At 37.0% G+C, this 56,825-nt stretch carries 69 protein-coding genes and 1 tRNA gene (2 of these 70 cut by a window edge); 31 read left to right on the top strand and 39 right to left on the bottom strand.

Annotated features, from left to right (window positions below):
- Positions 1-700: the 5' portion of a sulfotransferase domain-containing protein gene (locus BM179_RS11740; protein WP_092016980.1), read on the bottom strand. Its footprint begins 278 nt before the window's first position; the window shows 700 of its 978 coding nt (coding positions 1-700); it begins with the start codon at positions 698-700; the stop codon falls past the left edge of the window.
- A gap of 3 nt (positions 701-703) precedes the next feature.
- The gene (locus BM179_RS11735; protein WP_092016977.1) at positions 704-1,405 is read right to left on the bottom strand and encodes an aspartyl/asparaginyl beta-hydroxylase domain-containing protein; all 702 of its coding nucleotides are present in this window, start codon (positions 1,403-1,405) and stop codon (positions 704-706) included.
- Between the two features lie 145 nt (positions 1,406-1,550).
- Here BM179_RS11735 and BM179_RS11730 point away from each other — a divergent pair, with 145 nt between their 5' ends.
- The 6 genes from BM179_RS11730 to BM179_RS11705 all read left to right on the top strand — a co-directional run bounded on the left by BM179_RS11730 (position 1,551) and on the right by BM179_RS11705 (position 6,329).
- A complete protein-coding gene (locus BM179_RS11730) occupies positions 1,551-2,423 on the top strand; it encodes a hypothetical protein (protein ID WP_092016975.1) in 873 nt (290 codons plus the stop codon).
- On the top strand, positions 2,416-3,339 hold the full coding sequence (gene miaA / locus BM179_RS11725; RefSeq protein ID WP_092016973.1) for a tRNA (adenosine(37)-N6)-dimethylallyltransferase MiaA: 924 nt from the start codon (positions 2,416-2,418) through the stop codon (positions 3,337-3,339). Before BM179_RS11730 ends, miaA begins: the two co-directional genes overlap by 8 nt.
- A 232-nt stretch (positions 3,340-3,571) precedes the next feature.
- Positions 3,572-3,656 (top strand) — tRNA-Ser (locus BM179_RS11720).
- Between the two features lie 244 nt (positions 3,657-3,900).
- Positions 3,901-5,091 carry a site-specific integrase gene (locus BM179_RS11715; RefSeq protein ID WP_092016971.1) on the top strand — a complete coding sequence of 397 codons (1,191 nt, stop codon included), beginning with the start codon at positions 3,901-3,903 and terminating at the stop codon, positions 5,089-5,091.
- 63 nt (positions 5,092-5,154) lie between these two features.
- Entirely contained in the window at positions 5,155-5,556 is a 402-nt protein-coding gene (locus tag BM179_RS11710) for a hypothetical protein (protein WP_143095213.1), read from the top strand.
- Positions 5,557-5,756: 200 nt separating this feature from the next.
- On the top strand, positions 5,757-6,329 hold the full coding sequence (locus BM179_RS11705) for a hypothetical protein (RefSeq protein ID WP_092016967.1): 573 nt from the start codon (positions 5,757-5,759) through the stop codon (positions 6,327-6,329).
- A gap of 50 nt (positions 6,330-6,379) precedes the next feature.
- Here the strand turns inward: BM179_RS11705 and BM179_RS11700 are convergent, their stop codons facing one another.
- The 7 genes from BM179_RS11700 to BM179_RS25055 all read right to left on the bottom strand — a co-directional run bounded on the left by BM179_RS11700 (position 6,380) and on the right by BM179_RS25055 (position 10,434).
- Positions 6,380-6,634, bottom strand: a complete 255-nt coding sequence (locus tag BM179_RS11700) for a hypothetical protein (protein ID WP_092016965.1) — start codon at positions 6,632-6,634, stop codon at positions 6,380-6,382.
- An 18-nt stretch (positions 6,635-6,652) separates the two neighbouring features.
- Positions 6,653-6,871 carry a helix-turn-helix domain-containing protein gene (locus BM179_RS11695; protein ID WP_092016963.1) on the bottom strand — a complete coding sequence of 73 codons (219 nt, stop codon included), beginning with the start codon at positions 6,869-6,871 and terminating at the stop codon, positions 6,653-6,655.
- 10 nt (positions 6,872-6,881) lie between these two features.
- A complete protein-coding gene (locus BM179_RS11690) occupies positions 6,882-9,209 on the bottom strand; it encodes a hypothetical protein (RefSeq protein ID WP_092016961.1) in 2,328 nt (775 codons plus the stop codon).
- 86 nt (positions 9,210-9,295) lie between these two features.
- A complete protein-coding gene (locus tag BM179_RS25060; RefSeq protein WP_143095212.1) occupies positions 9,296-9,487 on the bottom strand; it encodes a hypothetical protein in 192 nt (63 codons plus the stop codon).
- Positions 9,488-9,593: 106 nt separating this feature from the next.
- On the bottom strand, positions 9,594-9,818 hold the full coding sequence (locus BM179_RS11685) for a hypothetical protein (RefSeq protein ID WP_092016959.1): 225 nt from the start codon (positions 9,816-9,818) through the stop codon (positions 9,594-9,596).
- 135 nt (positions 9,819-9,953) lie between these two features.
- A complete protein-coding gene (locus tag BM179_RS11680; RefSeq protein ID WP_092016957.1) occupies positions 9,954-10,157 on the bottom strand; it encodes a hypothetical protein in 204 nt (67 codons plus the stop codon).
- A gap of 64 nt (positions 10,158-10,221) precedes the next feature.
- A complete protein-coding gene (locus BM179_RS25055) occupies positions 10,222-10,434 on the bottom strand; it encodes a hypothetical protein (protein WP_143095211.1) in 213 nt (70 codons plus the stop codon).
- A 265-nt stretch (positions 10,435-10,699) separates the two neighbouring features.
- Here BM179_RS25055 and BM179_RS11675 point away from each other — a divergent pair, with 265 nt between their 5' ends.
- The 21 genes from BM179_RS11675 (at position 10,700) to BM179_RS11570 (ending at position 38,869) form a co-directional block, all read left to right on the top strand.
- Entirely contained in the window at positions 10,700-11,209 is a 510-nt protein-coding gene (locus tag BM179_RS11675) for a DNA-packaging protein (RefSeq protein ID WP_092016955.1), read from the top strand.
- 2 nt (positions 11,210-11,211) lie between these two features.
- On the top strand, positions 11,212-12,585 hold the full coding sequence (locus BM179_RS11670; protein WP_092016953.1) for a PBSX family phage terminase large subunit: 1,374 nt from the start codon (positions 11,212-11,214) through the stop codon (positions 12,583-12,585).
- Positions 12,586-12,846: 261 nt separating this feature from the next.
- On the top strand, positions 12,847-13,857 hold the full coding sequence (locus BM179_RS11665; RefSeq protein ID WP_143095210.1) for a hypothetical protein: 1,011 nt from the start codon (positions 12,847-12,849) through the stop codon (positions 13,855-13,857).
- Positions 13,854-14,324, top strand: coding sequence for a hypothetical protein (locus BM179_RS11660; protein ID WP_092016949.1), 471 nt, complete (start codon positions 13,854-13,856; stop codon positions 14,322-14,324). Before BM179_RS11665 ends, BM179_RS11660 begins: the two co-directional genes overlap by 4 nt.
- Positions 14,321-14,812, top strand: a complete 492-nt coding sequence (locus BM179_RS11655) for a hypothetical protein (RefSeq protein WP_092016947.1) — start codon at positions 14,321-14,323, stop codon at positions 14,810-14,812. The genes BM179_RS11660 and BM179_RS11655 overlap by 4 nt, the downstream gene beginning before the upstream one ends.
- A gap of 1 nt (position 14,813) precedes the next feature.
- Positions 14,814-15,044 (top strand): DUF6965 family protein, encoded by a 231-nt coding sequence (locus BM179_RS11650; protein ID WP_092016945.1) that lies wholly within the window; start codon positions 14,814-14,816, stop codon positions 15,042-15,044.
- A gap of 55 nt (positions 15,045-15,099) precedes the next feature.
- Positions 15,100-15,906: a hypothetical protein gene (locus tag BM179_RS11645; RefSeq protein ID WP_092016943.1), complete on the top strand. Its 807-nt coding sequence runs from the start codon at positions 15,100-15,102 to the stop codon at positions 15,904-15,906.
- A gap of 58 nt (positions 15,907-15,964) precedes the next feature.
- Complete coding sequence (locus tag BM179_RS11640; RefSeq protein WP_092016941.1) at positions 15,965-21,433, top strand: tape measure protein; 5,469 nt, start codon at positions 15,965-15,967, stop codon at positions 21,431-21,433.
- 5 nt (positions 21,434-21,438) lie between these two features.
- On the top strand, positions 21,439-21,669 hold the full coding sequence (locus tag BM179_RS11635; protein ID WP_092016939.1) for a hypothetical protein: 231 nt from the start codon (positions 21,439-21,441) through the stop codon (positions 21,667-21,669).
- Entirely contained in the window at positions 21,666-23,573 is a 1,908-nt protein-coding gene (locus BM179_RS11630; RefSeq protein WP_092016937.1) for a hypothetical protein, read from the top strand. The genes BM179_RS11635 and BM179_RS11630 overlap by 4 nt, the downstream gene beginning before the upstream one ends.
- Positions 23,574-23,600: 27 nt before the next feature.
- Entirely contained in the window at positions 23,601-25,919 is a 2,319-nt protein-coding gene (locus tag BM179_RS11625) for a hypothetical protein (RefSeq protein ID WP_092016936.1), read from the top strand.
- Between the two features lie 3 nt (positions 25,920-25,922).
- Positions 25,923-29,972, top strand: a complete 4,050-nt coding sequence (locus BM179_RS11620; RefSeq protein WP_092016934.1) for a hypothetical protein — start codon at positions 25,923-25,925, stop codon at positions 29,970-29,972.
- Positions 29,972-30,907: a hypothetical protein gene (locus BM179_RS11615; RefSeq protein ID WP_092016932.1), complete on the top strand. Its 936-nt coding sequence runs from the start codon at positions 29,972-29,974 to the stop codon at positions 30,905-30,907. The genes BM179_RS11620 and BM179_RS11615 overlap by 1 nt, the downstream gene beginning before the upstream one ends.
- 69 nt (positions 30,908-30,976) lie before the next feature.
- Positions 30,977-31,276, top strand: a complete 300-nt coding sequence (locus tag BM179_RS11610) for a hypothetical protein (RefSeq protein ID WP_092016930.1) — start codon at positions 30,977-30,979, stop codon at positions 31,274-31,276.
- A 23-nt stretch (positions 31,277-31,299) separates the two neighbouring features.
- Positions 31,300-32,232 carry a hypothetical protein gene (locus tag BM179_RS11605; RefSeq protein ID WP_092016928.1) on the top strand — a complete coding sequence of 311 codons (933 nt, stop codon included), beginning with the start codon at positions 31,300-31,302 and terminating at the stop codon, positions 32,230-32,232.
- Positions 32,233-32,328: 96 nt separating this feature from the next.
- On the top strand, positions 32,329-34,266 hold the full coding sequence (locus BM179_RS11600; RefSeq protein ID WP_092016926.1) for a hypothetical protein: 1,938 nt from the start codon (positions 32,329-32,331) through the stop codon (positions 34,264-34,266).
- Between the two features lies 1 nt (position 34,267).
- On the top strand, positions 34,268-34,798 hold the full coding sequence (locus BM179_RS11595; RefSeq protein WP_092016925.1) for a hypothetical protein: 531 nt from the start codon (positions 34,268-34,270) through the stop codon (positions 34,796-34,798).
- A 64-nt stretch (positions 34,799-34,862) separates the two neighbouring features.
- Positions 34,863-35,702 (top strand): hypothetical protein, encoded by an 840-nt coding sequence (locus tag BM179_RS11590; protein WP_143095209.1) that lies wholly within the window; start codon positions 34,863-34,865, stop codon positions 35,700-35,702.
- Between the two features lie 94 nt (positions 35,703-35,796).
- Complete coding sequence (locus BM179_RS11585) at positions 35,797-36,972, top strand: hypothetical protein (protein WP_177219370.1); 1,176 nt, start codon at positions 35,797-35,799, stop codon at positions 36,970-36,972.
- 75 nt (positions 36,973-37,047) lie between these two features.
- Complete coding sequence (locus BM179_RS11580) at positions 37,048-38,040, top strand: glycosyl hydrolase 108 family protein (protein ID WP_092016919.1); 993 nt, start codon at positions 37,048-37,050, stop codon at positions 38,038-38,040.
- 385 nt (positions 38,041-38,425) lie between these two features.
- Positions 38,426-38,869 (top strand): hypothetical protein, encoded by a 444-nt coding sequence (locus BM179_RS11570; RefSeq protein ID WP_143095207.1) that lies wholly within the window; start codon positions 38,426-38,428, stop codon positions 38,867-38,869.
- Between the two features lie 63 nt (positions 38,870-38,932).
- Here BM179_RS11570 and BM179_RS11565 read toward each other — a convergent pair whose 3' ends face one another.
- The 23 genes from BM179_RS11565 to BM179_RS11455 form a co-directional block, all read right to left on the bottom strand.
- Positions 38,933-39,175, bottom strand: coding sequence for a hypothetical protein (locus BM179_RS11565; RefSeq protein ID WP_092016914.1), 243 nt, complete (start codon positions 39,173-39,175; stop codon positions 38,933-38,935).
- Positions 39,176-39,182: 7 nt separating this feature from the next.
- The gene (locus BM179_RS11560) at positions 39,183-39,374 is read right to left on the bottom strand and encodes a hypothetical protein (protein WP_092016912.1); all 192 of its coding nucleotides are present in this window, start codon (positions 39,372-39,374) and stop codon (positions 39,183-39,185) included.
- 40 nt (positions 39,375-39,414) lie between these two features.
- Entirely contained in the window at positions 39,415-39,684 is a 270-nt protein-coding gene (locus BM179_RS11555; protein ID WP_092016910.1) for a hypothetical protein, read from the bottom strand.
- A 10-nt stretch (positions 39,685-39,694) separates the two neighbouring features.
- Positions 39,695-39,997, bottom strand: a complete 303-nt coding sequence (locus BM179_RS11550; RefSeq protein ID WP_092016908.1) for a DUF3850 domain-containing protein — start codon at positions 39,995-39,997, stop codon at positions 39,695-39,697.
- A gap of 14 nt (positions 39,998-40,011) precedes the next feature.
- On the bottom strand, positions 40,012-40,722 hold the full coding sequence (locus tag BM179_RS11545) for a hypothetical protein (RefSeq protein WP_143095206.1): 711 nt from the start codon (positions 40,720-40,722) through the stop codon (positions 40,012-40,014).
- Positions 40,723-40,748: 26 nt separating this feature from the next.
- A complete protein-coding gene (locus tag BM179_RS11540) occupies positions 40,749-41,039 on the bottom strand; it encodes a hypothetical protein (RefSeq protein WP_092016904.1) in 291 nt (96 codons plus the stop codon).
- Between the two features lie 36 nt (positions 41,040-41,075).
- A complete protein-coding gene (locus BM179_RS11535) occupies positions 41,076-41,381 on the bottom strand; it encodes a hypothetical protein (RefSeq protein ID WP_092016902.1) in 306 nt (101 codons plus the stop codon).
- A gap of 15 nt (positions 41,382-41,396) precedes the next feature.
- A complete protein-coding gene (locus tag BM179_RS11530; RefSeq protein WP_092016900.1) occupies positions 41,397-41,663 on the bottom strand; it encodes a hypothetical protein in 267 nt (88 codons plus the stop codon).
- A gap of 194 nt (positions 41,664-41,857) precedes the next feature.
- The gene (locus BM179_RS11525; RefSeq protein ID WP_092016898.1) at positions 41,858-42,055 is read right to left on the bottom strand and encodes a hypothetical protein; all 198 of its coding nucleotides are present in this window, start codon (positions 42,053-42,055) and stop codon (positions 41,858-41,860) included.
- Positions 42,056-42,059: 4 nt separating this feature from the next.
- Entirely contained in the window at positions 42,060-42,281 is a 222-nt protein-coding gene (locus BM179_RS11520; protein ID WP_092016896.1) for a hypothetical protein, read from the bottom strand.
- Positions 42,282-42,300: 19 nt separating this feature from the next.
- On the bottom strand, positions 42,301-42,990 hold the full coding sequence (locus BM179_RS11515; protein ID WP_092016894.1) for a DNA adenine methylase: 690 nt from the start codon (positions 42,988-42,990) through the stop codon (positions 42,301-42,303).
- Complete coding sequence (locus BM179_RS25805) at positions 42,983-44,233, bottom strand: DNA cytosine methyltransferase (protein WP_218159205.1); 1,251 nt, start codon at positions 44,231-44,233, stop codon at positions 42,983-42,985. Before BM179_RS25805 ends, BM179_RS11515 begins: the two co-directional genes overlap by 8 nt.
- A gap of 1 nt (position 44,234) precedes the next feature.
- Positions 44,235-45,299, bottom strand: a complete 1,065-nt coding sequence (locus BM179_RS11505; RefSeq protein WP_092016892.1) for a DNA-methyltransferase — start codon at positions 45,297-45,299, stop codon at positions 44,235-44,237.
- Positions 45,300-45,693: 394 nt separating this feature from the next.
- Positions 45,694-46,197 (bottom strand): DUF4494 domain-containing protein, encoded by a 504-nt coding sequence (locus BM179_RS11495; RefSeq protein ID WP_092016888.1) that lies wholly within the window; start codon positions 46,195-46,197, stop codon positions 45,694-45,696.
- Between the two features lie 48 nt (positions 46,198-46,245).
- On the bottom strand, positions 46,246-46,830 hold the full coding sequence (locus BM179_RS11490) for a 3'-5' exonuclease (RefSeq protein WP_092016886.1): 585 nt from the start codon (positions 46,828-46,830) through the stop codon (positions 46,246-46,248).
- Positions 46,831-46,926: 96 nt separating this feature from the next.
- The gene (locus BM179_RS11485; protein ID WP_092016884.1) at positions 46,927-47,163 is read right to left on the bottom strand and encodes a hypothetical protein; all 237 of its coding nucleotides are present in this window, start codon (positions 47,161-47,163) and stop codon (positions 46,927-46,929) included.
- Positions 47,164-47,241: 78 nt separating this feature from the next.
- Complete coding sequence (locus tag BM179_RS11480) at positions 47,242-47,532, bottom strand: hypothetical protein (protein ID WP_092016882.1); 291 nt, start codon at positions 47,530-47,532, stop codon at positions 47,242-47,244.
- Between the two features lie 212 nt (positions 47,533-47,744).
- Positions 47,745-48,614: a PD-(D/E)XK nuclease-like domain-containing protein gene (locus BM179_RS11475; protein WP_092016880.1), complete on the bottom strand. Its 870-nt coding sequence runs from the start codon at positions 48,612-48,614 to the stop codon at positions 47,745-47,747.
- Positions 48,604-49,257: a hypothetical protein gene (locus BM179_RS11470; protein ID WP_092016878.1), complete on the bottom strand. Its 654-nt coding sequence runs from the start codon at positions 49,255-49,257 to the stop codon at positions 48,604-48,606. Before BM179_RS11470 ends, BM179_RS11475 begins: the two co-directional genes overlap by 11 nt.
- A gap of 50 nt (positions 49,258-49,307) precedes the next feature.
- Positions 49,308-50,576, bottom strand: coding sequence for a coiled-coil domain-containing protein (locus tag BM179_RS11465; RefSeq protein ID WP_092016876.1), 1,269 nt, complete (start codon positions 50,574-50,576; stop codon positions 49,308-49,310).
- A 30-nt stretch (positions 50,577-50,606) separates the two neighbouring features.
- Positions 50,607-50,753 (bottom strand): hypothetical protein, encoded by a 147-nt coding sequence (locus tag BM179_RS25285; protein ID WP_177219369.1) that lies wholly within the window; start codon positions 50,751-50,753, stop codon positions 50,607-50,609.
- Positions 50,753-51,136 carry an SH3 beta-barrel fold-containing protein gene (locus tag BM179_RS11460; protein WP_092016874.1) on the bottom strand — a complete coding sequence of 128 codons (384 nt, stop codon included), beginning with the start codon at positions 51,134-51,136 and terminating at the stop codon, positions 50,753-50,755. The genes BM179_RS25285 and BM179_RS11460 overlap by 1 nt, the downstream gene beginning before the upstream one ends.
- A gap of 91 nt (positions 51,137-51,227) precedes the next feature.
- Positions 51,228-51,416, bottom strand: coding sequence for a hypothetical protein (locus tag BM179_RS11455; RefSeq protein ID WP_092016872.1), 189 nt, complete (start codon positions 51,414-51,416; stop codon positions 51,228-51,230).
- A gap of 10 nt (positions 51,417-51,426) precedes the next feature.
- Here BM179_RS11455 and BM179_RS25800 point away from each other — a divergent pair, with 10 nt between their 5' ends.
- From BM179_RS25800 to BM179_RS25585, 4 genes are all read left to right on the top strand, one after another.
- Positions 51,427-51,570: a Rieske 2Fe-2S domain-containing protein gene (locus tag BM179_RS25800; RefSeq protein ID WP_374754579.1), complete on the top strand. Its 144-nt coding sequence runs from the start codon at positions 51,427-51,429 to the stop codon at positions 51,568-51,570.
- Between the two features lie 509 nt (positions 51,571-52,079).
- Complete coding sequence (locus tag BM179_RS11445) at positions 52,080-52,409, top strand: hypothetical protein (protein WP_092016868.1); 330 nt, start codon at positions 52,080-52,082, stop codon at positions 52,407-52,409.
- A gap of 60 nt (positions 52,410-52,469) precedes the next feature.
- The gene (locus BM179_RS11440) at positions 52,470-52,706 is read left to right on the top strand and encodes a hypothetical protein (protein ID WP_092016866.1); all 237 of its coding nucleotides are present in this window, start codon (positions 52,470-52,472) and stop codon (positions 52,704-52,706) included.
- Between the two features lie 105 nt (positions 52,707-52,811).
- Complete coding sequence (locus BM179_RS25585; RefSeq protein WP_092016864.1) at positions 52,812-53,003, top strand: hypothetical protein; 192 nt, start codon at positions 52,812-52,814, stop codon at positions 53,001-53,003.
- A 136-nt stretch (positions 53,004-53,139) separates the two neighbouring features.
- On the opposite strand, the gene BM179_RS11430 is transcribed toward BM179_RS25585, so the two are convergent.
- From BM179_RS11430 to BM179_RS11400, 7 genes are all read right to left on the bottom strand, one after another.
- On the bottom strand, positions 53,140-53,553 hold the full coding sequence (locus BM179_RS11430; protein ID WP_092016862.1) for a VRR-NUC domain-containing protein: 414 nt from the start codon (positions 53,551-53,553) through the stop codon (positions 53,140-53,142).
- A 29-nt stretch (positions 53,554-53,582) separates the two neighbouring features.
- Positions 53,583-53,906 carry a hypothetical protein gene (locus BM179_RS11425; RefSeq protein ID WP_092016860.1) on the bottom strand — a complete coding sequence of 108 codons (324 nt, stop codon included), beginning with the start codon at positions 53,904-53,906 and terminating at the stop codon, positions 53,583-53,585.
- 112 nt (positions 53,907-54,018) lie between these two features.
- A complete protein-coding gene (locus BM179_RS11420) occupies positions 54,019-54,675 on the bottom strand; it encodes a hypothetical protein (RefSeq protein ID WP_092016858.1) in 657 nt (218 codons plus the stop codon).
- On the bottom strand, positions 54,672-54,968 hold the full coding sequence (locus tag BM179_RS11415) for a DUF7352 domain-containing protein (RefSeq protein ID WP_092016856.1): 297 nt from the start codon (positions 54,966-54,968) through the stop codon (positions 54,672-54,674). The genes BM179_RS11420 and BM179_RS11415 overlap by 4 nt, the downstream gene beginning before the upstream one ends.
- A 14-nt stretch (positions 54,969-54,982) precedes the next feature.
- A complete protein-coding gene (locus BM179_RS11410; protein ID WP_092016854.1) occupies positions 54,983-55,702 on the bottom strand; it encodes a P-loop NTPase family protein in 720 nt (239 codons plus the stop codon).
- Positions 55,689-56,612 carry a helix-turn-helix domain-containing protein gene (locus BM179_RS11405; protein WP_092016851.1) on the bottom strand — a complete coding sequence of 308 codons (924 nt, stop codon included), beginning with the start codon at positions 56,610-56,612 and terminating at the stop codon, positions 55,689-55,691. The genes BM179_RS11410 and BM179_RS11405 overlap by 14 nt, the downstream gene beginning before the upstream one ends.
- On the bottom strand, positions 56,609-56,825 hold the 3' portion of the coding sequence (locus BM179_RS11400) for a hypothetical protein (protein ID WP_092016849.1). The gene runs 68 nt beyond the window's last position; 217 of the gene's 285 nt are visible here — the last part of the coding sequence; the start codon falls outside the window, past its right edge — the gene reads right to left on this strand; the stop codon is at positions 56,609-56,611. Before BM179_RS11400 ends, BM179_RS11405 begins: the two co-directional genes overlap by 4 nt.

The raw sequence follows: 56,825 nt of genomic DNA, 5'->3' as shown, positions 1-56,825 counted from the left end.
GGTAAACCTGAAAATACCGCTCTAAAACCAATCCTGTATATTGATCCATTGGCATGGCAGAGATATGTTCCGGCTCAAATCCGAACAATTCCGGCTCAATTACATGCTGCACAGCCTGCATTCCGGGTTGTTTGATATGCGATTGCAAAACCTCAAACGGAGATCTGAATAACAGAACAAAAGGCGTTTCAGGATAGAGTTTACGGAAAATCTCATAGAAAAAGATATGCCAGCTGTCGAGTTTGATAAACAGAGATTTCTCCTGACCATTTCTTTTCTGTCCCATTAATTTGATGGCAGCACTCAGCAATTCTTCTTTTTGTGGGGCTGAAAGCTGCTGATTTCTTAAGATATCATCGAAAAAAGGAACTTCTGCCAGTGAAATATGGGCTTCATTTAAACCTAAAAGCTGGGAAATGAGTGTTGAGCCACATCTTGATACGTGGAAAATAAAAACATCCGGTTCAAGGTGTTCTATTTCTTTAGCGGCTTCTGTCAGTAATGCTGCATTTGAAATTGTAGTATATATTCTGGAATTATTAGCAAGAGCGAGGCATTTTAAGGTCGTTTCATCAAAAAACGGATCTGTAAAGCTGATATTTTCGGTATAGAGCCACCTGATTGATAATTTTTCAGAGCTGTTATCAAACCGGTATGGAATCCAGTTGAGTAAAGGATGGGTATCGGGTTTGGAATACATTTTTCAGGAAGTTTGGGCTATTTCTTTCTTCAATTGAGCAATAAGGTTTCTGGCACCTTCGGTATCAATTCCGGATAATTCTTCAATCATTTGCAATTTGGTTTCTGCCGGAATTTCGTTCTTTTTCCTTTCTTCCTCAAAGTCATAACCAGCTTTCCCGAATAATTCATCTGACCACTCATTTCTTTTGCAATCCATGATAAGATGCACCCTGTTGGTTTTACTTCTGTTTTCAACACTGTGAGGCAGGTGAAAATCCGCATACCAGCACTCTCCGCTTTTCATAGGGAGTTCATACCCGCCGACTTTAAATGAAACATCTGGAACAGTCTGGATAGGAATATGGATTCTGAAAAAACCAAATTCATATCCTGCATGAGCATCCGTATGTTCCTTAATAACACTTCCCGCTGCCAGTGACAGCAGCCGTACCGCTTCTTTTTCACATTGAAAAGACTCAATAATCTCTCTGAAATAATGGCATTCCTGCAAGACAGGTGTGTTAATATAAGCTTGTTCTGTATAATGAGCACTGATGTCACTCTCTCTGCCGGAAGCAGACCGGAGTGAAATACTGGTCCAGCTGCCCTCAAAATCCTGCTGATTAAAATGTTCAGGCCACTGAATTTTCAGACATTTGCTTAAATCTTCAGCTAACTTTGTTTCATCAAAATGAAATGGAAATTTGAAAAAGATATTTTTCATTGAAAAATGTAAGATTTTGAAAGGTAAATGGTGCGTTTTCACAGAATAAACAGGTGTAATATTTGACCTAAGTTAATGAAAATTTGAAAAGAAATTCAAAACGTTTTTCAGAAAAGCCCGGAATCAAAAAGTTTATTTTAACAGCATGAGTGAATTTGAAAATGAAATAGTGAATTGGCTTAACGAAGATTTGCTCATTGAATCTGAGGAAAAAAGTAAACATTTTCCCGAAAACGATTTTTTAATATTGTTGTTTCCTGAAAAGCTGATAGCCTTACATCTGATTGATATCCAGAGGTTCGAAAATATTCAGCAAGATAACAAGCTCTCATTTCAGGAACTTTCTGCACATTATCAGGCACTTGGATATAAAATGATTCACCTTTGGGAGGATGTCTGGAAAAACCGGAAGGAATTGGTTAAATCCCGTCTGGAAGTAAGTTTCGGAAAGTTCAGAAAAATTAATGCCCGTCATTGTTATGTAAAACGGATTGATAAATTGCATTCTGAAATGTTTTTGCAGGAAAATCATTTGCAGGGAAGTGTTAAATCCAAGTTTAAATACGGCCTGTTTCTGAAAAAGCAGTATGTCGCCAAATATGTGCCGGAAGCCAGTGGAGAAGATGATTTGCTGGTTGCGGCTGCTACTTTCAGCAGCGGAAGAACCATGAAATGGGGAGAAAGAAAAGATACCCGCTCATATGAGCTGCTGCGTTTTGCCGGTTTGAAAGGCTTTGTAGTAATCGGAGGATTTGACAAACTGCTGAAGGCATTTGCAGAGGAACAAAAACCTGATGACGTTATGACGTATGCTGACCGGGATTGGTCGGATGGAAGGAGTTATGAAATGCTGGGCTTTGAAAAAACGGATATGTTGCCACCGCAATGTTATCTGCTTGATAAAAATACGTTTCAGAGAGTATCCTCAGCTGATAAAAAAGCAGAAAATGAACATAATTTATTGAAAGTATGGAATGCAGGGAGCATAAAGTACAGGAAGGTTTTTAGGCATGAATAAGAAATTAATTACCATACTCGGGCCGACAGCCAGCGGAAAAACGCATTTGGCAGTAAGGTTAGCTGAAAGACTGGGAGGGGAGATCATCAGTGCTGATTCCAGACAGGTTTATAAGGGCATGGATCTTGGCACCGGAAAAGACCTTGAAGAGTATGTTTTTGATGGTAAACAGATTCCTTATCACCTTATTGATATAGTTGAAGCAGGAGAGTCCTACCATATTTTCAGATTTCAGCAGGACTTTCAAGCGGCTTTTCAGGATATTATAGCAAGAAATAAGGTTCCTGTTTTATGCGGAGGTTCAGGAATGTACCTTGAAGCAGTGCTGAAAGGCTATGAATTTACTTCTGTTCCGGTTGATGAAAGTTTGCGGGAAGAATTGTCTTTAATGACAGAAACTCAGCTGACGGAACTGTTTCAGCATAAAAAATCGGATTATACGGATCTGGCAGATATTTCAACCAGAAAGCGTTTACAAAGAGCGGTGGAGATTGCGGTATTTTTGGAAAGAAATCCTGATTTTTCATTAAAAACACCTGAAACCCCGCAAAGCATTATTTTCGGACTCAATCCTGATGTTGAAATCCGGCGAGAAAGAATTACCCGGCGCTTGCATCAGCGTTTACAAAACGGAATGATAGAAGAAGTAGAAAAACTTCTGGATGCAGGTGTTACAGCAGAAAAACTGATATTCTATGGTCTGGAGTATAAATTCATTACACAGTATCTTCAGGGAGTACTTGATTATCCGACAATGGTTGAAAGGTTGAAGGTAGCGATTCATCAATTTGCCAAGCGGCAGATGACATATTTCAGGAAAATGGAAAAAGACGGACTAAAGATCCATTGGCTTTCTCATCAAAATCATGGAGATCTGATGCTTGAAGAAATTTCAGACCTTCTTGAGCGAAATTAAAAATGAGAATATTGGTTTTTAGCTTAAAAACCCTGTTTTTGAAGTGAATTAAGAGATTTCCGAAAATATTTTCATTTTTTTTCTCACTTTATTTCCTTGTTTTACAAATAGTTAAAGCCTTTGCCGCAGAAAACTTTTATTTTTTTTCTAATCAGGGCTTGCGTCGTAAAGATAAGACTGCTAATTTTGCAGTGTCAAAAGACAAAAAGGAAGTCTGAAAGACAAGAAAAACAGAGAGATGGCAGAGTGGTCGATTGCGGCGGTCTTGAAAACCGTTGACTGTCAAAGGTCCGGGGGTTCGAATCCCTCTCTCTCTGCGCAATGTTTACTTTAGCTTAATTACTCAGGTAGTTAAGCTTTTTTTTCGTCTACATGGCAGTTTTTTGAAAAAGCTTACGAAATGGTAATTAATTAGAAAAGGGTTACAAATGGGTAACACTTTCCATGTTTTGGGTAACACTTTTGCTACGTAATCAGATTGAGCCCTAATCTGTAATTGCGACACTAAAGTGCGAGGTTGGAGAGGGGTAGTAATGCACCCTTGCCACGCCAAAACATATTATGATTAACACTATGACCATTTTGTTTTATCTAAGAAAAAGTAAAAAGCCGGGAGGCCTTGGCCGGATTAATTGCAGAATAACAGTAAACTCCGAAAAAATACATTTGGAGAATACTAGAATAAAAGCTGATCCGAAAGACTGGGACCCGGACAAACAAAAGTTTAACAAAAATTCCGAAAGTGCTAAGACCAACAATCTTAGGCTTGACGCAATAACGGCAAAACTAAATACTATTTATCTCGACCTTGAAAGTAGAGGTAAAAGGGCAACTGCTTCAGAGATTAAATCTATTTATTTGGGTAATACAAAATCGTATTACAAATTCAGCGAAATAAAAGATTTGTTTTTGGCTCAGGTTTTAGCGGTAGCAAAAAAAAAGAAGGTAACCGGGGAGGGCAGATGGAGCATGAGTACATACGATTCTTACAAAGATAGGCTACATCAATTTTCTTTGTATCTCGAAAAAAATAACTTGGAAGGTATTTTTGCTGACGAAGTGAAAAAAGGAGTAATAAACCGATTTAGATCTGAGAAAGAGCAGGCAGTAGGTAGGGTCTATTCCGGAAAGCTTTGCCAGGCTGTAAAAACATGCTTAATATGGGCTTGCGATCAAGACTATTTGGAGCAAAATCCTTTAGAGCCGGTAAAGATTCACATTCCTAATATTGTTGATACTACGCATATTTCTAATGAAGAATTGAATTTGTTAGAAAATACTGAGTTGAGTGTAAGGCTTAGGAATGTTATTGACTGCTATTTGTTCAGCTGTTATACTGGGTTGTCTTACATAGACATAAAAATTATAGGGCCTTCAGACGTGGTTGAGATAGATGGAAGAATATGCCTTAAAAAACCCAGACAAAAAAGTGAAACTCCATTTTTTATACCACTTATAGCCAAGGCAAGAAACTTGTTGGATAAATATGGAGGAATAAAAAGCTTCGTTTTGCCTGTAAAAAGTAATAAAGAAATGAATATGCTTTTAAGGGTTGCAACTGAAAAGTGTGGTATTCAAAAATATTTGTGGTATCACACAGGTAGAAAAAAATTCTCTGATACCCTAATAAATGAATACAACATGACCAAGACAGCTGCTATAGCTGCAATGGGTCAAACTAATGAAAAAGAACTTGATGCGTACGTTAGGGTACGAGATAAAAGGGTATTGGCTGAATTTCCAAATATCTAATATTTAGTAATCTGTTTAACCCTATTCCTATCATAAAAATAGGAAAACCCAGAAATAAAATCTATGAATCTTCTTAATGCACACGCTGAATTTTACGATGCTATAGGTAACCCTACCCGGCTGTTATTGCTGTGTGTGCTAATGAAAGTTAATCACAAAAAAATATTTGTAACCGATCTAATTTACTGCACCGGAATAAGCCCCAGAAATATTACTATTCTTGGAAAATGCTTGGAAAACCTCAATTATTTGACTGTAACAAGAGACCAAAGGTATGCCAGCTGGCATCTTACAGAGCATTTTATAACTATATTTGCTCCGATAATAAAGCCACTTTTAAATTCTCCTGAGGTTGAGGAATGTCTTTTACGATTAAAAGAACGAGAAGAAAAGGGAGAAATGGTTTATGAAAAATATTCTGAGTATTTGAAGACAAAAAAGAATTCAAAAACATTTGGATATTAAATTTTGAGAGTTAAATTTACTGTTAATCGAACCATTTAGGAATTGAAACAATTTGATTTTTAAGCTAAATTTTAGCAAAACTTTAATCGAACCGTTTAGGATGCCAAAAGCCCTTGAAATGATAAGTTTCAGGGGTTTTTGTATGTGAAATATCTACACATTCTTAACAAACGTTTAAACTAACTATACCAATAAATTTTATGACAAAAAAGCCATACAACCGGATAGTAGATGGGCTTAAGAAATGTAATAAATGTGAAATAATTAAGCCTATCGAACAATTTGGTAAAACCTATCGTTCAAAATGTATTCAATGTTGTTACGAATTGCGTTTAATAAAATCAAATATTGAAGGCAAAAAAAAATCAGTCAAAAAACGCGTAACATATACAAAAAGAAACAATAAGTTTACATTTGAAGAAGCTAAAGCATGGAATTTTAAAAACCTGAAACCTACAAATTACAAAGAATATAAACAGATGTATAGAGATGGGAAATTGCCTGTTCGAATGTGTTCTATAGGCCATTACCAAAAACATATAGAATATACTTCACTTAGTAATTTTATACCTGTTAGAGAGAAGAGATTCACACTTGATGAATTTAAAGACTGGGTGTTGAAGAATCTATACCCAGCAGTAAAAGACAGTAACACATGGGATAAATATACTAAAGGTCAGTATCCGGAATTACCCAACATTCCAGAGCAGGTAGTTTTGAAACCGCATAAGCACTACCCGGGTTTCAAATGGGGGTATGTTTTTGGAAATTAATCAAAACCCCTGAAACTTATCATTTCAAGGGTTATATTATTTTATTGATATTAATTGAGGTTGTTAAACGCCCATTGCCCTTTTGGTACAGGCATAGAGAATTTAACATCTCTAACTATTACAAATATCTCTCCGGATCCGTCTAAGAACTCGTTAAACTTTTCATCCAGAATATCGGACGTGTCTAAGTCGGGGAATTTCTCCCCTAAAATCTTAACCATTTTTTCTACATTATTATGCCATCCTATTTTGATGGCTATTGAAATGGTGATAAAATTTAAGTCATGTGTTTTCTTAATGTTCATATTGAAAAATAAGGTTGTTTATTCTTTTACATCAGTATACCGGTAAAACTCTATTTTTATAAGAAATCCGCAAGCTTCTGCATATTTTTCAATGCTTGATATGCCAAGATTTCTTTCCCCGGATTCCATGGCCAGGATGGCTTTTTCATTAAACGAATTTCCCATCCTTTCAGCAACCTCCAAAGCGGTCATGCCGCTCTGGATTCTAATTTTTTTTAATTGTTCGGCATAATTCATATTCTTTTATTTAAACCCACTCGGCAATGTTTTCATTGCAAACTGGGCAAATTTCGCAATCTGGATGCACTTCTGCATCGCAGTATTCGCACAGTACTTCACTTCCTGGCAATAGTTCATTGCAAGGTATTAAAGAAATTTCTTCTTTTTTTATTGTAGGTTTAAAAACTGAACCTTTTATTTTTTTAATAGGCTCGTTGCTTTCTGAAAGTAGCCATTGTGTGTTTCCATCCATATAGCTACAATCTGAGGCCATTTTTTCATTGAAGGTTTCGTTCCCCTCATTCAATAAATTTTTAATCCTACCGGTGATTCCGTATCCGGTATCACCGACAAGGACACGGTTAATGCCAAGTTTACCCAGAAGCAATTTGCTTGCCTCTTTGTATAAATAAGCAATTGACTCCGAATAATCCATGCTGAGTGACTCTATTGAGTCAAAAACTAAGTCCCCTTTTTTGCTTCTCCACGCCCATGACTGAGCAATTATTTTCCCAGCCTTTTCAACAACATAGAAGGCAGACGTTTCGTCTCTAACCCCGTGCTTTGCACAATCTGAAGCTGCACCGTGAAGGTGCTGGCAACAGTTTGTATAAAGCCCTAATAAAGCGCCTTTGGGGTCGTTGTATTCAAGTTTTCTGAATACAAAATCGTTATTATTTATACGTACATCCGGGCAGCTTTCCGCTACTTTTGTGCTTTTGTACAACGTTTGATACCTTTCGAAAGTACTTTGATCCAGCCTCAACTCAAAGCATGCTTGAGCGCATGCGATATTTGTGACATTGTCGTAATGAAATTGGCTGGCGATTTCCCTTAATTCCGACATACTTTTAGGCAAACGGCCTAATTTGTCTTCAATATTGTTCCAGTTCCCTGAAAATTTCAATGCATCTAGGTGTTTCATTACAAAGTCCTTCCAGCCGGGGCTGAAAATTTGCTTTGGGAGATTAAATTGGCCTAAATCGTGAATATAAATATCAGGTCTGGAATAATTTTGGCTGGAGAAATATTTTACAAGACTTTGTAAATCCCCGCTTTTAGGCAATTTGTCGCCAAAATATTGAGCGTGAGATATGTAAGAAAATTTTGCAATCTCACTCTCACTTCCAAATAATGTAGCAAGATTGAAATTTGGCAAAAGCATTGATTTGTCATTTCCAAATTCCTTACAAAGTTTAATAAAGGTTGAAGCACCTTTTTTATGAATAGATAATAAGTTTGGATTTGGAATTTCCGAGTTTTTTCCTTCGAACGGACAGCGTCCATATAATAAAAACCAAGCTGCCCGATTGGGCAATAGTTTAGCCTGTTCTTTTTTAGACATCCCCATGACTTCTTTGGCATACTCGTAATTGAGTATGCCGTAATGGGCTGTACACTCAAAGCCTTTTATTTCAGACATGTCAACGGCATATGTTTTCATGTTTGTTATTAAAGCCAGTCTAACTGGCAGTGAAGAAACTTTGCCCAATCTAACATAATCCTTGTATTTCAAGGATGGTGTAAAATAATCACCATTTATGTCACATTCTGATTTAGGCTGCCACTTTTGTGCAAACCTCTTGCCTTTCAGGAAGGCATAAGTTTCATCTGCACTCGCATTTTTTCGAATATTATCCAAAAAAAGTCCACTATCATAACGGCCGTGGTTTTTGCCGATTATGTGTAAATGCTTCAAGATTATTCTGAATTTTGGGCAATCTTTTGCCCCTGAAAGAAACCACGCTTTCGCAATTAAATTAGGGCTTACACCCCAAACGCATTGGCTGTCCCATGCACCGAAGCCTTTGCCGGCCTCCGTTTGAATGACACCTTTTTTGTAAAGGTAATCCGGCCGCCTTTTTCCGTGGTTTATATCGCTTTTTTTCCATGATATTTCTTCCCATATTTTGAATGCCAAGGGATTTACCCCCGGATGATTAATGGTGGCCTGATAATAGTTAAGGCCTACTTCACGGGCTTTTAATTTAGCAAACTTAACGTCAGACGGACATTCCCAATATTCTTTGTTAATACTGAAAAGAATGGTTTCAACGGAGGAGATTCGATAATTGATCTTAATAGTTTTCAAGCACTCAAGATTGTACTGAGTGTATGGTATTTCGCAGCAAAAGCTGTCTATAGATTGTGAGGTAAGATACTTCATGAGATACCTCTCATACTCAGCCTTCAATTTTAATGGGCAATATTCGTAGGGCTTTGTAGAAATAAACTCTTCATCCTCTACGATTTTTTTAATTTTCTGGGTACTCATGTACCCTTTATATTTCGCAGACTTATCTGCATAAACTTTGATATTGTTGTTTTGGAATGTACGGATTGTTAATTGTGTCATGATGGATCGATATAGCACCTCGAATGGGGAGATTTAAGTTTTTTTGTATTCATCCGGGCGAAAACGCCCTGGTACGATTACTGCTCTTAAAAAGAGTAAACATAATATTTCACTTCGCCATTCTCTATGGCCTTTTTATAAAAGGCATTTATGCCTTTGGCGGCTAATTCTATACATCTTTCTCTGCACCATTTTGTATCGTAAGCATTGCCTTGGTATGTGTGGTTTGATGAAGAAGACGCTAATTTAGTATTTGCTGAGTTTGAGAAAGTTGTCATGGTCTTTGTTGTTTTAATAAGAGAACCGTTTCCCTTATTGTTGAATCAAAGTTAAGCATTAGTTTTGAATAATGCAATACTTTAATCAAATATTTTCAGGTTTTTATTAAAAATCTTCAGCCTCTTGAATTTTGGAGAGAATAAAATTATTGTAATGCTTTATAGCTATTTCTACAAAAGCAGTCTGGTTTTTCTGCTCACTGAGAATTTCAATAACTTCAGGGGAAAGGCGGAAAGTCCGGCCAGTCGCTTTTGAGGAAAGGGGTTTACGACCCTGTCCACGTCCGGCGCCACCTCGTGGCTTGCCGGTATATTGAGGTTTTTCTTCCATACTAAATCTCCATTAAATTAACTTTTTGAGAAGAGCTGTTAAGCCCTTCGTTTGCGGGCAGTAGTCTGCATTTGACTGCGTTACTATAAAATGCAGTCAATGAGATGATTGTAAAACTGAAAAATTGTCCTACATCTACATTTGAATATTTTGGATAATATCCGCCTTCCGAATCAACAGAAATCTGACCACCGTAGCTTCATCAGATGTTTCAAAGAAAATGTCTCTGAGTATTTCAATATTTGACCCAATTCCTAAGGAAACTACCGGATTAAACCAGCTTGTTTTAATTTTGCCGGAATATCTCATGTCTGCTGAAATTTTTTCTAAATTTTTCATGATTTTTATTTTTTGTTTTTAGGTTAAATTTTTATAAAAAGGCGGTATTACCCGCCCTGATTTTTTATTGATATTTTTCTTTTATTTGCACTCCAAGTTCACTACTAAAATCGTAGTTTTTTAAGAAATTGGAGAAATATGACTCTGTAGCGAAATTACCTAATCCTTTTCCTCTATATTCTTCATGAATTTCATCACAAAGGTTATCGAGAAGGTCGCATTCAGAGCCTGGTAACTTTGTAATTTCGTTAAAGATTGTTGCTTGTAAAGTTGTCATTTTTCTTTCCGATATAGCACCTCGGTTGGGAGGGGTTTAAATAAGAGAACCGTTTCCCTTATTGTTGAATCAAAGTTAAGCATTAGTTTTGAATAATGCAATACTTTAATCAAATATTTTACGGGTTTTTTCAATTATTTTTTTGTAGGTGATTTAAAACAATAAGGTTCTAAGGATTCCGGAAGACGTACAAAAAATATATTTTTAATATATTCCAAAATTGATATATTAGAATTTTGTAATTTGCTTACAAATAGAAAAAGGTATGGCAGCTCCAGCGGGTAATAAATTTTGGCAGAATAGAAGCAGGCACGGAAGGGATAAACTTTTTGAAAATCCTGAATTGCTTTGGGGTGCTGCATGTGAATACTTTCAATCTGTAGATGATAACCCTTATTTAGTTCAAGAGCAACGCAAAGGGCAAGTTAATCTTAAAATTGATGCAAAGTTAAATGCTGATGCGTTGAGTGATATAACTGATGCCTTAAATCCATTGATTTCAATTCCAACAATTCGACCTTACACAATTGCAGGTTTATGTATATACGTAAATGCTTCTCGTTCTTGGTGGAATAGTTTTAAAGACTCAGCATCAGAAGATTTTTTGGAAGTCATTACACGCATAGAGGAAATTGTCTATGTTCAAAAGTTTGAAGGTGCAGCGGTTGGGGCTTTTAACGCAAATATTATCGCAAGGGATTTAGGGCTGGCAGATAAGCAAAATATTGATCTCAGCACTGATATTGTTGTTGAGTACACGGGTTTTGACGAATAGATATGAAGCTGAGTATTGATAAGAAGCTGTTTAATAAAGCTTATTGGGTCATATTAAACGCTTTTAAAAGGTTTGTTGTCATATACGGAGGTTCAAATTCTTCAAAAAGCTGGTCTAATTATCAGGCTTTAATGATTTGGATAATGACACAACCAGCCGGGAGCAATGCTATAGTTTACAGAAAAGAGGGTTCAACACTTAGAAATTCTGTATTTGAAAACTTAAAGTTGGTAGCTCAGCAATTTAAATCCTCTCACCTTTTTAATTTTTATTACTCAGGGGATAAAAGAGAAGTTATTTGCAAAAGAAACGGCAACAAAATAATAATGTCTGGACTAGATGATCCGGACAAAATGAAGTCAATCGTTGGAATAACTAGGGTTGTTCTGGAAGAGGCAGACGCATTTACTCAGGCTGATTTTATGGAGCTTGAACGGAGGTTTAGAGGTAAATCAGGAATACAGTTTTTCGTAATCTTTAACCCGGTTTCTGAACATCATTGGATTAAGAAATTACTTTTTGATACTAATGCTTATTCAGACCGTGCAGAACATCACAAATTCACAATTGATGACAACCGGTTTGCAACTGAAGATGACTATGCAGCATTAGAAGCGCAAGAGGCGGTTGATGAACAGCAATACAGGATTTACAGGTTCGGGGAATGGGGAGTAATAAAAGCCGGGAAACCTTATTTGCTGCATTTAAAAAGGAAAGTGAACGGCTTAAAGGCTGAAATAAACCAAAGGACGGGGTATTATTTCACATTTGACTTTAACGTCAAAAACTCAGTTTTGGTTTGGCAAAAGTGGCAGACTAGGGAAGGTTGGAAAGTGCAATGTATCGAAGAAATAAGAATCGGAGGCACGGAAGATACAGACCTGGAAGCTATTTGTAAGATTCTGGCAGACAAGTACAGATTTTATCAAATATTTTATTCGGGTGATGCATCCGGAAACAATAGAAGCGCTTTGACAAAAGGAAATGCCGAAGCCTTCCGGCTGGTTGACGGTTATTTGAAAAGATACGGATGTAGGTATCTTACTTATGTCAAGCTAAAGGGCAACCCAAGGCGCAAAATGAGCCGTTTTGTCTGCAATGCGATAATAAAACAACTCGGTTCAAACTTTGTAATTGATGAATCATGTGTAGAGCTGTGGGCTGATGTTGACCGGGTGCCAATTTCATCTGATGGAGATTTGGACAAACCTTATTGCGATAAACATGATATAGGTCACTTGCTCGACTGCTTGAGATACTTTGTTTGGGTCTTCTGTTATGACATTTGGACTGAGGTGAAAAAAAATATTTCAGTTCCCAAAGAGTTTTCTAACGACAATCAAAACACCCAATTTGATGCTTACTCAGAAGATTAGATATAATATTAGAAAATTTATATGTTTTTTAGAATAAATGCGGGATTATTAATTCAGTAAATTAAAATAATACAATAAAATTATGGACTTAGACAGCGGAACAAGTGTTATTATTGGGTTTGTGTTTGGGGTTTTGTATGTTTTATGCTCCGATTTGTTCGATTTACTTCTGTATTCATCTTACAATAAATGCAAACAATTAACAAAGTGCAGTATTCAATGCAGGATTGCCAAGGCTGGCAGAACTTTAAAGGGTAGAACATGACGAATCCATTTAACCTCGTAGTATTTTTGAAAGACACAATGCCTGATACGGGAAATATCCGGATAAATTCAATCATCAATACCGCCTCATCCGACATTGCAGGATCAATAGATGACAGTAGAACACTTCAGCAAGTCTGGGATGACATAAAAAATGTCGCTTTGTCAGACTTGAAGTCTGATATTCTTGCCGGACTGCGGAAAAAGGCTAATTTCTTGGAAACTATAGCAACTCAGAATGTGAATATGGATGCAAGTATTCCAAATTATTCTGAATTAGGAAATTATGTAGGCTTGCAAATGCAAATGCCTTTTGATCTTCATACAGGTTTAAAGTTCAAAGAAATTCTTTTCGCTTCAGATGCGCCCGCAACAACTGAGGTCAAAATCTGGGATTTGTTTACAGGCGAAAGTTTGTATGAAAAACTAGACGTTGAGGTTCGAAAGGGTTTTAACAAAATTGACATTCCCTTTGAAAAGCTTGTCGACTTTGGAGGGCTTCACATTTTCGTTGCAATCAAAAACATAGGCTTCGGTATTGCTCCGATTTGTCAATCATGGAGCTTGAACGGAATATATGCCGCTCCAATAATTGGATTCAGCCCATTTATGCGAATCAATCAAACGTTATGGGGTGGCGCTCAGATTGGATTGGATGCCGAAAAGGTTCAGTCAAATATCCAGTACGATCAAGAAAGAATATTTGTCCGCTTCAGTACAGTTGCCAGTATAGACAGTATTATTTCTTCCTATGTAGATTATCTATCAGATGCTTATTCCTACAAATGCTCAATTCTTATCAAAGAGCTATTGATGAATTCAAAGCGAGCCGGAAGGGGTATGGTGTACAGGGATGATACCAGAATGGAAATTGAGGACCTGAAGAAAAAATATTATTCAAAACTTGCCCAAGGTATCACAACTATCTATTTGAATATTCAAGACACAAAGATAATCAAGTCTAATCCGGAAACTCAGGCAGGTTATTATATGGGTTCATTCGTATGATAAACGTATTGAAGATAGATAACGCTGCAACAATTGACTTAACTCAGTCAATTCAATTTGTTCCAAGCCAGATTGAAAAAGGTTTGGGTTTGGCGGGCTATTCTATTGTAAGGCAAGTTATAGACCGGATTCAAAATAGGGGGGAATCAACCGGAGGGTTGAAACTTGACACTTATGCACTTGAAAGGGATGGGCGCTATTCAGCACCATACGGCCGGAAGCGTAGGGCATTAGGGCTAAGGACTGATTTAGTTAATCTCACAGTAACGGGTGATTTGGTTAATGATTATAAGGTCCTGGATAACTCTTATGAACTGGTAACGGTTGGATTTGGCGAAAACGATACAGCCGATATTGCGGAATATCAGGAGGCATATTACGGAGATGAGATATTTGACCCTTCAGATATTGAGATTGATGAAGCTATAAATGAATTAGAGGGATACATTTTAACTATTTTGCCATGAACACTGAACAAATTATACTTCAAATCAATCAGTCAATAATAAACAGGCTTCCTGTTATTGGGTGCGACCCGACAACCTGGAATGTACAAGCCAATGGATTATTGAAATTTGTTTGGAATTCGGCAGATAAACAAAATATGCTGAGACTTGATTCAGGTGACTGGCTTGTCAGGGATGATAATTTTGATTTGCAGTTTTGTCACCTCATAGAATCAGGTATCGCAAACAACGAAACCGACTTTCAAGCTGAAAAGCGAGTTCATCTTGAAAAATCATGTATTTTGGTAGGTGTGTGTAAAACAAAGCTATTTGAAGAACAGGTAATCAGAGTATTTCAAAATATTGAAAACACTCAGGTAGAATCTTTTAGTACAAGCACTCAAGAGTTGCTAAGAAAGTATTGGATTGTTGATTCAAGGACATCAAGCCTCGGTTTCAACGATTGGGCTTTTGCAATAAAATACAAAATGATTGTAAGATTAGACTAACATGACAGAGATACAAGCAAAACAAAAAATTCAAGAGCTGATTGAATGGGTTGAGGGTTTAGATATTTCCTATATCCCTCTTCCGGTAGAATTAGATAAAGGTGTAACCGTTTTAGACTTGAAAACATTTGTTTACGCCAACTTAACAAGGCTGAAAAATGGAAAATTCAATTCTCAATGTACCTACGCAAGTTTTAACTTATTAACTCAGCTCAGAAGTTATGTTCAATAATTTTTTTGCTAAATCAATATTCCAAAATTGATATATTAGAATATAAAAAATCAACATGAAACTACCATTTTTCAATAAGACTGAAAAAACAAAGAATGCTCCGGAGTCATTTGTTCATCCAAATTTCAAGAAACATCTTGAATTGGGGAATCTTGAGATTGTGCAAGATGAATTTGGTCAACCTTTTATCCATCAGGGTAAAAAGTATTATCAATTCAAAAATGGAGGCGAAAAGCTTACCCAATCCCGGTTATTCGCATTTCAAGATGTGATGGAAGAAAGCAACCGGTTTGTTGTTAAGAAAGAGGAACTTTTAAACTCCCTCAACATTCTTGCAGGTTTCTTTCAAAGAATTATTGTCAACTCTTCTAATCCTGAACAAATAATAAATCTCGCAACTCAGGGAGGATTTAAAATAGAAGGCCTTAAAGGCCGGATAAATATTGGAGTTGCTGCTGAAATGGTTCTGGATGTATCTGCAATATGGTTTATTACCGAAGCCGAAGACCCGGAAACAAATGATGTAAGCATCAATAAGGAAAAGGTAGATTCGTGGAGACCATATCCGGAGCTGACAGATTTTTTTTTGCGTCTGGCTGGCGTAGTATGGAACGCATTTCCAACCTTATTAGACACCTCTTTCCTGAGTTCTATAGTGGATCTGAACCTAGCGGAGATGCTTCAAACGAAATTGATGTTGGCTATGCCCGAATACTACGGGATATCAGCAGAACAAGCTATCTCTTTAAAGTTGCGGATGGAGATATTGAAACAACGGAACGACTTATGCGACTACCTGCATACGATTTCCACAAATTTATCAGAGCTGAGGTCGAGCGAAGAACAGAGCAGCGAAAGTTAAAACAATCTGAAAAGTTAGAGTAATTATCCAGATTTCATTAGTTAAAAGAAGGGAAGAGGTGGCAGAGAAAAAGACTAGATATACAATAGAGGCGGTATCGAACCTTAATACGGTTGTAGTTGACCTGAGCCAAATTATTGAGCTACAAAAATTACAAGTTGAGGTTACAAGAGACAGCTCCGGTAAAATAATTGCGGCTATAAACGAGCAAAAGGCTGCATACGATAAGTTAAGGGCTGCCCAAAAGGAAGCTACTCTTTCCGCTTCGCAAGAAGCGAGGGTTTTAACTACTCAGCAGATTGAACAGGCTCGTTTAAGTTCAAAGACTCAGATTGAAGAGCAGAGAAGAATAACACAAGAATCTGCTGTTAGCACTCAATCGCAAATAACTAATGCAAGGGTTCTGGCAGACCAAAAGATCCAGGAGGCACGCAGAACAACCGCTCAGGTTTCAGCAGAATCCAAAGCCTTAGCAGACCAACAAGTTATTGAAGCCCGTAAAGCCGCTACATTAGAAGCTATTGAAGCAAGAACATCGGCCAAAGAAAGGATTCTTGCGCTTCGCCAAACCGGAGAATCTGTAGATACTTTGGGAGACAAATTAAGCGGTCTTGCAAAATTGGCAGCAGCAGCCTTCAGCATTCAACAAGCACGACAATTCACTAACGAGGTGATTGATGCAAAAACCAAGATAGATGTTTTTCAGCAAGCGCTTTTATCCATGGTTGACAACAAGTTGTTGACAGACAAAATAAATGCCGACTTGATCCAGATGGCCTTGAAATCTCCTTTTGAGGTAGAGGAATTGTTTCAAACAACTCTAAAGCTTAAAGCGATGGGCGTTGAGACAAATAACCTCATTCCTTATATGGAGGCATTGGGCAATATGGCGGCACTTGTTGGAAAAGACCGGCTACCGCTTATAGCCAAGGCGATGACTGATGTTCAGAATAAAAATACATTAATGGCTCAGGAGATAAGGCAATTCACCGACAACGGAATACCGCTTTATGATCTTCTTGCTAAGTCTATGAATAAGACAAAAGACGAGGTAATATCACTTGCCGAAACACATCAAATCAAATTTAAGGATGTTGAGCAGGCAATTTTACAGGCATCGCAAAAAGGGGGGCTTTATTATAACCAGATGGTTATTCAGGCAAACTCTTTAGGCGGGGCGCAATCAAATTTAGCTGATAAGTTTTTTGTTGCAAAAGGAAAAATAGGTGATTACTTCGAAAATACAATAAAGTCTGGTATAAGCTCCGCAAGCAAATTAATAGAAGTTACAATAGGGTCCGAAACGGCTATAGGCAGGTTGATTGACATTGTAAAGTCTGCTACCGCTGCATTTGTAACTTATCAAGTTGCCGTAAATGGCGCAAAGCTTGCAGAAGAAGCGGCAGCTATTGCTTCGGGTGCTTGGAACTTGGTTAAGAAAGCCGGATTGGTTATTCAGGGTGAATGGATACTTGCAACTTCAACATCAACTTTCTTGCTTGGTGCTTATACGGCTGAACAGGAAGCTGCAATAATTGCTGCAAGAACATTTAATACAACACTTGCCAGTAACCCGTTCACATTGGTTGCCGTTGCGCTTGGCACATTGGTTGCCGGATATTATGCTTATAAAGCTTCAGTTGCCGATGTAGTTGACCTTAACGGTCAGGAAACTCAGGCTATAATAAAGCAAGAAGTTGCACTAAAAAGTTTGGTGTCTCAGGCTATAAATGCAAAAGTCGGAACAGACGAAAGAACATCGGCTATTCAACGCCTTCAGAAAGAATATCCTTCGTTGTTGGGGAACATTGATTCTGAAAAGATTACCAACAAGCAACTTGAAGGTATCTTGATTGGGGTTAATACACAATTTGAACGCAAAATACGGCTTTCGGTCGCCTCAGCCAAAGCGGAAAGCCTTGCACAGCAAGCGCAAGAGATAGAAACAAAGAGATATGAAGTTTTGCTTGCCCTTCGTCAGCAAAATGAGGCATTGTCTGAAAAGTATATTTCAGATGCTGAGTTTATTAAGAAGGTTCAAGAGTCTTTGCCACGTGGTTCGGTTGTTATCGGTGAACAGGGAGAGCAAATGACCCTAACTTCAAACTCAAAAAAATTACAAAGTTACCAGGCGCTTACATCCGAGGTTACGCGGATGTACTCAGAAATTGAGAAAGCAAGTACGAGGGCTTCTAATATCCAGAAAGAGAACAACAAATCTGAATTAGATGACCTGAAAGCGAGATTAGCTCAAAAGTTAATTACAAAAGAACAGTACGACAAAGCAATTGAGCAACTTGGATTAACAGCTAAGAACAAAACAATTCTTAGTGAAAACGAACTAGCTGCTTTGGCATACAAGACCGACAAAGATATTACAAAGGCAAAGAAAGACGAATTGCAGAAGCGTGCCGAGGCTGAAATAAAAGCCGTTAATGAAAGTAATCTGACTCATGACCAAGCTGCTGCTAAAATAAAGTCTATAAACCTTCAGTTGGGAAAAGACCTTGAGGCACTTGATGCCAAAGTAAAAGAGAAAAAAGCTCTAAATGTCAATGAGGTAAAGGAAATTGAACTTTCAACACTTTCCGATACTGTCGCAAACAAGAAAAAGATACTTGACAATCAGGCAAAACAGGAAATCGCAGACATTAATAAAAATGTCAAGAATAAAGCCGATGCCGAGAAGCTGATTTTAAAGGTTTATGAAGATTTGGCAAATGCCAAGACCAAACTTGATAAAGATGCGTTCCAGAACGCTTTTATATTGAATGGCAAAGAGATTGAATTGATAAAATCTCATAGCGACTTTGAAGTAATTACAAGAAATTATACCGCTAAAGAGTTGCTTAAAATCGAAGAAAGTAATTCGAAGCTGGTTGAAAACCTTCGTGAAGCACAAGCAAAAGCTGAAGACGCAAGGCGGGTTATTGAAAAAATGTCAGCTGCAAAAACTGCTTCTGAAAAATTTGAAATTGTTCTTGAATACGGCCGGAAAACATCGGATGAAATGATGGCTCAGGAGGTAAAGAGACTTGATGAACAAAGGAAATATCTCAGAATGCAGGTTGATTTGTACGCTACAATATTTGGTACCAATTCAAAGGCATATCAGGACCTTAACTCTAAACTGCTAAAGATTGATGCAGATTATTATAAAGCGAAAGGTTCTTTAGACCAGAAGGCAAGTACGGAGTTGTTAAAAATCTGGTCTCAGGAAGAAACATTAAGACGGAAGAATCTTTCAGATACACTTAAAACTGTTACTGATACCTTCAAAAATATGACCTCGGTACAGGACAAGTTTTTAGACACAACAATTAGTAGCTTCCGGGAAAGCTACAAACAACAAGTTGATTTGCTTGCCGACAACACAAAAGCAAAGATTGAATTGCTTAAAAAATATCAGAGCAAAGAGGAAGAATTGATATATGGAGCGAATCAGCTAAGAAATTACGCCTCTTTCTTTTCATCTCTAATAACTCAGTATGAGAAATTCAATCAGCAAAGGTTCCAGATTCAGGATACATATAACAACAAAATTGCCAGTATCCAAAATGAACTAAATTCAGGTATAATATCCGGCGAAGAAGCGACCTCCAAAAAAAGAGAAGCAGGTCTTACTAAATCATTATCGGTAATTTCTTCTGTTACGCAAGGTGTTGTTTCGCTCGTATCTTCTGTAATAGATGCCGGGTATAAGGCCGACCTTGATAAACTGGAAAGGCAAAAGCAAAATATCCAGCAATTTTATTCTTACCAGGAAGATTTGATAAAGAAAGATTATGACAATTATATTTCAGCTATACAGGCAAGAGATAAAGCCAAAATTGACTCAATAGATGCTATAGAAAAGGCAGAGCTTGATAGCTTGAATAAATTAGAAGATCAAAAGGTTGCTATTATTTCAGCAAAATCAGCTGAACAATTAGATACCATAAAACGGAATCTTGATGATACTCAAACTGAACGTCAACGGAAATATGAAGATGATGTTACCAAGTCTCAGCAAGCCGAAGAGGACAAGCTAGCCGATCTCAAGAAAAAACTTGAATCCGGGCTAATAACCCAGGATGAATACGATGCTCAGGAAACTGAGATTAAGAGATCCGGAGATGCTGAGCGTACTGCCTTGAAAAGAACATTTGAAGACGATCAGACCAAACTTCAAAGAGATTACGAAGCTCAAAGAACACAGATTCAGCAAGATGCTGAAAATGAAAAATTGAGAATACATGAAGAAGCCGAGAAGCAAAAAACTGAAATATCTGCCAAGTATGAAGCCCAGAGGACTGCAATAACACAGCAAGGTATAAATGATAAGAATGCAGCGGATGCGGCTTATAGTTCCAGTATGTTAGCATTAAAACAGCAGGAATTACAGCAAATTGATGCCATTGAAAAGCAAAAATTTGAAATCAATAAAGCTCAGGCTAAAGCTCAGATTATACAACAGATGATTCTTGGCGAAGCTGCTTTACTCCCTTTGTATGCTAACCCTGTAACATTGCCATTTGCTATAGCTGGTGCTATTGCTATAGCTACAGCAGGAGGTATTTTATTATCCAATATCTCTGACACCTCATACCATTCTGCATTAAGTGGGGATTGGTCGGCTGGAGTGAATCCCGGAAAATCAGGAGGAGTTGGACCCGGTGGTGAACGTGCCTCTGATTGGTTTAATTTAAGCGAAGGTGAAAAGACAAAAAGATACCTTGCTTATCTGACAGCCAAAGAAGGAAACATCAACGGGAATACCGAAGAAAAGCAAAATAAATATTACGAAGATATGACCGTTGCCGCCTACAAAGATTTATGGCAACATGACGGGAAATCAGCTATGCAAAGATATTTGGCTGATAGCCCTGGTGAAACAGAAGGCGAAGTTCTTAAATTAAATCCAAATGCTCCATTTACACCGGGAGGAACTAAAGCTTCTCAACCGAAGCAGAAAGGTGCAGACGGACATGAGATGCCGATTGATGAATTTGCCTATGGCTTACAAAGGCTACCTGTATATGATTGGCTAGTTATTGCACCAAGCGGTGGCAAGGGGTGGCGAGTGAAGCCAAGAACAGAAGCATGGTTTAACCAAGGAACTGAGTATGTAGATTTGGATAACAGATATCCTACCGGAAAAGATAATGTTCCTGCTTATTATCAACCTTCAGGTGAAATAATGGCTATAGACAGAGGGGAAAGGATTATTCCGGCTTATTTGAATGACAAGCTTAGGGGAGTTTCAAATAAAGATTTGGTTGATGGTTTTGAATATTTCAAGACAATCAAGGCCGGATTACCAAAGTTAGTTGAAAGTATGTCGATGAATTATCAAATGTCTTTCCCGGATATGCCTTCTGATATCAAGGATGACAGAACATTAAATGCTATTCTTAAGCTTACCGACACACTTGATAAAAAGAAAATGTTGTCTGTTAACATAGATGGCAAAAAAGTAACGCTTGATGAAATAGGCGCAGGCTATAAGTCAAGATATCTGGAAAATATTTATAACCGGAAAATTTAATAAAAATGGCAAGGCGAAATCAGAAAATAGAACAAACACCGGTAGTTATCGTATTAAATGTTGCTGAATATGAAGCTACCATGAACACCATAATTGCCTTAAAAAACGAGCTGCTTAGGGTTAAGGGTCAAGGCGCTGATATAAAAGACGGTGTTGTTGGTTTGGGTTCAAGAGCAGTTCGTTCTATGTCAGATCAATTGAAGAAATATCAAGATTACTTTAAAGGTGTCAAATGAGGTTTATCTTAGGAAATAACGAAGTTATTCAGCCATCCGGAATGGCTGATTTAACTATGGAAAAAATACGAGACAAAAAACTCTTTGGTTTTATCCGGAAGGAAATGGCATATGTCAAAGATATTGGCGAAGTTGGGTTTTATCAGCAGCAGGCTATAGACATTTTGCAAAATGCCTATGACTCTAAAGGTATTGATGCTGAATTGGATTTTGCTGTAGAGGATGACGAGGGTAATACTTTATTTTCGAGCGAAATAGACTTTTCCAATTTTAGAGAAGACGGAAGAAATTTCTTTGCTAATTTTCGGGATAAAAACGGAGTGATTGAATTTGACAGCCAAAGGACTGTTAATGTTGCATTAAATCAGACCAGTTCCATATTTATTCCTTCTCAAAGAATATTTACTGGCATAAGCCATCAATTTGAAGATGCTAGCAGAATTGTAGAATTGAGCAAAAATGGGGTTTTCTTAGACGCTAGCCATACGTTCCCGCTAAAGGTAAAGGTAAAAGATTCAATTGGCAAAGGAACTGGATTAAGTATAACAGATCCTTACAAGCAAGAACCAATCTGGCTTAATACAGCAGGCGAAACTAAGATTGTCAGGGTTGGTGCAAAATTGGATTGTAATATTCGAATTGATTCTTTTGCTAATGTCGTTGCTACTCCTGTATTAAGGGTATTCGACCAAGGAAACACAAAGATTATTGAACGGACTCTGGCACCTTTACCAATAGTTACCAATACTGTAATGTCAAAGTCTTTTAATATTGATGAAACAGTAAGTGTACCTATATTGGGATACATTCAGTTAGTGCTGAATGTTAGCTATTCATCTACATCGGGGTCTTATTATAAATTTGAATACTTAACATCAAGCTTTCTTTCTATAGAAGAAGATGTTCAGATTCAGGGTAGCGATTGCCGTTGCATACCGGTATATGATGCCTTTAGTCAGATTGTGAATACAATTTCACAGGGGAAATTAGAGCTAAGCTCATCACATCTACAAAAGTCCGGTTGGATACTCACATCAGGATTAAATTTAAGAGGAGAAAGCGCTGTAATTAACACAAGCTTTGACCAGCTTTTTGAAGATATTCAAAAACTTGAATGCCTTAAAGCTGCAATAGATGGCAATAAATTGATTATTGAACCATACGGTAAAATGTTGTCAAGTATAGGGATGCAGATAAGCAATGAAAGCCTTATCAATAAAATGCCTTTCACAGATTTGCTTTATAACGAGATAAAAGCCGGGTGCAGTAATTGGAAGTCTGATACTCCATCCGGCAATGAAGAGGTCAACGCTATTGCAACTTATACAACTGGCATAAAAAAGATAAAACAGTCTTGTGATTTGGTTTTGAAAAATATTAGCACCTCAAGCCGACTTATTGAGGTTACAAGAAGAATGCAGTATAATCAAGAAACCTCAAATGCTAAGACTGATACTAAGAATGACAATACGTTATTCCTGATTGATAGTGATAGCAAGTCGGCTATTGTAGGGCCTTATGGATTAAACGAATTAGCAAGCCCTTATGAGATTCTAAAAAAATGGTCATATGTACTTGCCAATAATTTATCATTGTCATTTTCAACCCAAGAGGGAAATACTAATATTGTACCAGGTAGCGATTTAATTCAGCTTAAAGAAGGGGCTTTCACTAATAGAATGGTGATAATTGAGGCACCAGAACATGCTTCAACATATATTAACACCGAAGATGTGATAAGCTTTGTAGAAGGGGATAGCCTTCAAAGAGTTTTAGTGACCGAAATGTCTTACAGATGGGGGGGGGATAATAAGTTGATTATTCACGGTTATATTTTGAATGATAATTTCAAATTTATTGATAGCGATTATAATTATTCAAGAAAAGTAAGAGGCATCTTATAACAACTATAGTGCAAAAGATAGAGGGGTATGAAAAATGAGTTTTGGAGTTTTGTCAAGTTTGGCAAGGCAGATAATGCTAATAACTTTAACAGGATTAACCAGTCATATGCTGCGCTTCCGGTCAAATCAAAAGATTTTTGGCGGTTTTTGATTCCGCAATCCGACTTTATGGGCGAATCGGTTGATAATCTTGAGATAGTCCTTCTTAACAACAAAAATGAAACTGAATTTGTTGTAGGCAAAGTTCGCAGGCAATATTGCGAGGATTATTGCGAATTTAAAATTATCGTAAACAGCCTTCCTGATGGTATTACGCATAGACAGTTTGGCTTAACACGTTCAAATGGGCAAATAGTTCTTGGTACATTCAAGGACGATAATACCAACCTGAAAGCTTATATTGATGGAATTGTCAAGCTGTATGAATCATATGGCTTTGCTCCGGTTTCATGCTATGTAGAAGGCGCAATCATTACAGTTAGAGTATTTAACAGCCCTCAATTCTCATTAATAGACGAGCAGTTAACTGTTGGCATAGGCTCAGTTACAGAAAAAAACGAGAACTTTCCATCGTTTCAAAAAAGGTTTATCCAATCGCTTACTATACCAGCAGTAGATCAGTATGACCTGGTAGTAAAACAATTATTTGAAGGAAATATAATCACGCTTCAGGGGCAAAGGCATGTCGTTAAGACCGGAGACACTTTGTTAAGTGTTAAAAAGGCTCTTTTGAATGGAGCAGATAGGCTTACGGTTCCGGCGGGGGCAACAGTAAGTTTATTGCTTGAAAATGGTAAAACTATTCAAGACAATAGCATAAAACCAAGAGTGGTTGCAAATTATATTTCAAACTCATCAGGTCAGGATAAATATTTAATCTCGGTTCAAAGTGATTTTGAGCCGGGAAATATAATAACTGTTACTGCTGACTCCAAAGCTCCAATAAGCTATACTGTTGTTTCAGGAGATACACAAGCCAATATAGAATCTAACTTTAATACAACATCTGGATATTATTCCGTAAATGCCGGAGTTGTTCCGGTTGTAAGTGTTGCATTTGGAACACAGGAATTTAACAATTCATCGGCACCTAATGTTTATTTGACAAATAAGATTGCTATTGCTGCAACCAATGTGGATAGATATGGAATTTATATTGGAGATGATGTCTCAGAAGGCAATATTTTCACCTTGCAGGATAAAACATATATCGCTCAGGCAGGAGATAAAAGCAGCGATATAGCTTCATATTTCGGACAATCAAGCACTTATTTCACATTCGATGTTCCTACCGGAACTCAGGTAGCCTGCTATTCATTACCAGGGAATAAATGGGGGTCTGGAAATATTGCAGATGTGAGAATAATACAGCAACCGACAAACAGAAAAAGTCAACATATAGTAGCGGAAGTCAATTTTCCAGATTTGCCATCAAAGCAATTTCAACTTGCGCTAAGAAATAAAAACTTTCAGCAAATTATAGCCGTTGGCAATTTTGTTTCACCAACATTTGATTCCAATGGAAGTTTAATGGTTGAATATAGTGACACAGGAAAAGTATTTTCATATGAATATTATGAAGATGGGCTTACGCAAATTATAAGACTTCCTTTGTTTTTAAATTATCCTACTCAGTTTGTTCAGGAAACAAAAACGGTGCTTTTGAACGGAGGTTTTGAAAGAACTGAAACATCTATTAATGAAAACCAAAGCTTATCAGTAACAGGTAAGCCTTCCAGTTTTCACAGGGCAATGTCTCTTGCGCTAAAACACTCATTTTTAAATATTTCGGGTGAAAGATATTATCATGAAGGCGATTGGACAACTAATCAATCTGTTTCGGGAATAGACCTTTTTTCTGGAAATGGAATGCTAAAAAGATACTATTCAGAAAAAAACAATCGCAAGTTGTATTTGCTAACTGGCTCATTATCAAATGGATTTTCAAAAATACTGCTTCAAAGTGATGTTTTTGGGTTCAGGCTATTGGTTAAAACGGATAATTTTGTTAGAGTACTCTCTGAGGAATTGATTATTCCGGCAAATGAGTACAAGCTAGAGTTCTATACGGGAGCTGACGATGTGAAGTTGGATGTGTATGAAGATGGTTCGCTCCTGAGAACTCTACTGATTAGATCAAAAAGTAAAAGCTTAATTAATGGTTTTATAAGGTTCTATTCCGGTAAAGAATATCAGATTGTCGCTACTCGTACAGTGATTACGGTTATAACAACTGAACAGTTATCGTTAAATGAATTAGGTGGTTCTGCAATAGAATATAACTGTGAAAAGGTAGAAATACTACCGACCGTTGGGGGAATTGAGGGATTTGGTTATACAGACTAACACATGGCATCGAATATAAAGATTAAGCAGGGGGGAGGATATGCAATAGAGCCGGGAACGCTTGAATTCATTCTTAAGCCAGACACAAATGGAAGTACTTTACCTTCAGATTCTGAAGTACCAATAATCAATACAGATACTATCACATCTGTAGCACCAGGAAGATATTATATTTTCTGGCGGAATGCTGTTCCTGACGCATTTGGACAAAAATCGTGGTCAACAAATCAAATGGATTGGGTATGGATCAGACCAACATCTCCGCCGGATGTTGTAGTTCATATTTCTTGGACCGTTGCACAAGGCCCGCAAGGTATTCAAGGTATTCAGGGATTATCTACATATCAATTAGCTGTTCAGGAAGGGTATTCCGGCACTCAATCACAGTGGCTTTCTGAACAGGAGGCAAGTAGATTAGATGCTCTTAACTCTAAAAATGTTGCAACAACAAAGGCGTCTGAGGCTAGTGCATCGGCTGTTGTTGCCTCTGGTGCTGCAACAACTGCTACCACAAAAGCAACATCTGCCAGTATTTCAGAAGCAAATGCACATACAAGTGAAGTTAATGCTGCCGCTTCATTAGCTGCTCTTAATAATTCCGCACTGTTTATTGGTTCGTGGGATGCAAATGTAAATAATCCAGGATTAGGGAATAGCGGTTGGCCATCAGCTGGACGTTATTATATTGTTTCGGTTGCAGGAACACAGAATATTACAGGGTCTTCGATATCATTCTTAGTAAATGATTGGGTTGTTTCTAATGGCTCAGGTTGGTTCAGAATTCCTTTCGACACAAGTAATTTGGATGTAAAGTATAACATTTGGGATACTATAACAGCCACTTCAACTGGGCAAAATTCGAATGGCGGGGTATATAATGCTACGACAAATACTTTAACTGTTCCGGTCGGTCAAACTGGTATTGGCACTTATTTAAAAAAGGATCTTACCCTTACTTCGTATCCACAATATAAAACTGGACATAGACTAACTTTTTCTGTGATTATTACAGAATCAGTATCCGGACTTGCTACTCCTTCAATTTCATTCAACATGAATAAGACTACTACGGGGGGTAGTGTGAATAATGTTGGTACGAATATCTCAAGTGTCAGAATTAATGCAACAAAAGTCAGATATTCATTGGATTATACTGTAACAAGCATTGATACTGTACTATCTCCTTTTGTTCAAATAAAATCAGGAGGCGGAACAGCTTCAGGCACAGATTGGGTATTTACATGGGTAAGTATTTCGGCTATTGACAAAGATTTAGAAGTTGAAATAAATTCACATACGGATAAGTTCAACTCTCATACTTCTCTAATAACAACAAATTCAGCTGATATTGCTGCATTGAAAATTGCCGGTAAAGTTTATGATTCTTTAACAGTAACATCGGTTCCTACGACCGCAAACGGAGGTGTAATTTCGGGAGACAAAATAACTATTCCAGTAGGTAGTACAGGTTATACTACTGCTTTGCAAAAGAATATGTTGTTAACAAGCAGAACAGACTGGTCTGTAGGCAGTACAATAAGCTTTGCTATTATCATAAATGAATATTCCGATAATGCCTCAAATGGACTTATTGCCTTTAACCTTCATAAGAAATCTGGTTCTGTTTATGACTACAATAAAGGTGTAAATAAAGTTACGATGAGGCTTGATGCAAGAACTGTTCGTCTATCGCTTGATTATACTATAGAATCAGGTGTTACCGAACTTGATGTTTACCTTCAGGTTTCGAATCAAGTAGCTATTTCAGGCGCCGATGTTGTATTTGAATGGAAAGCATTTTGGTGTCTAAGTTCAACTAAGATTGTAACGGTAAATCCGCCCACAGATTTATTATCTCAGATAAATACCTTAGTTGCAAGCAAAGATTTAGCCATAGCAGATAAACTGTTATACTTTACTGCGACACCTACAGGATATTCAGGACAGGCACTCAATGGTGCATTATTGAGTGGGGCAAGATTGACCGTTCCAACAGGTCAATCCGGGAATACTGCATATGTTTCTTATGTATTACCAACTACAGCTTTTATTAATATTGCAGATATGGTTGGTAATTCAATTGTTATAATTTATAAAATTGCAACTTCTACAAACCTAACAACTATCCGTTCTGTTTCAAGTGGATTAAATGTAGTTAGGTCTGGTTCAACAGTAACAGGACAAGGCACAAACAAAACAATTACTGTACTTTCTCCAAATGTTTGCTTGGTTAGTGTTACTTACACCGTTCAAGCCGGAGATACCCAATTAACACCATTTATTCAATTGCCTACTGCCGCAGGGGTTGCTTCTGCAGATCAATATGTTGAGTTGCAAGATTTATTTTATACAATGTCAGCACCAATTGGATTTCCGACATTGAATGAATATGTTTTTAGCAAAATAGTAGGAAAGATTTCTACAGACTTAGCAGTTGTTACATCTCAAGTTGGTGCAATTGCCTCCGTAACTGTTACAAAAACTGTAAAGCCTGACGGAACAGGTGATTATTTGAGTCCTAAACTTGCCATGGATGCAATTACAGATTCATCTATAACTAAGAGATATGAAATAATCGTTTATCCGGGAACTTATACTGAGGTTGAGTGGACTGTAAAACCTTATTGTTATATCATAGGGACTAATCGATCAGCATGTTGGCTAAAAGGTGAATTACCAGATAGTGCTACCGATGCACAAATATCTGGAACATCAACTGTTTGGTTAAAGAAAACGGGTGAATTGAGAAACCTAACCATTACAATTAAAAACGGGAGATATGCAATTCATCAAGAAGACAGTGGAAACAATGCTGGAGAAAACCATGTAATATTTAATTGTCATGTAGAACATTATAGCAACCAAGGGGTAATTGACTACCGAGTTGCAAATAGCATTGCACCGGGTGCGCCATGGTCATCAACAAGACCAATTGGATTTGGTGCAGCCAGTGGACTTACTACTAAAACGGATAATTGCAACCTTGTTTCTCCAATAGAAGCATGGTATGTTCATAATAATGCTGATTTCACAAAGCCAAACATCAATATTGTTTCAAATAACCGATTGTCAAGAAGCGACTTTGGAAGAACATTAGTTACGCAATCGCTTGGATCTGGACAAGCGGATGTAGTATTAGTAAGCGGGTTGCAATTTAGCCCTGGCTTTATTCAGCACGATGATTCACCATGGATTTCACAATCCCCAATAAATCAGGTTGCTAATCATGCTGAATATAGAACAACCTTTTCTGAGTGTTCTGTCATTGGATATCAAGACAATACACGAGGGAGAGCATTGCGTATTACAAGTAATAGTACGGGTTCTGTTTCTAAAATTGTGGTTGGAGGTACAGCTCTAAATCAAATTTTAGGAACAAACTATCTTACAAAAGATGGTGGTGGTGGATTAAAGGGTTGTATAATAGGGTATTGGGATATAAGTGGCATATTGGTTGGATTATCAAATAATATTACGGTTAATAATACATTGGGAAGGCGTTTAGGTGATTGCTCATCTATTAATAAAACACTCACAATAAATGTGGATGGAGGAGCAACGCTAACGGTAACGTTTAACAAGGATTATACTGCAATGACAAATTCGGCAGTAATAGCAGAAATAAATACTGTTTTGGGTTCTTCGGCTATTGCAGATGAATATAATCCAGCATTGGATTATTATCCAGTTCAAATTGAAAAAGAGTTACAATTAATCAATAATGGAACTACTTATATTCCAAGATTTTCAGCAGTTTGCTATAATGGGTCAGCATTCACAATAAGAAATACTATTTCAACTGATTCCAATAGCGCATTTTTGGGAATATCGTTGGATAATATTTTGCCTGGTAAAAAAGGAAGGGTGCTTATTCAAGGTATTATGAGATATTCACAAATGCAGGGATTAACCGGGCTAAGCTCTGGAACTATTGTTTATGGATCTCAGATTTCTCTTCATGCTTCAGCTGTAGGCTCGTTTGAAGTCTCATCTGCAAAGCAGATAGGAAAGGGTATTGCAACAGACTGGACATACTTTAAATCAAATGCATAATGGCTATTTTAGCATACATAATTGACGGCTTCGAGAACCTAAGCACAACTGTTAAAGTTCAGTGTGCAGACGTTAATGGTACATCAATTAAGATTTATAGAGGACTGACTCTTATTGGATCCGGAACAACAACTTCCGGCATTTCAAATATTACTGTAGCTGAATTGCATTCAGGAGATGTTATAATTGCTTATGTTGGTGAGTATGGGGCAAGAACGGGTGGTCCGGTAACAGTTGTTGAAAGTCTTATTGTAAAAACTGGCTTTAAAACACCTAAGACGGTTCAGTTGCCCGATGGCTCAACGGAAAGTTATGAAGACTATTTGGCATCCGGAGGACAAGAGTTGCCCGATGTTTATGACCCTTCACATTGTTTAGGGAATACCCCAGACAGCGAAGCATTCATTTCATTAGGAAGTCAGCCAATTTCTTTTGATACCTTCGTTCTTGAGCAGGCTAACTTGGTTATTGTCCAAATCAAAAATATACAAGGCGTTAAAGGCTCACCTTTAATAAAATTTGATAGTGACGCTACCGGCTCAGCTACCACAAAAAACTATACAGCGGATCAGACTGTAAGTGTTATTGTTTATGACTCAGCAGATATGACAAGATTCAAAGAAAACATCTTTGATATTACTGTTCAGGTGGTTGTTACTCCACCTGGTTCAGCTATCTGGAATCAGTCATATGGCCTCACAACAGGCACAAGTCAAGGAAATATACTTAGCCTTCTTTGCAATTGTTTTTCACAACCGCAGATGAAAATGGACGGCTATAGTGAAGGCGCTACAGAGTGGTTTGATGGCGCAAGTAACAATGGTGTGACATGGGGTAGAAATTTTTTTGGTGTTCCATTTTCAAATGTTACGATACGTTGGAGGGTAAAATCTAATCCAACTGACACAGTTTCTATGACAGCAATTTTTTATTAGAATATTTTTTCATAATTTTATCACATTCTAATATATCAATTTTGGAATATGATATAAAAGGGCATCAAAATGGCAAAAGATACAAAAATTGGGCTTATCCTGGGAGTGGACACGAAAGAGGAGTTTGATAAGCCCGCAGTTATTCCAGAACCACTGGTCATGCTTGAAGAGGCTGGAACGGTGAGGTTGTCAGGCATTGACAAGGGTTCTGGATTAATTCATTTAGTTTGTGAGGGCTTAGAGGGCAAGAAAGTTATTGTGAGGGTGAATAACAAAGATTCGGGTGCCGGGATTGTGAAAGATGGCGTTTTGAGTGTAAAGGTTTCTGGATCTTTGTTAGGGGCGTATAGTTTAAATTTCATTTTTTAAAACCATAGAGACAGAAAGAGGAGATGGCACAATTTGGTTATTTTTTAGAAAACAGCTTTGGTGAAAATGCGAAATTGCGCAATTTTCCAACAGCAGCACAAAAAACACTAGGGGCATATATCGCCCTGGCATTTATAGACCCTTCAGTGGGTCTTAAAATAGGGGCAACTATTGATACTGTAGTTGTCACTGAATCAAATCTTGTATCTACAATCAAAACCTTAGCGCTTGCAGGCAAAGCATACTTTTTTGGAAAAGAAGCCATCAAAGGAACTGAAAACGAAGGTGACAACAAGCCGGAAGCTGAATCCTTTGGCCTTAATGCCGGACCTCAATTAACAGGATGGATTACCAAGACTGTAGCATTTACAGCAAACTATTTCTACGGAAATGAAGAGTTTTACAACCAGCTTTTAAACAATAAAGCTTTTGACATCTTCATGTTTACAAACAATTCTGTAGAATGTCTATTTGCTGATGAACACGGTATTGTTTATTCCGGAGTTGGAGCTCCAAAGGGAAATGTTGACCAGTCTATCAAAGGCAAGTTTTCGGTTATGTACCGTTCACAAGGCTTTATTTCTCCATTCTTTGGCATTGCAAATAATACCCTTACTGGATTGGATGTTAAATTCCTTTTCGCAAATCCAACTATCGGAGGAACAGGACTTACAGCGGATGCTTGCGCCAACGGGACTTACAAAAAGTTTACAAAAACAGTTGCTGGGGCTGCTACTTTAGCATTTGCTACCAATCCGGCCAACTCATGCTTGGAGTGGTTCATCTTTAATGAAAATGGTGAGGCAATTGAGGCAGGAGCTGGTACATTTGACAGTGTGACCAAAACTCTAACACTTCCGGCAACTATGGCAGTTGGCAGTTACAGATATCAAGTCATTTGCCAAAACACAACCGGTGTTACTGGCAGTCAACTTATTCAGGTTGACGTAAAATAGTGTGTTTGCACTAACGTGGTTATTCAAAAATTTAAGAAGTGAGTATCGAGATGAGTGAATACAGTTCACTCATCTTTTAAACCGATTGAGGCGTAGATGTTAGATTTTGAAACACAAATAAAACCATATTTGCTGGGTGCTTCAAAAAAGGAGTTTCCCAAAGAACTTTTGCATCCATACTACGAACAATCAAAAAAGGTTAAATCTAATATTTCAGAGACTTTTGCAGATATATACCCTGGTTTTCTTGACAAAAACAGACCAAAAGAAAAAAAGGAGTACAAAGCCTACAGACAGGATATTTTCAAAAACTTAGTACTGCCATTCCGTACAAAAGTTCGGAATCAATTCAACAGCATCAGAAATGCTGAAGATTTTTATATCCATTTTCCGGATACAAAAAAGGTAGACGAAAAAGACACATTAGAATATTACTGTGAGAAAGAATTTGGAATGCACAAGTCTGTCTCAAATTGGGTTTGGAATGAATGGCTTCCGCTATTTCTGCAAGACCCTAATGCAGTCGGAGTGATATTGCCAGTTGAAACAGATAACCCAAACAAATTCAGAGATGTAAGGGGGTTATTTATCCCATGTGAAAATGTAATAATGTTTGCACAAGGCAGATTTGCTGTTTTGAAAAGCCTTGAAAAATCGACATACATAGATTCAAATGGAAAGATCAAAAAGGATGGTATTATTCTGTATTTTTTCGACCATGATAGCTATTCAATAGCCACCCAGATATCTGAGATCAGAGAAGGTGGAACTTTGAGTTCTCAATTCTATTTACTTGGAATTGAGACTTTGCAAACTGAAGAAAATACTGTTGCTTATTTTAAATTTCCTGAACATTATTCCCCTGAATTCCCTGTATTTAACGTAGGGATGATTGTTAAGGAATCTCAGGAGTTTGGTAAGTACAATTTATATGACACTATCATAGCCGATGCAATCCCTCACTTGCAAACTGCTATGCAGCGGGCAAATGACAAAGAAATATCGGCACTCCATCATACCGCCCTTAGGGAATGGCAATACACCCAAAAGAAGTGTAGCTGTGAAAATGGAAAGGTGCAAAAGGAGTTATTGGATGCTGATAACAATTTTCTGATGTATGCTCAAGAAAATTGCCCTAAGTGTGGCGGATCCGGATACACAGCTTTTGTTGATTCATTAGAGATTATGCTCGTCACTCCGCCTGATCCTTCTGGATTTGACGACGACAAAAAGCCTGCTGCTATGCCAACTCCACCAGGAGGGTATATTGAAGGTTCTATTGAGCCATTAAAGGCATTTAGAGAAGAATTTGAATATGAAATACGAGATGCTTATAAAGCTCTTGGTATGGAGCATTTAAATGAATCTCCACTTGTTCAGTCAGGAGTTTCAAAAAAGTATGACAGAGGTGAGCTTTCTCAGCTTCTTACAAATGTTTCAAGATTTATTAAAGAGGAGATTTTTGATACTGTATTTACCTGTATAGATAGTATCAGATATGGCTTTTCTGGCAAATCTGGCGAGCAGTTGCCACAAGTGTCATGCCCAAAGCGATTTGACCTAAGTACAGAAGAGATTACCCGGGAAGAATTGGCACAAGCTATAAGCAATAACTTCGATAGTGGTATTGTTGATAGTAAGACCTTGAAATATATCGAACAAGCGGCAGGAAAAGAATCTGATTTTTACAGAAGATATGAACTGCGAATGAAGATTGACCCTTACAGGAACTTAACTAACGAAGCTAAATCTTTTGAAATAGCTAATTTATTTGTAACAGGTAACAGATCTACAGAGCAATTTACACAACAGCTCAGAAAGCTGTACTTCAGCAAAAACTTTGATGCTTGCTTGCAAGAGGCATTAATATCAGACAGTGAATTTTGGAATAAAGACACCAAAACTCAAAAGGCTATTTTAGAATCAATAAATGACTCACTTTTCAGTGTGATAGATAAAGACAAGGAGGTTGTTTCATTAGTATTGCGCCCAAGTGTTGACATAAAAAATAATAACCAAAAAGGCATCAATTAATATGGCAAATAAAAATCAAGTAACATTGGATCAGGAAGGAACCAATGTTGAAAACCAAACATCAGAATTAGCATTTGGTCGGGATTCAGTATCCTCATATCAAATTCAGTCTGAAGAGAAACTGAAACTTGAAAAAGAAAAAGAGTCTCTTGAGAAGGAAAAGCAAGAATTTGAAAAACAAAAGGCTGACTTTGAAAAGCAACGCTTGGATGCAATTGCACAAGCTGAAAAACAGGCAAATGATTTAAAAGCTAAAGAGCCAGAAAAGGAGATTGTAGCTAAAAGATATGATGACCTGTTACATTCTGACCTTGTTGTTATAGAATTTGACCATGAATCCACCGTTGTAAACAAAAAAAACGGAGGCTTTGAGGTGGTTAAAGAATCAGTAAAAAAGGTTCTCCCAAAATCATATTGGGATTCCTTGGATAAAGACAGCAAGGGTTATCCGATTCATGTAAATGCTTCACTGGAAGGTATTGCTGTATTAAATGAAAAAAGCGAGCTGGTGGAAACTTTAGAATTTTTATAATATTTTATTAAAACGGGTCCATAATTGGGCAAATACTATGAAAGGTTCAGAATTACTGGAAGCAATGCTTCAAAAAGCCGGGAAAGATATTTCCAAATTTCAAAAAACAATTGACGCTATCAAAGAGGTTGATATAGATGATGAAGACGCAAATGGATTGCTCGATTCATTGTTAACCGAAACTGAGGCAGAAAATAATGCAGAAATCATTAAAAAGGTTTCTGGTAAGGCTAAGGCCGAGGTACTTAATGGGATTGATTCAGAACTGAAAAAATATGAATCAAAACTAAATTCAGATCAAAAGACCGAATTGGCAAAGTTTGGCAAAGACACTAACAAGCGCTATAACTATGTTTTAAAGGCTTTATCTGAAAAAGGTTCTTCCGGACAAGAGTTGGCCGATAAGCTTGAGGGCAAGGTTGAGGAAATGATTAACGCCAAGATTGAATCTGGCGATTTAGTTCCGAAAGATCAGGCTGAAAAGCTTAAAAATGAACGCTTAGATGCTCTTCGTAAAGCAACGCATACTGATATTATATCAATTGCGAAATCAAACGAAAAGCTAAACAAAGAAAAAGCTGACAGGCATTTTTCAAAGAATTTTGTCTCAGACGTAGAAGCTTTACTTTCGTCTGGTATAGGCAAGAAAAAGGTAAAAGCTCAGATTGATTTTGAGACTGGTAAAATTGTAAATGCAGATAACACCGAACTTGAAGTTATAGGAGATGATGGCAAACCGATTACAATTGACGGAATTGTTGCTTCAACTATTGAAACTTATGATTGGGCTGCAAAATCTCCAAATCCTCCGGGAACAGGAATTATTAAAATCCCTGGCGGTACTGGAGAAAAGATAGATATCATCAGTAATGCAAATGCCGGTTTAGCCGCATTTGGAAAATAAAGAATTGCCAATTGGCATGAGGGGAATTAAGGAATTTTAAACAAGAGGGGATATGCCAGCAAATCAGGTTAATTTTGGCGCTGCAAGGGTGATGATGGCAGCGATTCAACATACATCAAATAATACACCACGCTTCCGGAACATCGGAACAATCTTAGCATTAAGATCGCTGTCAAATCAGCAGGTCTTACAAGCGTTAGATCCTATTAACGCTGCTGAAACGAAAGCTTTAGGCTGGAAAACAGTTGCGGGAAGGGATATTCCTATTCCGGTTGTGACATTGCAATACCGTCCAAGAAATTCAGGTACTGCTTATAATGAACGTGCAACCCGTACTGATGGACAAGTAGAGAGATCAGGAGCTTCTGTAGATGTCAAGTTTGACATGTACAAAGAGACTGCTTTGAAAAAAACAATCAACTCTAAACTTGTCGAGCCAAATACAGTAAGCTATGCAGAATCTCTTCTTGCTGGCAAACTGGATCAGAACGGACTGAATGAGTTTTCAAAAATTACCGGATTGTTAGGACTTGATCTTTATCAGGAGATTGGCGAAACGCTATATCACCCGGTAAACATCGCTTCGCTAACAAAATTGGTTGCCGCTATTGGTAAGAATGCAGCATATCCAACTGTTGTAACACCTACCGCAGCAGCTCCAATTGTTCAGGTTGTTGCTCGTGACATCAACGGCAATCCTACGAAAGGCGTTTACAGCTTTATCAGGACTACAAAGCTTTCCAACAAGTTTTCAGGACGTCCTTTAGTGATTGGTGGCCCTAAATTAGCGGCACTTTTAGCAGAAGAAAAAATCTATGCAATCAATGCTGAAGGTTTGAAAATTGACGCAGTATATGCAAATACTGAGTTTGATTTTTATTACGATGAGGACATTGACACTGTAGCAGGCACAGACGTTTGCCTTTGTATCGAAGGAGGAGCAGTTGCGCTCAAAGAGTTTAACTATCATGGAAGCCTTATTGATGTTCCAAGACACGCTAATACAGCGTATGGAACTATGGTGATGAAAATTGCCCAGTACAACGAGGAAAATCCATTGTTGCAAAATACTCCATCAATGTTCAGCATGAACATGGATGTCCGTGCAACCGAATCTGTTGATGCTCAGGATATGCCAAAGTCAATTATTGTGCCTTCAATCGCTTGTGGCGTTTATACTCGTCCGTTGGGGTATTTTAGTGCTGTTTCAGGGGATATTATGAAAGATACAACTGGGATATACGCATTCAAGCTTGTTGATGCATCATAGTCCTGGCGCAAGTTAATAGATATACCTAACAAAGCAGGGGTTTGGCTAATAGACCCCTGCATACAAGTATTTTTTATGAAGAATTTTATTGTTGCCTGTTTGGCAGTATTGATGAGTTTTGGATTTTGTGAGGGAGCTAGTTTCGATATTGCTTTTTCAGAAACAATAAAACATGAAGGCATTGCATTTACCGCATTTAGTTATGACAATGATGGAGGTGGCACAAAATATGGTTTCACTCTTAAAAAATTTCGTGAAATCTGCTCCGGTGGTAAAAAGTATTATGTAACAAATTGTGATAACGACGGAGACGGAAAGATCACAAAAAATGACCTCCGGATTTTGACTATATATGAAGTAAAGCAACTGTATAAGCAACATTATTGGGATTATCTGAAATGTGACCAGATTTACTCTCAATTGGTCGCTGCTATAGTGTATGATTACTTGGTTAATGGTGGACTAAGTATCAAAAAGCTTCAGAAAATGGTAGGCGCAAAGATTGATGGAAAGATTGGACCAGAAACTATCAGAAAGATTAATCAAGCAAATGAGTGTGAACTCTCTAAAAAGCTTATGAAATCGAGGGGAGAATGGCTCTTTATCCATTGTAAAAGATATATACCCCACACCTATAAAGTATGCAAAGGTGGTTGGGCTAACAGGCTAAACTATTACATCTTACAATTAAACTTAACATGCAAACATGAAAAAACTAAAAGCTCTTATTTTGGCAACAATAGCACTCGTTCTAAGTTTGAGCGTGATGAGTTGCTCAGAGGTAAATCAGGCATCTCAGTCAGCCTTTTATCCGGATACAACGGTTACTCAGTCTTATCCGACAGCAGCGAAACAGGCAGACAGCTGGACAGCAGTCAATTCAAGCTATACTTCAGACTCTTCAGCTCTTTTAGAGAAGCAAATGGAAGCCAAGAGGTTGTCGGACAACGTGTACGAATTATCGAAAGCCAACGACCAGGTTTTGGAGGAGACGCAGAAGGCAATTTCATTAGTAAAGGATATGAAGTCCTTGAACGCAAAAGCGGAGCAAATAAAGAACGGTATTGAGTCTGATTTAGCGCAAATTAAAATACTGGAGGAAAAGATTAATACTGAAAAAGAACAATTAGTTCTCAGGGCAAGAAATAAGGATCCTCTTTATGCGAAAGGAGGTAATTAATGGATTTGCTCTGGTTAAAAAGTATTGTATCTAATATTTTGTTGAAGTTATCAGCTAAGGTACAGGTTCCGGTATTTGTTATCTTGTTTTTGGTTTTATTAAGTTCGGCATTGTGGTATTCTGTATCGAATAACAGAAAAAAAGAGCAACAAAGCCGTGCTGTCGAACTACAGAAGCAGGTTGAATCTAACTTGGAACAGACTTTACAGTTGAGCAGAATCAGGAAACAGAATGACGATCTCAGAATTGTTATTGAGACTATAATAAATGACAATGAAAGGCTTAGGAAAAAATATGACATTAAAGTTGATGACATTCGTCGTGCTTCTGATTTTGAGCTACAGCAACAACTTGATAGCTTATTCAACTATCGACACATTGCAAAGAAAAAGTGAACCAGTGTTCTTTCTCACCCGGCTGGGGGCTGAAAATGCAAGAATATTATATGAGACTAAATTGTTATTGGAAGGGAGGCTTGAAAACTCTGAAAAAGTAATAAAAGCTCTTACTATACAAAATGACTCTTTAATGTCTCATATTGAAAGGAACTCAAGAGAAAATGCCTGGTTAAAAGTTCGGGTAAATTATCTTGAGAAAGAACAGGAAATTGGGAATTTTAGAATTTTAGGGATAAAAATAAACAAGCCCAAAGCTGAAAATTGGGCTTGGAGAACAATAGCATTGATGGCCTTTTTTAAAGCCTTGAAAGTATTTTAAATTGGTTTTGTTTTTGGGTTTTTGCTGTAACACCTCATTGCCTTTGCTTTGAGGTGTTTTTTATTATTCACTTTTATTCGATTTAGCGACTTGCTGCCAGTATTGTAGGCATTGAGAATGAATATTTTCTGAAAATCCAAAAAAATCTTCTATCCCGCAATCTTGGTTTTCAATTGATTGAATCAGTAAAGATATGCCTGCAAAAAAAGCTTGTCGTAATTGGGTGTCCTGGTCTTTAGTAAGTACAATAGGATACGATAACTTTGCATACCCATCAAAGGCTTTATTAATATCGAAGTTTTCCATTTTATTTTTATTGGTTATTATCCCAAGGGTTTTCACCTGTCAGGCTAACAAATCCGTCTTTGAGGCCCTTGTAGATCTCAGGCAACGCTATTTTTAGTATTTCAATTTGTATTCCAGGCATTCTTGTCATCTCTACTGACAAAGACATATCCCCTACTTTGTTGATATATTCGATAAGCTCTTGTTTTGAGTTTTCCATAAATATGTTATTTTGAGTTTATTTCTGCCTATTCATTGGCTCAACCTATCATTAGAACTGCAGAACCTTTTCGGTATACTGCATCAAATTCATCCATACAATCTGGATTTTTTGCAAAAATGCTAAATGCCATCAAATCACCTTTATAGCGTACATGATCTTCACTGAGAATACCTAACCGCAATCCATTCTGATCTTTCTCGTTATCGCCTATCAAAATAAAAATCTGGTTATCCTTATTATTTTTTTGGAAATTATCATGTTTTATGATTTCAAGGAGTTGACCCCATGTTAAGTTTTTGTTTTTCATTTTGTTGGTATCATTTAATATTAATAGAATTAGCCGGCCAGTCAAAAATCATTCTTCCTAACTGAATTATGCAGTACCCTTGTTCTAATCCGGGATAACCCTGTAGGACATAATCTATTTCACACATAATTCGCCTTCCAGTAAATTGTTCTGTTGCTGGGTCGTATTCTTGCGAAATGAAAATATCTCCTGCCTTATAATTTCGGTCATTTTTCCGTAATTCAAAGTTTTTAACTCCTTTCATACACAGTTGATAATACTCAATGTGAGTTTTTACATAGTGTATATTACTTGTTGACTCTTGCTCTGACATAGTTGTATAGCTTATTATTTAAACCCTTCCGGGCGTTCGATTTTTTTAAAGGTAATTACCCAGACAAAAGGATTTTGCGACCAAGAATCAGGGCCATAAGTCACGCTCCATAGGGTTTGAAACGAATCCCTGTATTGACTTCCTGTATCTGCGCAAAATCCGGGCTTGAAACCCCTGTTTTCAACATGCTTACTTTTCTTATATATTTCTGTACCTATGTAATCAATAGTGCAAAAAAATGGATAACTACCGTATGGTTTTGTCTCAACACCTTCCGCCTTAGCGTCATTTTCTGAAATGATCTGAAGGCGTTCTATGTCAATATTGGTAACTTCTAAAAATAACCTGCATGCTGATTTAGGCATGAATATTGATGGTTTCCAGTGACCTTCCCAAATAGGTATGTTATCTGCTTTATAATAAATGCAGTCTCCCCCAATGCCATCTCCGTGGTCGTGACACCATGTTTCACGAACCCATAATACATCACCAACCTTGTATTTTGCTTTAATGTCGTTTGTACAATCATTTACTGGTCTTTCATCCCAGTCTAATGATGTTATTCCGGTGACTTGCCCGGTTTGTTTCGATCGACTAACCTGAACAATACCACTTTCATGATTGCTTTTAACAATTCTCCGGGTCATTGTTTTCCTGTCATTTATGATCGCCTGAACCATAGGGGTTGAGAAAAGGATCGGTTTGAATATTTTGTTTGGTTGCATAGCTATTTTGATTTGTTGTTATCTTTTTAGCATTCCCTTGTTTCAGACTCATAAGACAAGGCGGTAATTTTAAATAATGCACCATCAGCTTTCATTTCTCCTTTGTCCTCCGATTTAACAGATACACCAATCTCCATTTCTTCAGATATGCGTTCAAATACGCTAATCGCTACATGTTCCGCCATACACTTAAATATGTCTCCTGAGAAGCCATTTTCGTCCGCACATTCTGCCAATTTTTCGGCTGTCCAATATTGTTCATCGAACTCAAACTCCATTTCAAGATCCTTGACTACTCGTACTTTATACTTTTTCATTTTGCTTTCGATTTGTTAGTTTATAAATTACCCTGTTCAGTCTTGCGTTTTCCTTTTTTGAATTACCTTAATATATTTTATTTCATACTCCGGGTTTTCGCCTTCGAATTTAAACTTCTCATTATAAGCATCAATAAGTGCCTCTTCTGTCAGAAATTCCCTTTCATCATTGTCTATAAAAAATGATGTATTTGGTTTTCCTTTCGGACTTCCATCATCATCCCGGTCAGTAATTTTTTCGCATTGAATCATAAGGTCATCATCTCTGTAAATAGAATGATAATGATCAACCCATGACCAATTTTCTTTTAACCTCCATTTTATACTTGATGATGTTATCATATACTTGCTTCTGACTTATTCATAAATGTTAGGCAAAACAGTAACAAATCCTTCGTTGTCCGGTCTCTTTCCTTCAGTGTACGTAATATGGCAACTGACTTCATTTGAGCCATATTCATAGACAGTTTCATATCCTAAAAAAGTGCAGATTTTATCTGCCTGAGCCTCGTAGTTTCCCTTCATTTCTTTCGTGAACAATCCCGCCTTTCTCATTTCTGAGAACGGGAAAAACTCTTTCATGAAGCTTTTTAGAAGCGCTTTATCTTTGTACTTTTCGTCCATTTTTTAATTTAATTTGGTTCTGACAGAAAAGGTATCAGGGTAGCGTTTACACAGCGACTATTGGTCTTATTGTTGTATGCCACATACGGTTTGTGTTCGTGTAATAAATACAATCATTACTGCTTTTCCTGCAATTTTCAACGGATTGCAAGGATTACAGAACCAAAGTTTTCAAGTGATTTATCTTTGTGCTTTTATTCCATTTTTGAAGAATTAGCTTCCTCGTAAATCTGATATGATGAAAAATCTGGATAATTACTACCAGACTCATTTATTACCCCCTCTGCGTACGCTTTGGCCTCTTCGTAAGTTTGATATTCCTCGATAAAACCTCTTGAATCTTCCTCAACAAAGTAATTAATATGTCTATTTTTCCAGATGATTATATACATAGCTTTATGGTTTTATCTTTCTTAAATCGCATTTCAACCTTTCTTTAATTTCCTCAAACTCCTCACAGCTGAGGAATATAACAGGCTTCTCAGCCTTCTGGCTCTGATGCAACTCCCTGGCATGACACAAGTCTTTGATAAGGATAGGAACAAATGCGTTATCCTCTTTCTTTATCATTATCTCCTTGTCTATACTTTCAAGGAAAAAGTTGATTGGTTTTTTCATAATTAGTTTGATATTTTTATTAGAACAACACACATTGATGCCCTAAATTCAACTGTTCATTACTCCAAATAGCCTCATTCGATACACCTTTTGATGTTCTTTGGTTGGTCGGTAAACTTTTAAATGGAAGCCATGTAGCGTCTTGTGCTTCGCAGACTATAACCTGACCTTTTCTACTTTTACAAAAAGATGCTAAATGATTATAATCTATTTTGTTGTGTTTATACAAAAAACCTTTTGTTTCATAAGGAGGATCTATAAACCATACAGCATCTATATTTTCAATTTCAGTATATTGTTTATGCTCAATATGCCAGTGTTTTATTTTGTGCAAATTTTTGGCAATCCTTATCTTGTCTGTTCTGTAACGCATCGCACCCCATTTAGAAACCTTATTAGAAGGAATAGGCCTCCCTTTGCCTACCATAAATCCAACAAGCCACTCCATTTCAATACAATCAAAATTAAAATCCCTTACCAAATCTCCCTGTTTAAAATCAGGAAGCGATAAAATGTCATTTGGGCTACATTTTTGCAAAAACTTCCACATTCGCACTATAACATCATATTTATCATATAGATAAATATCTCGATCAAAATACTTTAACGAATATCTTGCCGACCCCGCAAAAGGCTCAATTATTGTATCATGTTTAGGAGCAGGATATAGGTCAATTATTTTCGATTTTGATCCGTAGTAGCTAAACATATAATAACTGATATTTTTCAATAGCCTTAAAAATTTGTAACACAACCTGTGGCACTACTGCGTTTCCACCGGCTTTTATTGTTTCTTGTCTCCATTCTGTAAGCGCTTTTGAAATGATTTTGTCGATTTCTTTTTCTGATAAATTTCCCATGCAATCTTCTCGAATGCGCTGTCGCAATAGTTCGGTGGAAAACCCATCATCTCCATCACAAACCGGGGGTTGAGTTGGGAAGATTTCCCAGGCACTGCAAATTGATCTACTAAATTGTCCGCTACTGGTTTTAATCGACCTCTTGCCTTTAACACTTCCATCGAACTTGCTCCTTTGTAATTCGATGATGCGGGCGTCGGAAGCAACTTGACCAATCTTGCTAATCCAACACTTCCGGACGCCCCATTTCGATTTATTTTTCTTGGCATACCGGTTGATGTTTCTTTGAAAGTATCGTCTTTTCCGATAACTGAACCCACCGTTGCGTCTGAAGAAACGGGAGTAGGAAGAAATCCCTGCTCCGCCAATTGTCTTATTCCTATTCCGTATTTCACGCCTTTTGGCGATCGGTTTACCAGTTTCCCATGCTCTATACTTAACTTCCTCTCTGTTCCTCTTTCTCCTTCCGAAGCTTTCGGAGTAGGCAATAAACCTCCAAAAACTATTTGACTTGCGAGACTTCCGAATTTTGTTCCATTTTTGTAACCGTTTTTCTCGGCACGCTGACGCATTTTTTCTGGACTTTCGACAGTTTGCACACTTGTAGGAGTAAGCAATAAACCAGACTCGATCCCGTTTGTGCGGTGCGCCGACGCCCGCAGCTGGAAGTATAAACGGGAGTACTTCGTACCCTTCAGCTTCCAAGTCAACCTGCACCTGCTCGAAGACCAACCCTCCATTCCAATTAATAATGCCGGGAACGTTTTCGCCCACGACCCACGTCGGTTGAGATTCTCGTATTGCTCTAAGCATTTCTGGCCACAGATGGCGTTCATCCTCTGTTCCTTTTCGCTGCCCTGCAAGGCTGTAGGGCTGACAAGGAAATCCGCCTGTAAGGATATCAACTCTTCCTCTGTAAACAGAGAAATCTGTGTTTTTGATGTCTTTGTGCGATTCTGCATTAGTATATTTATCTTTTAAAATATATTGACAAAACTGATTTATTTCACAATATGCAGCCACCTCCCAACCTATCTCCTCGGCTGCATATCCAAAGCCGTCAATTCCAGCAAACAGGCTGATTAGTTTCATTTTAGAATAATTCAAGTTGAGATTCTTTTAATTCTCTGTAATATTTTTCCCTATTAGCCTTATCTTTCCAGTAAGCTATTCTTGCTTCGATGATAGGAATATACTCTTTCTGCATTTCTATCATAACAATATTGATAGCTTCAAAAGCTGCCGAACAACCGGATGTTCCAGAACCTGCAAAAGGATCGAGAGTTAGTCCCCCTTTGGGTGTTACAAGACATTGCAACCACCTCATTAGCGATATTGGTTTTACTGTCGGATGAAAGTTTTCAATAACTTCAAGACCTGCATTTCTTTCTGATTTAGAGGCTTTTGCACAATAGAAAAAACGACTCGCACCACCTGTATCACCATACCCTGTTATTTCTAAGCCTGGGCTATATTGTCCATATATCTTATTGCTGGCCTTTCTTATACCTTGTGGTTTCCCTGATGTGAGTATCCCGGATTGTTCATCAAGTATACAAGATGTGTATTCATCAAATATTACATTCGCAGGAAATCTGCCAAGATCGTCAGGCTGTATATTATCTTCAGATTTAAATTCTATTCTGCAATTATCAATGTTCAATACTCCAATCCCGTATTTTTTGAAATTTTGATAGATAGTTCCCTCCAAAGGTTTTCTTGCGACACAAATAGGCTCTGAGGCTGGTTTTAGTGCTGTTCCTTTCCCATCACCGCAGTTTACTGATTTGGGAAATCCTGAGCCATAATGCCAGGTTATCATATCTCGTATCTGAAACCCTGCTAATCTAATTGCTAAGGTTCCCCAATCATATGTACGAGTTCCGAAGAAACATAATAAATGTCCGCCCGGCTTTAATACCCTTATGCATTCTTTCCAGAAAACAGGCTGAGGCACAAAGGCATCCCAGGCTTTACCCATAAAACCTTTTCCTTTTATTTCATAATATCCGTGCGTTAACCATTCCTTCAAAACCTTTTCCGGATCTTGTTCTCTTCCTAGTCCGTACGGTGCATCAGTTACAATACTATCGAAATGGTTATTTGGATAGTATTTAAGGATTTCTATATTATCACCGTGCTTTATTTCAAAGGTCATGGTTTGATTTTTTTTGCCCTGCGTCGCATATCGAGTGCAGTAACGCCCACTTAGTTTTTTATTTCAACTACGAATTTTGCTAAGTGCGTTAACGCAGGTTATCCTACTATTTAATTGATTATTGTTTTTGAAATCTGGACCTTTAGGCCACCGGCCTTTTCAAATTTTTCTTGCCAGATTTGTTTGTGTATTCCCAGATTCCATGGCACCGGAATCATTTTTTTGGTCGGTTTCTTACCAACATGGCTTTCGATGTAGGCCTTATGTAACCTTTTAATCCTCCGGCAAGTTGACAGGGCTTTTCTGTTTATCGACTCTTCAGTCCTTCCGGTAATTTCGAAATGCAGCTCAAAGAAGTTTGAAACTGCATTTATTGTTATTGAAGGTTTCATACTCAATGCTTGTCTTCTGGGTTGTCATTGACTTTAAGAAACTCATCCGGAACTTTAAGAAAATTACCTTTCTTTAAAAGTTCATTTTCAGGCTTATAATGAACGATTTCAAGAATAGAAGTCAGATTAACATTTGTAATATGATAATCATCAATCGTTCCAAGTTGCTTAGTCAATAACTCATAAGCATCCTTTGGATTCTCAGCGTTAATCAGCATTACGATAGGTGTTTTCTTTTCTTTCTGTGACTTTTCGTCAAATGTCACATATTGAACTTTTGCCTTATACCAGACTTCTGATCCGTTTTCAATATGAAATATTTCAGAAATGGTTTGCTTCACCAGGCTAACCAAATTCCAATTTTGGGTGGAATCTGGGATATATTCATACAGCCTTGCTTCGGCATCAGTGTATGAAACAGCATCTACCAGATAAGCTTCATTAATAGTTTTTAATGATCCGGATTCGTCCTCTTTTTGAAATCTTATTTTTCCTAAGTACCACATTTTTACAGTTTTTTTATCTTTAAATTATTTGAGCCGTATTATTTCTTCTTAAACTTCCTTATTGAACATAAGCTTGTAGTAAATTTTCCGTGTTAGTTCGATGTCATAAAGTGCATCATGCAGTCCATCATCTTGCACTTTTATCCCTGAATACTGAGCTACGGTACCAAGTTTGAAATTTGGCATCTGGCTTCTTTTGTTTTGGAATTTATATGAAGACAATACCATTACATCAATTGAATCCGACCAGAACCAAGACCCAAAATAATTGTCTCCACATTTTTCAAAAAGACGTCTCAGGAACTGATTGTCAAAGCTTGCGTTGTTATAGCCCGCAAGGTGCATTTTATCAAGTTTGTCAAACTTGTCAACATACTTTTTAAGAATATCACAAAGCTTGTTTTTTTGATAGGTTGGTTCTAAATAGTCAGGACCTGTAATTTGCTCATAGGTTACATTGCCTATAGCAAGTGCTTGTTCTTCAATCACATCATCTTTGAAGGGCTTTAGCTTTAAGTTGAACCTTTCTGCCTCTTTTCCGTCAATGTCAACTATACAGGCAAGCTGATGAATGCCGTTTTTTTGATTGTCAAGCCCGGTTGTTTCTATGTCAAAAAATAAAATCTTGCTCATTTTGTTTTTGATGTGCAGCTCTCGCAGTATGCAGCTGTTGCAACAAAAAGAACTACGGTGAGAAATATTAGAATTAAACTGTGTATGATTTCCATATTACCAAGGAGGCTCAAAGTTGTGATCTTGTGGTTCCACAACGAATTTTACATTTGATGGTTTAATTTCATGAACAAAGCCTTGTTTGTCCTCAATAATCGCTATACTATACTGAACCAAGGTTAGTCCATCGTCTTCAAAACAAGATCCCCACGCATGAAAGCAACCTTCATTAATGAATTCCTCTTCATATCCCTTTCCGGGCGCTATGAGCTTTTTAAATAATACATCTCTCATTGTTCTGTTTTTTGGGATACTTTATAGGCTACAAATACACCTATAAGAATCATTATGATTGAAATGATTGCCATTTTCTTAGTTTTTACGTTTTGGAAATGGTCTGATAGTTACCTTATTATTCAAAATGTCATCTCTGTAAGGGTAATTACCCCACCAGTCCTTAAATACCTTTTTCGATTCTCTTGTAATATCTTGCTGAAGGCTTTCTTCCAGTTTATCAAAATTTGAAAACTGGCTGTCAATTGCATCTTTAAGAAGCCTGTCAGTTGATAACTCAGAACCTTTAAGGTATTTTATTGATTCCCTTGTGGTTAATGCTCTTTCGAAGTGGCATTTTAGCCTGTAGTGATCTATTGTTTCATTCATCGTAATAATCTTGATTACAATAGATACTATTCATCGGGGTTCTTTCAAAGAATATCTCTTTTATGAGTATTGTAGCCCCAATAACTACAAATACTCCAACGCCAATTATTAAATATATCATTGCCTTATTGTTTAAGTTTCAGTTTATTAGACTCCCTTTAAGCAAAACAAAAAGGGAGTTCTACACCCTAAAATCAAATATCAATCTAAATCTAACCTTTATACCATACCGGTATCTCTAATTCAAGAATGCCCAGGTTGTTATCGGCTCTATCTGTATAACCGATGTATTTATTTTGCTCTCTTGCCATTGCTATTTTGGACAAGATGAAATCTAACTTGTTCTGAAAAAATGCCCACTCGGCCTTTGGAAACCTGTAAATTTGAGCGTTGTAAGGAGGTTCTTTTTCAAAGCACACCCAATAATAATTGTCAACCCTGTCATACATTCCTGACTCAATAACACCTCTCATTTGTATAGCAGCTTGAAGCGGATATTCAAAGTTTGAGCTATCCCGGGCAAATTTCGAAGGCGAAGCATCAGACATCGTTTTGATATCAACTATAGTTCGACTATTTTCCCGGCACACATCAGGCCTTGTTTTTAGCTTAATGCCTGTTGCTTTGTCAGTCCAGAATATTGAGGTTTGATAATCAGTTTCCTTTAGAATTTTTTGTATAGTACTATCCTGCCAGGCACTTTCAAGCATGAAATTGATAGTCTCAAAGCTCTCTTTTCCAGTGGTATTAATTACATACTGTTGAGTATCGAACATATCATCTTTCCACTGTTTGTTAGCCAAACAGCCAAAAGATTTTGTTGGCTCAGGCCTTTTAGATTCATCAAACAAGAAAACCTTATCGTCAAATTCAGATGTTTTATTGAAAACATCCATCAATGCAAGCTCAAATGCGTTTCCAAAGTCAAAATAACTTTTTCGGTCCCGCTCTATTTTAAAATACCACTCGAAATGCTTTAAGCTTTTCGAGGCTTCTTTTATTGCTGACGAAGAGATGTACTCTGTATCCTCATGATATGCCTCAATGTCAACGTTTTTGAGTATTCCATCGCTAAATCCCATATTCCTTTATCTCCTCTTTCCTTTTTTTATAAATCGAATAATCTATATCAGGGTACTCAATTGCAAGGTTATCTACTTCCTCGATTGTTTTGCATTCTGACAACCTTTTCCAGAATGTAAGGTCATTAACAATCTTGTTTAGCTTGTCGTCCGGCGAAAACTCCAAAACGTCTTTCCTATTTAGATTTGCACCAAACAAAGACCCGAAGTGATCGCAAGCATCTTTGACGGCCAATGATTTAGCAATAGGAAATGCCATTGATAAAGCACCATTATTTATACTTGCCAAGTCAGCAGCGGAAGCGCCTTTCTTTGTTTGTAATTCACATGCACCAATTCCATCATGAAAATGCCATTCCCCGGTAACTGGATGCCTTACTGTCACACGAACAACTACAAACACACCATTAAAAGAACTTCCTTCTCTGAGAATTTCAATTTTGTAAATTTTGAAAATCTTATTAAGTAGGAATTCAATTTTATCAATCGGAATGTACTTATGACCTTTGATAAAAGGGTGTTCTTTCACCCATTTATCCGGTGGCTTTGCATTCATCAACACCAAGAAAGCATCATTCTTGAAGGCTTCTTCTGGCTCTGTGTACAATTCCTGCAATGTTGGTAACTTGGCAATGTTTGACATATTAATTGGCGTAATTTTGACTAACGTATTTAGATATACGGAGCTTATTTTTACAATAAGCTTTCCGCTTTATTATTAAGAAATTCCGTCAGCTTCTCAATTTCTTTTTCAATCTCTTTTCTAACAAATAAACCTGCTGAGCTTTTTAGTTCCGGCAATTCAATTGCTTCAATTCTATCACTATATGCCAAGATATTCTTAATGTCAACTTGCTCAGGAGTAAGACCCTCTACCAGTTCAGGTAATCTATCTATAATCAATTCGGATCCTTCAATCTTTCTTTTTTGGGCTTCCAACTCTTGTTGTTCTACTTTGATTTTTGCAAAAAATGCTTGTTGTTCTTTTGCAATTGCCTCCAGGCGTTGTTTTTCAGCAATAAGTGCCTCATTATGTTGTTTCTCTAATTCGATACGGGCAATCTCATTTTTCTCAAACTCGGATTTTTTCAATGCAAGTGTAAGCTGATATTCCTTTTCTGTCAGAGTGTATAAAGAGGCCATATCAATATCAGAACTATTATTGCTATAGGGCAAAAGTTCTTGAAGTCTTTTGGCTTGTAAGTCTGATTTTTCCTTCTGAACCCTTTCAAGTTCAATTCTTTCTTTGTTAGCCTTCTCTTGCTCTTCCTTAATAATTCTTTCAGCCTCTTCTTTTAAGCGAATATTTTCTTTCCTGAGTGCTTCAGCTTCGGCTAGCCTTTTTTGCTCTTCCTCTTTGGCAATTCTGGCCAACTCCTCCCGATGGGCAACAAGTTTGTCGTATTCAATTTTGCCTTTCTCTGCAAAATCTTCAAACTCTTCATCTGGCATAGTTTTCAATGCAACAAACTCGACCTGAAGCGTTTCGTTGGTTATAGTCAAAAGCTTGTAAAAAATACCAGAGAATACAAAGCCAAAAGATAATAATCTTTCTACACGAGAAGAAAGCCTTAAAGCTTCTTGCTCTTCCTGTTCTTTTTTGATTCTTTGCTTCTCTTCCTCAATTCTCGCTTCTTCAAGCTGTAGGTGTGTTTCAACCGGAGTAATCAAATCAACTATTTTTTGATACTCAGCTGAAATTTCAGCAAGTTGTTGTTTTGATTGCTCTTTGACTTCGTCATCAAGCTCTTTTTTCTCTTTTGTTACCGCAATACGGATTTTTTTAAGGGTCTGCCGGGCATCGTAGCACTTTTTCAAACCGTCTTTATCTTGGATTCCGTCAACCTTTAGGCTGAGCAGGTCGGTATATTGTTTAAGGTCTTCTGGTGAGGCTGAGAACTTAATCTCAGAAAAAACAAACCCCTTTTTTTCAATAATTGCTGGCAATGATTTCTTGGTCATTTTTGGTTGCGTTTAAAAATATGGAATATTTTAGAAAGTGAATGTGGCAACATAAGCGTGCATATTCTTGATTACCACAAAAGTCGGTTTTTCAATATTATGCTTTTGGCAATAGGCAAAGCCCGCCAAAACAGCACCCATAAACTCATATGAGTGGAAGTATCTTTTCTTTTTCATTAGATTAGTGTAGAGGCATTGAATGAACGCCACTCTTGAATGTCTGTATCAAAAAATTTAATAATGTCCGGATTATCAACCGAACCGAATTTTGGCAGTTTGTTTTCAGGAATCTTGCTTGTCTCCTGCGTTCCTGAAGCGATTCTAAGTGAACCGTCTGATTTAATGAATTGGAACTTAGAAACAAACACCTGCATCTGAAACTCAATCTTATGAGCTTTCCAGGCTTTTTTCATAGCAATGGAAAATGACTCACACTTATTTTTGATTGCGTTGAAAATTTGCATCACTCTTGATCTGGAGTATTCAGCATACCAAACGCTTTCTACCCGGATCGACAATTTTTTTACCCATGATTGGGCTGTAATAGCTAAGATTTTCATATCTTTGTCCTGTTAAATTTTCTAGAAAAGGTTTAATATTGCCCTCTCTGAGCTTCCAACTATGAGAGGGCGTTTTATTTTTATAGCAATCCTATGATATTAACACACATTCGTCGTCATTGTACTCCCATATCGTACTATGCTCATTCAATAGGCTTCTGTAATATTCTGCTTCTGCCAAACTTGCAAACCACTTTGTACTGTCTTCGTACATTGTGGCAACTTGATAGACTACTGAAAATGAATCTACCTCATTTTGAGAAGTAAGTTCCTTGTACATAGGTCTTTAAATTAGGCTACTTGCAACAATTGTTTTTCTGGTTCGTGTCCGAAATTCATTACCCCAAGTTCTTCGAGGTAATTGTAGTCATCTTCATGCAATTCCATCCAGTGGTTGCCTGAATAGGCAATCACATCTTCAATGTTCTCTATGATTAGTTCTTTGTATGCAGAAGGAGTGGTGCTGTCAATGTCAACACGGTCAAGTCCGATAACATCAGATACCGACTTAAGTAATGCAGAATCAATGTCTGCCACTTTTATAGCCTGACCCTTAAATCTAAAATAACAGATTGGATACTCTGTTATGTCAATGATTTCAATAGGAGAGTTGGTTGAAGTTTTCATATATTTGATTTTATTTTAGATTCCGAAACGCTGTTGGCCTTGCTGACAGTGTTTCTTTTTGTTGATTCAAAGTTATAATTAATTATAATAAAAACAAAATACAATCAGTATTTTTTATAAAATATTATAAAATAATGTCAATTATATGTAATTAGCTGGCATAATTGGTCTTTTTTGGTATTTTTTAATATGTTTGGTGGAGACAATTGACACTTATCATATGAAAAATTATACTAGACTCGTTATTCTACTCTTTACTTTAGTTCCTTTTTTGAACTCGTGCAAAAGTTCTGACAACGCTACTCCAGCAAATTCAATGTCTCCTCCGAGTTGGATAGTTGGCACCTGGTATTTTACCCCGAATATTCCTTCTCAGGGCTTTATTGTACAAAGCGATAATGTAATAGTGTTAACCGGATCATCTCAGGTTGATCTGAAAGACAATGCTTCAAAAAGCTCAGGCACTATGATAATAAAAGAACTCTCAAAATCATCAACAGTGTACGAGATTCAGGTATTATTAAATGGAAGTGAGTATCTGTATTATAAATTTACAAACACAAGCAATCCTACTGTATCATCTGTTGTAATGAGGTCAATGGCTGTCAGCCAGAGTGTCACTGTTTCTTTGTATAAAAAAATATAATCTGAAAGCAAGATCAATTCTTAATAAGTTCTTTGTTTTTAACCTTTAATCTTTCTATTTATGCCAATACTGTACAATTTAGTAGTGGATAGCGATACTTTTACTCGTTATAAAAACAGGATAGATTTATCTTTTATAGCAACCGATGAAATTCCAGAGATAGGACAGAACCTTTGTATAATTGAAAAAGATTCCGATATTTCTATTGCCAGTCCGCCACAAATTATGGCTATTATTAGCGGCAAGGAAACTTTTGATGGTGGTGAAATTATTTCATTCCAAATTTTACATGGGTAATAATTTCTATTATATAAAAAATGCCACCTAATGGGTGGCATAATGATACTTCCATTTTTGGAAAAAGATTCTAACACAAGGTCGTGTTAGAGAAACCCAAAGAAAATGGAGAGTCGAAAAAAAGTGAAGAAGGATGGAGGCAGAGATTTTTCCATCGAAAATGGGTCTGGAAAGGTTACTGTTAATGTTAACAATCCTTCGCCAGTAACTACTAATTCAACACCATGGGTTGATAAGTTTTTAAGATGGATTCAAGTTCTATCTTTTTTACTTAAAATCTATGAAGTGTTAATTTAGTAGTTAAGTTAAAAACCCTCACCATGACTCGAGCCTTCGACTTGGTGAGGGAATTTACGAAAAAAGTAAGACTAAGCATGTATTTAAATACAAATTATAAATTTTTTAGTAATAAATAATTAAAAGTGTTTATCTGTCAACCCTTTAGATATTCAGTAACCAGTGAAATAAATAGTTCGACGGAGTTAACAACTTCAACCTTATATCCAGCCATTTTAAGATAAGAAATACATTTGACTTGATTAGGCCTTGGTTTATTGTTTTCTGACTTCATTTCTATAAATAATCCAGAATAGCCACCTTTTACAACCGGTATGCACAAGTCAGGTACACCTGGAGTAACACCTTCCTGAATTAGCCTTGTTGCCTCTTTTTTATTTCTGTATCCTCCGTTTGGAACTGAAAATATAAGTAATTCTGGATACTGAACCCGGAACCATCTAACGCAGGCAACCTGAATTTCTGATTCCCTTTGCTTTTTGTGGAGCTTCTTTTGTGGTTCTTGGTTATTTCTGAATGAAGCCCTATATTCTTCGATAGTTAAATTCATATCTTTTATTGGTCCAATTGGAAAGTTACCTAAAAATCAATTTCACGTATTTTCACATCTATTTTGAATTCCAGCATTTCCTCTTCTGTTAATAGCCTTTGTTCTTCACAATATTCACAAACCATCCTTGAAAATCTTACTGGATGCGATTTAGAAAGGTTAAATTTATGTTTTCCCCCATTTAAGCAAGGGGCTTTAAACGCTTCATATGAAAAGCTAACAGAGGTTGTGAATGTGAAATACCTATCACAGTGATTACATTGTTCTTGATGCAATATATCCAAATCATAAGCCTGACCATCCTCATTAACTTTTGTAATTTTACAGCAATATGGACATTCAGTAGTCTCCATGTGTTTTTTTTATTTTGTTAAAAAATAAATCCAAACTAAAAATGCAATAAAAAGGAGGGTTGATATTCCTAAAATCATCCTCCATATTTGAAATGGTTTTATGTTGTTAAAATCAATTTTGTACATTTGCCGATGCTTGGGGTATGTTCCTTTCAATACCTCTTTCTAACATTTCCCAATCATATTTAAGAAGATAATTTCTGCTGTTTCCAATCAAATTATACTTATCCTCACTAAATGACATTTTTAAAAAAGTTCTCATGCCCGATTTTCCAGATTCATTAACTTTATGAATATGAAATTGATTAAGCCTCACAATTGAATTATCTGGAAAAGTAATATCATTTTCAGCTAATGCTTGTTCTTGCATTTCTATTAAAGATATTTTATCATCTTTTGTCAAAAAAAACGGCCCTTTGTTGAATATTGTCGGATTTGAATCACTCCAGATATAATTTATATCTTTTGTCATAAATCCGTCTGAATGGTATCCGAAACGATTATAAGAACATCCTTCTGATTGAAAAAGGTGCTTTACTGTTAGATAAACATAGCTATTCAAGAATTTATCATATCCAAAATAATTTATATAATCTTGAGTAATTTCTCTGATTATTGGCTCAAAACAGGAAAGTCTTTCTTCGTAACTATATCTATGACCTCCATGCAACTTTATCGGGAGATATTGGTAAAACATCATTTCGTTGCATTTGCAAGCGCAATTTGCAATAAACTTTGGAAGCCCGGCATATTTTATCTTGCTTTTCATGTCCATAATGGTTTAAAATTTTCAAAAACGTAAAGGCATAATTCTTGGCCTATAAATAATTTACAGGTGCCTAAAAAAGATAAGCTTTCCAGGTCTTCACTTTTGAAAGGCTGGCCTGTTTTGTAAAATTCTAAATAGCATTTGGTCTTTGGGTGATTTTCATTGGTATTTACAATTGCCCAAAGAAAAAAGAGTCCGTCTATTGCCTCTACTCTGATTATTTCATACCCTTCTGGCAATTCAAGAATATGTGTTTCTTGAATCGGTAATTGATATTTGTATATTGCTTTCATATTAGTAAATTTTATTATTTTCTTCTGTCAATTGAACTATCAGTAAACTCAATGAAGTTGAACATTTGCCTGAATCTCGAACGGATCCTTTCTCCGTAAGATTCCTCAATCTGATTTGCACATAAATTTGTAGTTATGTGTATTTGCCCTAACATGTTATCATAACATTTGCTAAGAATTGAAGACATAACATTATCTTGATTGCCATATACTTTTTGAACATTTTCAGTTCCTAGGTCATCAAAGCAATAAGTTATGATATTGCTTCCTGTGAAAAGGTTTGCCTTATGGTCGAACTGAGTTTTGGTATATTTCTCAAATGTTTGATAATCATTTTCCCTGAACTCTAATGTGATTTCCTGACAAGATTTGACCCGGTAAGATTGTCGTGGATTTATTGCGAAAATATTCATCAGATAGGTTTTCCCGACACCTAGTCCGCCTCCTAGGGCAATTCCCTTTGTAAGTATATTTCCCTCCCAGTCTTCAAAGCGCTTGTCATTTGTAAAGTAAAGGCATAGCATTTCGATTATTTCTCTGTTAAGTTCATCAATAACTAGCCCCGGATATGATTTCTGAATATATCCGTAATATTCTTCAGCTTTTATTTTGTGTACCAGAGGCGATAATTTAAGGCCTTCCGAATATTTTTTTCGCTTCAATGCTTGCTCAGCAGCAGTTACAATGATTTGCGCCCGATGCTCTTTGTCAAACTCTGAATTAAAATTTTCCAAAACCTTTAAATCCTTTTGGCTCAACGCCGTTAGGTCTAAGATTTCCGGAACCGGTAGTAGCTTGGTTGCTTCCATTTTTGAGGTATTTTTCAATTGTGTCCGGGAATACTACTCCCTGGTAGTTTCCCGATATTGCAGACTCCATTAGGCCAATGGCAAAATGGTTGTCAAATTTTGCAAGCTGGTTAAGAGATGCCTGTAAGGCACTATTTGTTTTTTTCTTCCATTTTGGCTGTGTTATTAATTCGCTCCAAACCTCTGTGAATTTTTCATCAGCAAAATCAGGAAATTTCAACAATGCTGATTCTTTCTTTTTTTGCGCAACTTTTTTCTTTTCAGAACCACCCCTTTCTTTAATCTCAAATTTTGATTCTGAATCTGGTTGTCGAGAATTTGAAAAATTCGAACCATTAATACTTAAAATATTTTTTTTAATACTTATTTCTTGGTTAATACTTAAAATATTATTTCTTGTTAATACTTCATCGCATACTGGTTTTCGGTGTACGGCTTTTCCGTCAACCGAATTTCCGTCATCGGATCTTCCGTCTACCGAAAAACAGTCAACGGAATTTTTATCATTCTCTATTTCCTCAACTTCTTCGTCTGTTGACCTCCCTTGCAGGTTTACAAAAATTGAAAGAAATTGTGTTGTTACGGTGTAGGAATTTGTTGAGAATTTATTTCCATCGCCTTTCCTTTGTTTGACTTTTATTAAGCCCTTCCGGACCAATCCGGCCTTTACCTTCCCTAGCTTCTCTTTCCCAAACCCGGTATCCGACAACAAAGTACCGTTGGAAGGAAAGCATGAATACCTTTGGTTTATTCTTTTTGCTATCTGCAAAAGAAGCCAAAGTTCGCTTTCATCAATATTTGATGAATCAAGCAGTCTATCGTCGATATTAATCATGCTGTAGCCATTGTTGATTCACGTGCAATAGATTCATTCAATTCTCGTAAGTCTGAATTCATCTTTTTTACAACCTCCATAATTGCCTCTACGACAATTTTATTTTTATGGGTAATTGGTGCATGGTCATTTACCAGGGCATAAACAAGGCTTCTTGAAATGTTTGTTTTGTGTTTTTGTTTAACAAGCTTTACCACCTCAGGCGCATAACAA

Source organism: Pseudarcicella hirudinis, from assembly GCF_900115665.1.
In the GTDB taxonomy this organism is placed as follows: Bacteria; Bacteroidota; Bacteroidia; order Cytophagales; family Spirosomataceae; genus Pseudarcicella; species Pseudarcicella hirudinis.
Note: the sequence above shows the minus strand (reverse complement) of the source record. Positions and strands in the feature narration are given on the sequence as shown.

Coding starts and splice junctions, on each gene's coding strand:
- BM179_RS11735 (WP_092016977.1), bottom strand. CDS start 1,405: ATGAAAAATATCTTTTTCAAATTTCCATTTCATTTTGATGAAACAAAG.
- BM179_RS11730 (WP_092016975.1), top strand. CDS start 1,551: ATGAGTGAATTTGAAAATGAAATAGTGAATTGGCTTAACGAAGATTTG.
- miaA (WP_092016973.1), top strand. CDS start 2,416: ATGAATAAGAAATTAATTACCATACTCGGGCCGACAGCCAGCGGAAAA.
- BM179_RS11715 (WP_092016971.1), top strand. CDS start 3,901: ATGATTAACACTATGACCATTTTGTTTTATCTAAGAAAAAGTAAAAAG.
- BM179_RS11710 (WP_143095213.1), top strand. CDS start 5,155: ATGAATCTTCTTAATGCACACGCTGAATTTTACGATGCTATAGGTAAC.
- BM179_RS11705 (WP_092016967.1), top strand. CDS start 5,757: ATGACAAAAAAGCCATACAACCGGATAGTAGATGGGCTTAAGAAATGT.
- BM179_RS11700 (WP_092016965.1), bottom strand. CDS start 6,634: ATGAACATTAAGAAAACACATGACTTAAATTTTATCACCATTTCAATA.
- BM179_RS11695 (WP_092016963.1), bottom strand. CDS start 6,871: ATGAATTATGCCGAACAATTAAAAAAAATTAGAATCCAGAGCGGCATG.
- BM179_RS11690 (WP_092016961.1), bottom strand. CDS start 9,209: ATGACACAATTAACAATCCGTACATTCCAAAACAACAATATCAAAGTT.
- BM179_RS25060 (WP_143095212.1), bottom strand. CDS start 9,487: ATGACAACTTTCTCAAACTCAGCAAATACTAAATTAGCGTCTTCTTCA.
- BM179_RS11685 (WP_092016959.1), bottom strand. CDS start 9,818: ATGGAAGAAAAACCTCAATATACCGGCAAGCCACGAGGTGGCGCCGGA.
- BM179_RS11680 (WP_092016957.1), bottom strand. CDS start 10,157: ATGAAAAATTTAGAAAAAATTTCAGCAGACATGAGATATTCCGGCAAA.
- BM179_RS25055 (WP_143095211.1), bottom strand. CDS start 10,434: ATGACAACTTTACAAGCAACAATCTTTAACGAAATTACAAAGTTACCA.
- BM179_RS11675 (WP_092016955.1), top strand. CDS start 10,700: ATGGCAGCTCCAGCGGGTAATAAATTTTGGCAGAATAGAAGCAGGCAC.
- BM179_RS11670 (WP_092016953.1), top strand. CDS start 11,212: ATGAAGCTGAGTATTGATAAGAAGCTGTTTAATAAAGCTTATTGGGTC.
- BM179_RS11665 (WP_143095210.1), top strand. CDS start 12,847: ATGACGAATCCATTTAACCTCGTAGTATTTTTGAAAGACACAATGCCT.
- BM179_RS11660 (WP_092016949.1), top strand. CDS start 13,854: ATGATAAACGTATTGAAGATAGATAACGCTGCAACAATTGACTTAACT.
- BM179_RS11655 (WP_092016947.1), top strand. CDS start 14,321: ATGAACACTGAACAAATTATACTTCAAATCAATCAGTCAATAATAAAC.
- BM179_RS11650 (WP_092016945.1), top strand. CDS start 14,814: ATGACAGAGATACAAGCAAAACAAAAAATTCAAGAGCTGATTGAATGG.
- BM179_RS11645 (WP_092016943.1), top strand. CDS start 15,100: ATGAAACTACCATTTTTCAATAAGACTGAAAAAACAAAGAATGCTCCG.
- BM179_RS11635 (WP_092016939.1), top strand. CDS start 21,439: ATGGCAAGGCGAAATCAGAAAATAGAACAAACACCGGTAGTTATCGTA.
- BM179_RS11630 (WP_092016937.1), top strand. CDS start 21,666: ATGAGGTTTATCTTAGGAAATAACGAAGTTATTCAGCCATCCGGAATG.
- BM179_RS11625 (WP_092016936.1), top strand. CDS start 23,601: ATGAAAAATGAGTTTTGGAGTTTTGTCAAGTTTGGCAAGGCAGATAAT.
- BM179_RS11620 (WP_092016934.1), top strand. CDS start 25,923: ATGGCATCGAATATAAAGATTAAGCAGGGGGGAGGATATGCAATAGAG.
- BM179_RS11615 (WP_092016932.1), top strand. CDS start 29,972: ATGGCTATTTTAGCATACATAATTGACGGCTTCGAGAACCTAAGCACA.
- BM179_RS11610 (WP_092016930.1), top strand. CDS start 30,977: ATGGCAAAAGATACAAAAATTGGGCTTATCCTGGGAGTGGACACGAAA.
- BM179_RS11605 (WP_092016928.1), top strand. CDS start 31,300: ATGGCACAATTTGGTTATTTTTTAGAAAACAGCTTTGGTGAAAATGCG.
- BM179_RS11600 (WP_092016926.1), top strand. CDS start 32,329: ATGTTAGATTTTGAAACACAAATAAAACCATATTTGCTGGGTGCTTCA.
- BM179_RS11595 (WP_092016925.1), top strand. CDS start 34,268: ATGGCAAATAAAAATCAAGTAACATTGGATCAGGAAGGAACCAATGTT.
- BM179_RS11590 (WP_143095209.1), top strand. CDS start 34,863: ATGCTTCAAAAAGCCGGGAAAGATATTTCCAAATTTCAAAAAACAATT.
- BM179_RS11585 (WP_177219370.1), top strand. CDS start 35,797: ATGGCAGCGATTCAACATACATCAAATAATACACCACGCTTCCGGAAC.
- BM179_RS11580 (WP_092016919.1), top strand. CDS start 37,048: ATGAAGAATTTTATTGTTGCCTGTTTGGCAGTATTGATGAGTTTTGGA.
- BM179_RS11570 (WP_143095207.1), top strand. CDS start 38,426: ATGAAAGGCTTAGGAAAAAATATGACATTAAAGTTGATGACATTCGTC.
- BM179_RS11565 (WP_092016914.1), bottom strand. CDS start 39,175: ATGGAAAACTTCGATATTAATAAAGCCTTTGATGGGTATGCAAAGTTA.
- BM179_RS11560 (WP_092016912.1), bottom strand. CDS start 39,374: ATGGAAAACTCAAAACAAGAGCTTATCGAATATATCAACAAAGTAGGG.
- BM179_RS11555 (WP_092016910.1), bottom strand. CDS start 39,684: ATGAAAAACAAAAACTTAACATGGGGTCAACTCCTTGAAATCATAAAA.
- BM179_RS11550 (WP_092016908.1), bottom strand. CDS start 39,997: ATGTCAGAGCAAGAGTCAACAAGTAATATACACTATGTAAAAACTCAC.
- BM179_RS11545 (WP_143095206.1), bottom strand. CDS start 40,722: ATGCAACCAAACAAAATATTCAAACCGATCCTTTTCTCAACCCCTATG.
- BM179_RS11540 (WP_092016904.1), bottom strand. CDS start 41,039: ATGAAAAAGTATAAAGTACGAGTAGTCAAGGATCTTGAAATGGAGTTT.
- BM179_RS11535 (WP_092016902.1), bottom strand. CDS start 41,381: ATGATAACATCATCAAGTATAAAATGGAGGTTAAAAGAAAATTGGTCA.
- BM179_RS11530 (WP_092016900.1), bottom strand. CDS start 41,663: ATGGACGAAAAGTACAAAGATAAAGCGCTTCTAAAAAGCTTCATGAAA.
- BM179_RS11525 (WP_092016898.1), bottom strand. CDS start 42,055: ATGTATATAATCATCTGGAAAAATAGACATATTAATTACTTTGTTGAG.
- BM179_RS11520 (WP_092016896.1), bottom strand. CDS start 42,281: ATGAAAAAACCAATCAACTTTTTCCTTGAAAGTATAGACAAGGAGATA.
- BM179_RS11515 (WP_092016894.1), bottom strand. CDS start 42,990: ATGTTTAGCTACTACGGATCAAAATCGAAAATAATTGACCTATATCCT.
- BM179_RS25805 (WP_218159205.1), bottom strand. CDS start 44,233: ATGAAACTAATCAGCCTGTTTGCTGGAATTGACGGCTTTGGATATGCA.
- BM179_RS11505 (WP_092016892.1), bottom strand. CDS start 45,299: ATGACCTTTGAAATAAAGCACGGTGATAATATAGAAATCCTTAAATAC.
- BM179_RS11495 (WP_092016888.1), bottom strand. CDS start 46,197: ATGTGGTACTTAGGAAAAATAAGATTTCAAAAAGAGGACGAATCCGGA.
- BM179_RS11490 (WP_092016886.1), bottom strand. CDS start 46,830: ATGAGCAAGATTTTATTTTTTGACATAGAAACAACCGGGCTTGACAAT.
- BM179_RS11485 (WP_092016884.1), bottom strand. CDS start 47,163: ATGAGAGATGTATTATTTAAAAAGCTCATAGCGCCCGGAAAGGGATAT.
- BM179_RS11480 (WP_092016882.1), bottom strand. CDS start 47,532: ATGAATGAAACAATAGATCACTACAGGCTAAAATGCCACTTCGAAAGA.
- BM179_RS11475 (WP_092016880.1), bottom strand. CDS start 48,614: ATGGGATTTAGCGATGGAATACTCAAAAACGTTGACATTGAGGCATAT.
- BM179_RS11470 (WP_092016878.1), bottom strand. CDS start 49,257: ATGTCAAACATTGCCAAGTTACCAACATTGCAGGAATTGTACACAGAG.
- BM179_RS11465 (WP_092016876.1), bottom strand. CDS start 50,576: ATGACCAAGAAATCATTGCCAGCAATTATTGAAAAAAAGGGGTTTGTT.
- BM179_RS25285 (WP_177219369.1), bottom strand. CDS start 50,753: ATGAAAAAGAAAAGATACTTCCACTCATATGAGTTTATGGGTGCTGTT.
- BM179_RS11460 (WP_092016874.1), bottom strand. CDS start 51,136: ATGAAAATCTTAGCTATTACAGCCCAATCATGGGTAAAAAAATTGTCG.
- BM179_RS11455 (WP_092016872.1), bottom strand. CDS start 51,416: ATGTACAAGGAACTTACTTCTCAAAATGAGGTAGATTCATTTTCAGTA.
- BM179_RS11445 (WP_092016868.1), top strand. CDS start 52,080: ATGTCTCCTCCGAGTTGGATAGTTGGCACCTGGTATTTTACCCCGAAT.
- BM179_RS11440 (WP_092016866.1), top strand. CDS start 52,470: ATGCCAATACTGTACAATTTAGTAGTGGATAGCGATACTTTTACTCGT.
- BM179_RS25585 (WP_092016864.1), top strand. CDS start 52,812: ATGGAGAGTCGAAAAAAAGTGAAGAAGGATGGAGGCAGAGATTTTTCC.
- BM179_RS11430 (WP_092016862.1), bottom strand. CDS start 53,553: ATGAATTTAACTATCGAAGAATATAGGGCTTCATTCAGAAATAACCAA.
- BM179_RS11425 (WP_092016860.1), bottom strand. CDS start 53,906: ATGGAGACTACTGAATGTCCATATTGCTGTAAAATTACAAAAGTTAAT.
- BM179_RS11420 (WP_092016858.1), bottom strand. CDS start 54,675: ATGAAAAGCAAGATAAAATATGCCGGGCTTCCAAAGTTTATTGCAAAT.
- BM179_RS11415 (WP_092016856.1), bottom strand. CDS start 54,968: ATGAAAGCAATATACAAATATCAATTACCGATTCAAGAAACACATATT.
- BM179_RS11405 (WP_092016851.1), bottom strand. CDS start 56,612: ATGATTAATATCGACGATAGACTGCTTGATTCATCAAATATTGATGAA.